This is a genomic window from Edaphobacter sp., assembly GCF_035763405.1.
GTDB lineage: Bacteria > Acidobacteriota > Terriglobia > Terriglobales > Acidobacteriaceae > Edaphobacter.
Window position 1 is genome coordinate 1 of the sequence record NZ_DASUBE010000042.1, and the last position, 46,706, is coordinate 46,706.

Annotated in this window: 41 protein-coding genes; 34 read left to right on the top strand and 7 right to left on the bottom strand. The window is 62.1% G+C overall.

Features of this window, described 5'->3' with window-relative positions:
- Positions 1–897, top strand: an 897-nt coding sequence (locus VFU66_RS03640) for a M13-type metalloendopeptidase (RefSeq protein ID WP_326444874.1), incomplete at its 5' end; no start/stop codon positions are given.
- Positions 898–1,075: 178 nt separating this feature from the next.
- Positions 1,076–1,984 carry a DMT family transporter gene (locus tag VFU66_RS03645; protein ID WP_326444875.1) on the top strand — a complete coding sequence of 303 codons (909 nt, stop codon included), beginning with the start codon at positions 1,076–1,078 and terminating at the stop codon, positions 1,982–1,984.
- A gap of 15 nt (positions 1,985–1,999) precedes the next feature.
- On the opposite strand, the gene VFU66_RS03650 is transcribed toward VFU66_RS03645, so the two are convergent.
- Positions 2,000–3,334, bottom strand: coding sequence for an MATE family efflux transporter (locus VFU66_RS03650; RefSeq protein WP_326444876.1), 1,335 nt, complete (start codon positions 3,332–3,334; stop codon positions 2,000–2,002).
- A gap of 203 nt (positions 3,335–3,537) precedes the next feature.
- Here VFU66_RS03650 and VFU66_RS03655 point away from each other — a divergent pair, with 203 nt between their 5' ends.
- The 19 genes from VFU66_RS03655 to VFU66_RS03745 all read left to right on the top strand — a co-directional run bounded on the left by VFU66_RS03655 (position 3,538) and on the right by VFU66_RS03745 (position 18,401).
- The gene (locus VFU66_RS03655; protein WP_326444877.1) at positions 3,538–4,269 is read left to right on the top strand and encodes a DUF4197 domain-containing protein; all 732 of its coding nucleotides are present in this window, start codon (positions 3,538–3,540) and stop codon (positions 4,267–4,269) included.
- A 50-nt stretch (positions 4,270–4,319) separates the two neighbouring features.
- The gene (locus VFU66_RS03660; RefSeq protein WP_326444878.1) at positions 4,320–5,261 is read left to right on the top strand and encodes an HAD-IIB family hydrolase; all 942 of its coding nucleotides are present in this window, start codon (positions 4,320–4,322) and stop codon (positions 5,259–5,261) included.
- 201 nt (positions 5,262–5,462) lie between these two features.
- On the top strand, positions 5,463–6,164 hold the full coding sequence (locus VFU66_RS03665) for a lytic transglycosylase domain-containing protein (RefSeq protein WP_326444879.1): 702 nt from the start codon (positions 5,463–5,465) through the stop codon (positions 6,162–6,164).
- A 40-nt stretch (positions 6,165–6,204) separates the two neighbouring features.
- Positions 6,205–7,266 (top strand): lysylphosphatidylglycerol synthase transmembrane domain-containing protein, encoded by a 1,062-nt coding sequence (locus VFU66_RS03670; protein ID WP_326444880.1) that lies wholly within the window; start codon positions 6,205–6,207, stop codon positions 7,264–7,266.
- Positions 7,263–7,688: a ribosomal maturation YjgA family protein gene (locus VFU66_RS03675; protein ID WP_326444881.1), complete on the top strand. Its 426-nt coding sequence runs from the start codon at positions 7,263–7,265 to the stop codon at positions 7,686–7,688. The genes VFU66_RS03670 and VFU66_RS03675 overlap by 4 nt, the downstream gene beginning before the upstream one ends.
- A complete protein-coding gene (gene nrdR, locus VFU66_RS03680; RefSeq protein ID WP_326444882.1) occupies positions 7,685–8,158 on the top strand; it encodes a transcriptional regulator NrdR in 474 nt (157 codons plus the stop codon). Before VFU66_RS03675 ends, nrdR begins: the two co-directional genes overlap by 4 nt.
- A 7-nt stretch (positions 8,159–8,165) precedes the next feature.
- Positions 8,166–9,191 (top strand): isocitrate/isopropylmalate dehydrogenase family protein, encoded by a 1,026-nt coding sequence (locus VFU66_RS03685; RefSeq protein WP_326444883.1) that lies wholly within the window; start codon positions 8,166–8,168, stop codon positions 9,189–9,191.
- Between the two features lie 57 nt (positions 9,192–9,248).
- Positions 9,249–10,043: a beta-sandwich domain-containing protein gene (locus VFU66_RS03690; protein ID WP_326444884.1), complete on the top strand. Its 795-nt coding sequence runs from the start codon at positions 9,249–9,251 to the stop codon at positions 10,041–10,043.
- A 10-nt stretch (positions 10,044–10,053) separates the two neighbouring features.
- Complete coding sequence (locus VFU66_RS03695) at positions 10,054–10,410, top strand: hypothetical protein (protein WP_326444885.1); 357 nt, start codon at positions 10,054–10,056, stop codon at positions 10,408–10,410.
- A 96-nt stretch (positions 10,411–10,506) separates the two neighbouring features.
- Positions 10,507–10,833 carry an ArsR/SmtB family transcription factor gene (locus VFU66_RS03700; RefSeq protein ID WP_326444886.1) on the top strand — a complete coding sequence of 109 codons (327 nt, stop codon included), beginning with the start codon at positions 10,507–10,509 and terminating at the stop codon, positions 10,831–10,833.
- Entirely contained in the window at positions 10,830–11,261 is a 432-nt protein-coding gene (locus tag VFU66_RS03705) for an SRPBCC family protein (RefSeq protein ID WP_326444887.1), read from the top strand. Before VFU66_RS03700 ends, VFU66_RS03705 begins: the two co-directional genes overlap by 4 nt.
- On the top strand, positions 11,258–11,671 hold the full coding sequence (locus VFU66_RS03710; RefSeq protein WP_326444888.1) for a DoxX family protein: 414 nt from the start codon (positions 11,258–11,260) through the stop codon (positions 11,669–11,671). Before VFU66_RS03705 ends, VFU66_RS03710 begins: the two co-directional genes overlap by 4 nt.
- A gap of 96 nt (positions 11,672–11,767) precedes the next feature.
- Positions 11,768–12,340 carry a dihydrofolate reductase family protein gene (locus VFU66_RS03715; RefSeq protein WP_326444889.1) on the top strand — a complete coding sequence of 191 codons (573 nt, stop codon included), beginning with the start codon at positions 11,768–11,770 and terminating at the stop codon, positions 12,338–12,340.
- Between the two features lie 46 nt (positions 12,341–12,386).
- Complete coding sequence (locus VFU66_RS03720; protein WP_326444890.1) at positions 12,387–12,839, top strand: DUF1801 domain-containing protein; 453 nt, start codon at positions 12,387–12,389, stop codon at positions 12,837–12,839.
- Positions 12,840–12,930: 91 nt separating this feature from the next.
- Positions 12,931–13,785: a TlpA disulfide reductase family protein gene (locus tag VFU66_RS03725; protein ID WP_326444891.1), complete on the top strand. Its 855-nt coding sequence runs from the start codon at positions 12,931–12,933 to the stop codon at positions 13,783–13,785.
- A gap of 92 nt (positions 13,786–13,877) precedes the next feature.
- On the top strand, positions 13,878–14,987 hold the full coding sequence (gene asd, locus VFU66_RS03730) for an aspartate-semialdehyde dehydrogenase (RefSeq protein ID WP_326444892.1): 1,110 nt from the start codon (positions 13,878–13,880) through the stop codon (positions 14,985–14,987).
- A 26-nt stretch (positions 14,988–15,013) separates the two neighbouring features.
- Positions 15,014–16,417 (top strand): lysine-sensitive aspartokinase 3, encoded by a 1,404-nt coding sequence (gene lysC, locus VFU66_RS03735; RefSeq protein WP_326444913.1) that lies wholly within the window; start codon positions 15,014–15,016, stop codon positions 16,415–16,417.
- Positions 16,418–16,427: 10 nt separating this feature from the next.
- Complete coding sequence (locus tag VFU66_RS03740; protein ID WP_326444893.1) at positions 16,428–17,111, top strand: 4-hydroxy-tetrahydrodipicolinate reductase; 684 nt, start codon at positions 16,428–16,430, stop codon at positions 17,109–17,111.
- An 18-nt stretch (positions 17,112–17,129) separates the two neighbouring features.
- Positions 17,130–18,401 carry an aminopeptidase gene (locus tag VFU66_RS03745; protein ID WP_326444894.1) on the top strand — a complete coding sequence of 424 codons (1,272 nt, stop codon included), beginning with the start codon at positions 17,130–17,132 and terminating at the stop codon, positions 18,399–18,401.
- A 42-nt stretch (positions 18,402–18,443) separates the two neighbouring features.
- Here VFU66_RS03745 and VFU66_RS03750 read toward each other — a convergent pair whose 3' ends face one another.
- Positions 18,444–18,746 (bottom strand): hypothetical protein, encoded by a 303-nt coding sequence (locus VFU66_RS03750; protein ID WP_326444895.1) that lies wholly within the window; start codon positions 18,744–18,746, stop codon positions 18,444–18,446.
- Positions 18,747–19,131: 385 nt separating this feature from the next.
- Here VFU66_RS03750 and dapA point away from each other — a divergent pair, with 385 nt between their 5' ends.
- The 3 genes from dapA to VFU66_RS03765 are packed head-to-tail and all read left to right on the top strand — an operon-like array spanning position 19,132 to position 22,654.
- Complete coding sequence (gene dapA, locus VFU66_RS03755; protein ID WP_326444896.1) at positions 19,132–20,052, top strand: 4-hydroxy-tetrahydrodipicolinate synthase; 921 nt, start codon at positions 19,132–19,134, stop codon at positions 20,050–20,052.
- 31 nt (positions 20,053–20,083) lie between these two features.
- Positions 20,084–20,938 (top strand): 2,3,4,5-tetrahydropyridine-2,6-dicarboxylate N-succinyltransferase, encoded by an 855-nt coding sequence (locus tag VFU66_RS03760; RefSeq protein ID WP_326444897.1) that lies wholly within the window; start codon positions 20,084–20,086, stop codon positions 20,936–20,938.
- Positions 20,939–20,989: 51 nt separating this feature from the next.
- Entirely contained in the window at positions 20,990–22,654 is a 1,665-nt protein-coding gene (locus VFU66_RS03765; protein ID WP_326444898.1) for a ribonuclease J, read from the top strand.
- A 71-nt stretch (positions 22,655–22,725) separates the two neighbouring features.
- On the opposite strand, the gene VFU66_RS03770 is transcribed toward VFU66_RS03765, so the two are convergent.
- On the bottom strand, positions 22,726–23,916 hold the full coding sequence (locus VFU66_RS03770) for a hypothetical protein (RefSeq protein WP_326444899.1): 1,191 nt from the start codon (positions 23,914–23,916) through the stop codon (positions 22,726–22,728).
- 217 nt (positions 23,917–24,133) lie between these two features.
- Here VFU66_RS03770 and VFU66_RS03775 point away from each other — a divergent pair, with 217 nt between their 5' ends.
- From VFU66_RS03775 to VFU66_RS03785, 3 genes are all read left to right on the top strand, one after another.
- On the top strand, positions 24,134–25,375 hold the full coding sequence (locus VFU66_RS03775) for a cation:proton antiporter (RefSeq protein ID WP_326444900.1): 1,242 nt from the start codon (positions 24,134–24,136) through the stop codon (positions 25,373–25,375).
- A 108-nt stretch (positions 25,376–25,483) separates the two neighbouring features.
- Complete coding sequence (locus tag VFU66_RS03780) at positions 25,484–27,721, top strand: patatin-like phospholipase family protein (RefSeq protein ID WP_326444901.1); 2,238 nt, start codon at positions 25,484–25,486, stop codon at positions 27,719–27,721.
- A 181-nt stretch (positions 27,722–27,902) separates the two neighbouring features.
- Positions 27,903–28,913, top strand: a complete 1,011-nt coding sequence (locus VFU66_RS03785; protein ID WP_326444902.1) for a threonine ammonia-lyase — start codon at positions 27,903–27,905, stop codon at positions 28,911–28,913.
- A 20-nt stretch (positions 28,914–28,933) separates the two neighbouring features.
- Here the strand turns inward: VFU66_RS03785 and VFU66_RS03790 are convergent, their stop codons facing one another.
- Entirely contained in the window at positions 28,934–29,242 is a 309-nt protein-coding gene (locus tag VFU66_RS03790) for a hypothetical protein (RefSeq protein WP_326444903.1), read from the bottom strand.
- Between the two features lie 234 nt (positions 29,243–29,476).
- Between VFU66_RS03790 and VFU66_RS03795 the strand changes: the two genes are divergently transcribed.
- The 7 genes from VFU66_RS03795 (at position 29,477) to VFU66_RS03825 (ending at position 42,707) form a co-directional block, all read left to right on the top strand.
- Entirely contained in the window at positions 29,477–30,523 is a 1,047-nt protein-coding gene (locus VFU66_RS03795; protein WP_326444904.1) for an outer membrane protein assembly factor BamD, read from the top strand.
- A gap of 344 nt (positions 30,524–30,867) precedes the next feature.
- Positions 30,868–32,043, top strand: a complete 1,176-nt coding sequence (locus tag VFU66_RS03800; RefSeq protein WP_326444905.1) for a polysaccharide biosynthesis protein — start codon at positions 30,868–30,870, stop codon at positions 32,041–32,043.
- A complete protein-coding gene (gene neuC / locus VFU66_RS03805) occupies positions 32,040–33,203 on the top strand; it encodes a UDP-N-acetylglucosamine 2-epimerase (RefSeq protein WP_326444906.1) in 1,164 nt (387 codons plus the stop codon). Before VFU66_RS03800 ends, neuC begins: the two co-directional genes overlap by 4 nt.
- The gene (locus VFU66_RS03810) at positions 33,200–34,321 is read left to right on the top strand and encodes a DegT/DnrJ/EryC1/StrS family aminotransferase (RefSeq protein ID WP_326444907.1); all 1,122 of its coding nucleotides are present in this window, start codon (positions 33,200–33,202) and stop codon (positions 34,319–34,321) included. The genes neuC and VFU66_RS03810 overlap by 4 nt, the downstream gene beginning before the upstream one ends.
- A gap of 13 nt (positions 34,322–34,334) precedes the next feature.
- Positions 34,335–37,802 (top strand): CRTAC1 family protein, encoded by a 3,468-nt coding sequence (locus tag VFU66_RS03815; protein ID WP_326444908.1) that lies wholly within the window; start codon positions 34,335–34,337, stop codon positions 37,800–37,802.
- Positions 37,799–39,211, top strand: a complete 1,413-nt coding sequence (locus VFU66_RS03820; RefSeq protein WP_326444909.1) for an amidase — start codon at positions 37,799–37,801, stop codon at positions 39,209–39,211. Before VFU66_RS03815 ends, VFU66_RS03820 begins: the two co-directional genes overlap by 4 nt.
- Positions 39,212–39,389: 178 nt before the next feature.
- Entirely contained in the window at positions 39,390–42,707 is a 3,318-nt protein-coding gene (locus VFU66_RS03825) for a TonB-dependent receptor (protein ID WP_326444910.1), read from the top strand.
- On the opposite strand, the gene VFU66_RS03830 is transcribed toward VFU66_RS03825, so the two are convergent.
- From VFU66_RS03830 to VFU66_RS03840, 3 genes are all read right to left on the bottom strand, one after another.
- Positions 42,704–44,398, bottom strand: coding sequence for a 30S ribosomal protein S1 (locus tag VFU66_RS03830; RefSeq protein ID WP_326444911.1), 1,695 nt, complete (start codon positions 44,396–44,398; stop codon positions 42,704–42,706). The genes VFU66_RS03825 and VFU66_RS03830 overlap by 4 nt on opposite strands.
- A gap of 154 nt (positions 44,399–44,552) precedes the next feature.
- Positions 44,553–45,854, bottom strand: coding sequence for a homoserine dehydrogenase (locus VFU66_RS03835; RefSeq protein ID WP_326444912.1), 1,302 nt, complete (start codon positions 45,852–45,854; stop codon positions 44,553–44,555).
- A gap of 327 nt (positions 45,855–46,181) precedes the next feature.
- On the bottom strand, positions 46,182–46,655 hold the full coding sequence (locus tag VFU66_RS03840; protein ID WP_326444914.1) for a nucleoside deaminase: 474 nt from the start codon (positions 46,653–46,655) through the stop codon (positions 46,182–46,184).
- Between the last annotated feature and the right edge of the window lie 51 nt (positions 46,656–46,706).

Sequence of the window (46,706 nt, forward strand, 5' to 3'; positions counted from 1 at the left end):
ATGGTGCATGACATCGAGAATGCGATGGACCGCGACATCGATTCGCTGGAGTGGATGTCGGAGCCGACGAAGGTGCGGGCCAAGGACAAGCTGCATCTGGTGGCGAACAAGATTGGCTATCCGGATAAATGGCGCGACTACTCGAAGCTGGACGTGAAGGCGGATGATGCGCTGGGGAATTCGCAGCGCGCGAATGCGTTTGAGAATGATCGCCAGTTGAACAAGATCGGCAAGCCGGTGGACCGCACCGAGTGGGGCATGACTCCGCCGACGGTGAATGCGTACTACGACCCGAGCATGAACGATATCAACTTTCCTGCGGGGATTTTGCAGCCTGCGTTCTACGACAAGACACAGGACGATGCGGTGAACTACGGGCACATCGGCGCGGTGATTGGGCATGAGCTGACGCATGGGTTCGACGATCAGGGAATGAAGTTCGACGGTAAGGGCAATCTGGACAACTGGTGGACCGATGCCGACAAGAAGAACTTCGAGCAGCGCACGGATTGTCTGGTGAATGAGTATGGCGGGTTCACTGCGGTTGACGATGTGAAGATCAACGGCAAGCTGACGCTGGGTGAAAATACCGCGGACAACGGCGGGCTGGTGCTGGCCTTCATGGCATATATGGATCGCGCAAAGAAAGAGGGCGTGGACCTGACCGCGAAGAAGGACGGCTACACTCCCGAGCAACGCTTCTACATTGCATACGCGCAGAACTGGTGCGAGAACTCGCGGCCGGAGATGGTGCGGACGCAGGTGCTGACGGATCCGCACTCGCCGGACCACTTCAGGGCCAATGGCGCGATTGTGAATCAGCCGGGATTCGCGGCGGCGTTTGGATGCAAGAAGGGCGCGCCGATGGTTCCGGTGAATAGCTGCCGAGTTTGGTAGAAGCAGGGTGTAGGGTGTAGGGAATAGGGTGTAGCCATGAGAGCGGAGGCTTCGGCTTCCGCTCTTTCGTGTCTCTGTTAAGCGAGAGAGTTTTCTTCTACTTCCGCCCCTCGTTCCCCTGTTGCTCCTACGCCCTATTCCCTACACCCTACACCCTGTGTTGTGCGAGAGTGGAGGTATGGCGGCTTTGGTGAAGGGGCGGGCAGCGGGGTTTGCGGCTTGTTTTGTGGCCAGTTCGCTTTGGGGATGTGGATTTTTCTTCGGCAAGATTGCGCTGCGCGAGATGGGCGTTCCGCACATGGTGTTGTACCGGTTTCTGTTTGCGGTGCTTGCATTGGCTCCGCTGATGGTGACGCATCGGCCGGAGCTGAACGCGCGTGAGTGGGGCTTGTTAACGCTGACGGCGTTTCTGGGAATTCCGCTGCAATTTCTGCTTCAGTTCTACGGGCTTTCGTTGACGACGGTGAGCCACGCCTCGCTGATGGTGGGGATGATGCCGGTGATTCTGGCGGCTGGCGCGGCGGTAATGGTGCATGAGCGGCTGGATGCGGTGGGGTGGGGGGCGCTGGCGGTGTCGAGCTGCGGCGCGGCGCTGATTGCGCTGAAACATTCGGGAGGCGGAGCTTCGCGCGCTGGCGACCTGCTGGTGGTCGCGTCGCTGGTGGTGGGGATGTTCTGGGTCTTGCTGAACAAACAGTTGATGGAGCGGCACTCGGCTGTCGTGGTGACGGCGTATGGCATTTTGCTGGGGACGGTGATGCTGGCGGTGTGGGTGCCGGTGCGCTATGGGATGCCGCCGGTGCATGGGATTTCGACGGAGGCGTGGCTGGCGCTGGCGGCAAGCGGGCTGCTGTGTACCTCGACGACGACACTGCTGTGGAACTGGGGGATGACGCAGGTGCCTGCCTCCGAAGCTGGCGTGCTGCTGAATATGGAGCCGCTGATTGGGAGTCTGCTCGGCGTGCTGGTGCTGGGCGAACACTTGGGCCCGAATGCGTGGATGGGCGGCGGGTTGATCCTGGCGGCGGCGGTGACGCTGACGACACGGTCGGAGTCGAGAGCACGCGAGCAGATGCCGGTGACTTAAAGGCAGCAACAGGGATCAGGGAGTAGGGACCAGTACAAGCTTCCTCGTCGTTCGTCGCCAGATCGTCGTGAGAGCGGTGCTGGCGATGATGAGTCCGGCGGAGAGGCCGCACCATAGACCGACTGCTCCGTAATGCAGGCGGAAGGCGAGCAGACAGCCGATGGGCAGGCCGATGATCCAGTAGCCGATGAAGTGCGAGATGAGCCCGGCGTGGGTGTTGCCTGCGCCGCGCAGCGCGCCGGTGGCGGTGATCTGCACGCCGTCGAAGAACTGGAAGAATGCAGCGACGTAGAGCAGCGGCACCGTAGCGTCGATGACAGCGTGATTTGGCGTGAAGGCGCGCGCGATGTCGTGCGCGAAGAAGAAGAGTATGACCGCGAAGGTGGACATGCAGGCCGCGCCCAGGAGCATGGCTGCCCAGCCTGCGGCGGCGGCTTCGGACGGAGCCTTACGGCCGATTCCCTGCCCGACGCGCACGGCGGCGGCGGCTGAGATGGCGAACGGAACCATGAAGGTGAAGCTGGCGCAGTTCAACGCGATCTCATGGCCGGAGAGCGGGAGTGGGCCCATGGTTCCGATGAGAAAGGTGACGGTGCCGAAGATGGCGATCTCGACGAAGATCTGTCCGCCGGCCGGCGCGCCGAGCAGGGTGAGGCTGCGCAGGCGCGAGCTTTCGATGTGCCGCAGCATCGAGCGGAGGCCATAGTTGTGCTTGCGCTCGACACGGCAGATGGTGATGACGAGGAAGAGCGCGAGGTAAAGGCGTGCGATGGAAGTGGCGAGGCCCGCCCCGTAGATGCCGAGCGCGGGGATGTGGATGGGGCCGATGTTGTTGCCGAAGATGAGGAGCCAGTCGCCGAGGAAGTTGAGCAGGTTGGCCGTGATGAGCGCGACGGCGATGGGGCGCGCGTGGTTGAAGGCCTGCAGATAGCGGCGCAGGGTGAAGTAAAGGAAGAGCGTGGGCGTGCCCCAGTTGAGCGCGTGCAGAAATACCGCGGAACCGCTGAGGATGCTGCGGTCGATGGGAAGATGGAACATCACAAGCGGCGCGGCTGCAATGAGGATGGCGAGGATGGCTGCAAGCGCGGCGGCGAGGACGAGTCCGTGGTAGAGCCAGCGGTTGGCTTCGTCGTAGTGGCCTGCGCCGTGCGACTGCGCAAGGTAGGTGTCGAGGCTGAGCAGGATGCCCGCGATGCCGAAGGCGAGGGTGTTGTAGAGAATCTGGCCGAGTGAAGCGGCGGCGATGTTAAGCGCGGCGTTGTGCATGTGGCCGACCATGATGGTGTCCACGATGGTCATCGACATCCAGCCAAGCTCGGCTGCGATGAGCGGCAGCGCAAGTGTGAGCATCGGGCGGATTTGGTTGCGGATGAGCATGGGTCTGGTCTGAGGTGTATCTCCGCGGAGGGTGGAGGGTTCATTCTAAATTTTTAATGTTGCGCGCCGGGTGGACCTGCATTTGCGGATTATGCCGGGCAGCGGCGGCTCGATCGTATGTGCCTGATGTTGAGCGTGAGGTATATACTCCGACTCCTTACAAAGGAGTTGCAGCCATGACGCATCGTATGTCTCGTATCGCAGCTTTCGTTGTCTTTTTCCTGGGCAGCTTGAGTTTGAATGCACAGTTCCCTCAGATCCCACAGATCCCGGGATTGGGGAACAAGCCGAACAACGCCTCCGGGCTGGACGATACGAAGATTGCTTCCGGCTTGAAGGACGCGCTTTCGGTGGGCACCCAGAGGGCGGTCAAGCTGGTGGCCAGGCCAGGCGGCTATCTCGACAATGAAGAGATCAAGATTCTGCTTCCGCAGAATCTGCGGCCTGTGGAGAAGGTTCTCCGCGCGGCTGGGCAAGGGCCGAAGATTGACGATTTTGTCGCCAGCATGAATCACGCTGCGGAGAGTGCGGCTCCTGAGGCGGCGACGATCTTCGGCAATGCCGTGAAGGCGATGACGATTGACGATGCCCGGAAGCTGCTGAATGGCGGCAATACGTCGATCACGGACTACTTCAAGTCGAAGACCTCTGCGCAACTTGCGGCTGCCTTCCGTCCGCATGTCGAAGCTGCCATGAAGACCAATGGTGTCACGCAGCAGTACGAGGCGCTGGTGGGTCAGGTGCCGAAGATGCCATTTATGAATAGCTCCAGTATGGACATCAATACCTACGTGGTGAATAAGGCGCTTGACGGCTTGTTTTACATGCTTGGGCAGCAGGAAAAGGAAATCCGAACGAATCCGGCTGCGCGGTCTACTGCGCTGTTGAAGCAGGTCTTCGGGCATTAGCGATGTTCGTTGGGAGTGACGGGATTCGGTTGGGTTGAGAGAATGAAGGGATGGATGAGTTTGGCGCGGTGCGGCTGATTGCGGTCGATATTGATGGAACGCTGGCGGTGGACGGGCGGGTGAGTGAGCGGAACCTTGCCGCGATGAAGGCTGCGGAGCATGCGGGCGTTTCGGTGGTGGTGGCGACGGGGCGGCGGCACTGTTATGCGATGAAGGTGCTGCGCGGGCTTGGGTTGGGCGAGGATGATGCGCTGATCAGCTCGAATGGCACGGTGACGCGGACGATTGGTTCGCGGCTGCTGGAGCGGACCATGCTGCCGGTCGAAACAGCACGGTGGCTCTGCGGGCATGTGGATGAGTTCCGCGATGCGCTGGTGATGACCTTCGACAAAGTTGGCCCCGATGGCGAAGACTCGCGCGGCGCGCTGGTGGTGGAGCGGCTGGAGGAGCTGAACGCGAGCATTGGCCGGTGGATGGCAGCCAATGAGCCGTATATTGCTCACGTCGATCCAATCGAGCGGGCGCTTGACGGTGAAGCGCCGATTCAGATGATGGTGTGCGGCACAGTGGAGCGGATGCGCAGGGCCGAGGCGCGGCTGCTGGAGCATCCTGCGATCTCCGCGCCGAGCATCACGCACACGGCGCAGTTTGATGGCGAAACGTCACTTGAAGTGGCGCTGCACAGGACGGAGTATCCGGAGCGCAACCTGAGCATCGTGGATATTCTGCCCGCAGGATGCAGCAAGGGCGCGGCGCTGCTGCGGCTGGCGGCGAGCCGTGGAGTTCGCCGCGAAGAGATTGTAGCGATTGGCGACAACTGGAATGACCTCTCGATGCTGGAGATTGCGGGCAGGGCTGTGTTGATGGGGAATGCTCCCGGGGACCTGCTCCGGCTGGCGCACGAGCGCGGTTGGGCGGTGGCGAAACGCCATGACGAAGATGGAGTTGCGGAGACGATTGAGGCGGCTCTGGCGGCGATGGCCGGTGAGTAAAGACTTAAGCGATCTGCACCGATAACACCGATTCGACCACGGATTTTCACGGATTGCGCGGATAAAAGCAGAGAATCCGTGTTCATCCGCGTCAATCCGCGGTCGCTTTTAATCGGTGTCATCGGTGCTAGGCATTTCGCCGCATGACGCGATGGTGGGAGAGGGATTCCCGCGCTCGGATGGTAGGCTTTTAGAGTGGTGATGCGTGCGAATGCGGCGTGGCTGGGCGTGCTGGCGATCATGGTATGTCCGCTGGCTGGAGCCATGGAGCATGTGACGCTGAAGAACGGGTTTGCCGTGGATTGCGTGCGGCGCGAAGCGGTTGGGGGCCGGGTTCGGCTGTATCTGAACAGCGCGCAGAATGACGCGAATTATCTTGAAGTTGCGGCCGGAGATGTGGTTCGCGTGGAGACGATGCCGGACCCGCCGCGGCCTGTAGCCGCAAGCACGCCGGTCGCGGTGAAAAACGCTCCTCCTTCCGTTGCGCTCACCAGGACAGAGATGCGCGAGATGCTGGCGCACGCCGGGGCTGCTCACGATATTGATAAAGACCTGCTGGCAAGCGTAGTGCGTGCCGAGAGCGGCGGGCAGGTGCGGGCGGTCTCGCGCACGGGCGCGCGCGGGCTGATGCAGTTGATGCCTGCGACTGCGAACACACTGGGCGTGAAGGATTCGTTTCGTCCTGATGAAAACATCGCGGGCGGGACAGCGTATCTGGATGAGTTGCTGACGCGGTATCACGATAACGTTGCGCTGGCGCTGGCTGCTTACAATGCCGGGCCGGGCGCGGTGGACAAATATCATGGCGTGCCTCCGTACCACGAGACGCGGGCGTATGTGGCGCGCGTGATTCGAGAGTTCAACCGGCGCAAGCGGATGGCCGTGGCGGCCCGCGGGCAGTAGGATTGGGTGAGGCCCGCAGTGCGGCTGGGCCGAATTTTCTATGAACAAACGGAAACTGATCTTTTGGGCCGTCGTTGTGGCGGCGCTGGCGGTGCTGGTTGCGGTCTTCCGCGACAAGGTCCACTTCGACTGGAAGATGTTCTGGCAGCAGTTGCGGTTCGTGAGCTGGCGGCACATCTGGGCAGGCATTGCGCTGATCTATGCGACGTACTGGCTGCGCTCGGTGCGGTGGGCCGTGTTTCTTTCGCCGACGAAGAAAGTTCCGGCAGTGACGCTGCTGGGGCCGCAGTTCATCGGGTTTACGGCGGTGGCTCTGTTTGGCAGGCTGGCGGATTTGACGCGGCCCTACCTGGTGGCACGACGTGTGGAGCTGCCGCTGAGCACGCAGGTGGCCGTCTACACGATTGAGCGTATGTTCGACCTGGGCGCGGCGGCGCTGGTGTTTTCGAGCGCGCTTGCGTTTACGCCGAAGACCCTGCCGCATCACGACGTCTTCGTGCGCGCGGGTGTGGTGAGCCTGGCCCTGACGCTGGTGATTGCCGTCTTCGCGGGCGTGGTGCGGCTGGCCGGAGGTGTGGTCGCTGGCTTTGCGCGCGGCACGGTGGGGCTGCTTTCAAAATCTGCGGGCGAGAGCATCTCGTCGAAGATACTCGGGTTCCGCGATGGGCTGAACGCGCTGAAGTCGGCGAAGGACTTCGGCGTGACGGCGGCCATCTCGCTGCTGATGTGGCTTTTGATTGGCTGGGCGTATGTGCAGACGGCGCACGCCTTTGTGCACACGCCTGAACTGGCGTCGCTGACGTTCTCGCGCACCATGCTGTTGATGGCGGCCAGCATCGGCGGGTCGCTGTTGCAGTTGCCGATCATTGGATGGTTTACGCAGATCGCCGTCACCGCGGCTGCGATGCATGAGTTCTACGGCGCGCCGATTGAAGCTGCCACGGCCTGCGGCGCGCTGCTGCTGCTGGTGACGTTCCTCTGCATCATCCCAACGGGGCTGGTCTATTCGCAGATTGAGCACGTGAGCCTGAAGAAGATTGCCGATGAAAGCGGAGCGGCAAAGGACGCGACCATCGCGGCGGATGCAGGCACGGCCGAGTGAACGCGGGGTATCGAAGACCCGTCTATCTGTGCCTGGCACTGGCGACAGTTGCCGCGGGATTGACAGTGCGGTTTGCGCCGCTGGGGTTGCCGTGGTTTGTGATGAAGTATGGCGGCTCGACGCTCTGGGCGGTGATGATCTACTGGGTGCTCGTTCTGGCGTGGCCACGACGAAGTCCTGCGGCGCTGGCCCTGGTTGCGGGTGCGATTGCGACGCTGGTGGAGTTTTCGCGGCTCTATCACCTGGCATGGCTCGACGCCTTTCGTGCGAGCCTGGCTGGAGCGGTGTTGCTGGGGCGATACTTTTCCGTGTGGAACATCGTGGCGTATTGGGTGGCGATTGCTGCGGGCGCGCTGCTGGATGCAATCATCATCAGGCGTGCCGGTAATCGCGCGCTGCTAAAATCGAACCAGCCCCGATGAAATGTCCCTACTGTGGTTTTGCCCAGGACCGAGTGGTCGATTCGCGCGAGAGCAAAGAGGCGGACTCGATCCGCAGGCGGCGCGAGTGTGAAGGCTGTAACAAGCGATTCACGACCTACGAACGCATCGACGAGATCCCCTACATGGTGGTGAAGAAGGACGGACGACGCGAGAAGTTCGACCGGCAGAAGGTGCTGAGCGGGCTGCTCCATGCGTGCGAGAAGCGGCCCGTGCCGGCTGTGCGGCTTGAACAGATTGTGGACGAGACCGAAGCCTTCGTGGTCGATTCGCCGGAGCGCGAGCGGACGACCACCGAGGTGGGCGAGCTGATTATGAACCGGCTCAAGCATATCGACACCGTGGCGTATATCCGGTTTGCGAGCGTGTACCGCGACTTCAAGGACGTGCGCGAGTTCAAGGCGGAACTGGAAGAGTTGCTGAGCGGAAAAGATACGAAGCGGCGGAAGTAAGGTGACGATGACAACGAAGAAGACACACAAGATTACGTTGATTCCCGGCGATGGGATTGGGCCTGAGGTTTCGGGTGCTGTGGTGAAGATCGTCGAGGCAGCGGGCACGGCGACGGGGGTGAAGTTCGAGTGGCACATGCACAATGCCGGCGCCGATGCATTCGAGAAGACCGGCGAGTATATTCCGAAGGCCCTCTACGAGTCGATTGAAGAGAACCGCGTGGCGCTGAAGGGGCCGGTAACGACGCCGGTGGGCGGCGGGTTTACGTCGATCAACGTAACACTGCGGCAGAAGTTCGAACTGTTTGCGAACTTTCGTCCGGTGAAGAGCCTGCCCGGGTTGAAGTCGAAGTATCCGGACATTGACCTCATCATTGTGCGCGAGAACATGGAAGACCTGTACGCGGGCCTTGAACACACGGTCGTGCCGGGTGTGGTGCAGGCGCTCAAGATCATCACGGAAAAGGGCTCGACGCGGATTGCGCAGTTTGCGTTTGACTATGCGCGGAAGCATGCGCGGAAGAAGGTCCACGCCATCCACAAGGCGAACATTATGAAGCTGTCGGATGGGCTCTTCCTGCGCTGCTGCCGCAGTGTTGCCGAGAAGTTTCCCGAGGTCGAATACAAAGAGCACATCGTGGACAACGCCTGTATGCAACTGGTCATGAACCCGTACCAGTACGACATTCTGCTGACTGAAAATCTTTACGGCGACATTATCAGCGACCTGTGCAGCGCGTTTGTGGGCGGGCTGGGGCTGGTGCCGGGCGCGAACCTGGGGACGGAGTGCGCGATCTTCGAGGCCGTGCATGGCTCTGCTCCTGACATTGCCGGAAAGAATATGGCGAACCCCACGGCGCTGCTGCAAAGCGCGGTGCTGATGCTGCACCACATCAACGAAGGCGCGACAGCCGAGCGGGTGCAGACGGCGCTGGAGCAGGTCTACCGCGAAGGCAAGGTGCTGACGAAGGACGTGGGCGGCACGAGCGGTACGCGGGAGTTTGCCGAGGCTGTTGTTGCGGCAATGGAGTAGTTCGTTATCAGTTGTCCATTATCAGTTGACAGTTGCGGTAGAAGGAATGAGGTTGGCATGATAAGCCGGGTTTGGGGTTGGTTGGCGGTTGCGGTTCTGGCGAGCGGGCTGGCGGGTTGCAAGTCGAAGACGGCGACGCATGAGGGCGCGGCTTCTGAAGCGAAGGCGCGGCCTCAGGTTCCGGTCGTCCCTCTGGACCCGGCAACGCTTGGGACGATCAGCGGCACGATCCACTTCAGCGGCAAGGCTCCCGAGCGGCTGAAGATTGACATGAGCCAGGACCCTGTGTGCGCCATGACGGGCGGCGACAACTACGCGGAACAGTATGTGGTGAAGGACGGCAAGCTGGCCAATGTCTATCTCTACGTGAAGAACGGGCCTCCTGCGGCGATGACGCAGCCCGCGACCGACACGGTGCCCGTGGTGCTGGACCAGATTGGCTGCAAGTATGTTCCGCATGTGATTGCGGTAATGGCGGGCGAACCGGTCGAGTTTAAAAACTCCGACGCGACGATGCATAACATCCACACCATGCCGGACGTGGCGGGCAACCCCGCGTTCGATGTCTCGCAGGCGGCGAACGGCGGCCCTGACAGCAAGATGTTCAGCGCGCCGGAGACGATGATGCCGGTCCGGTGCAACAACCATCCGTGGATGAATGCGTTTATCAACGTTTCGGCGACGCCGTACTTTGCGGTGTCGGATGCGGACGGAAAATTTACCATCAAAGGACTGCCGCCGGGGACGTATACTCTGGCAGCGGTGCATGAAAAGCTGGGCGAGCAGACCATGACCGTGACGGTCGCTCCGCAGAAGACAAGCAAGGCGGACTTTACGTATTCGATGAAGTGAGGAGGCCCGGATGGTCGCTGCACTTTTGACCTGTGGAACGGCTGTGCTTGCGGTGGTCGAAAAACAAATGACCATCTCGCTCTCATTCGCAACCCACAGCCTGCCGCTGTGGTTTCTGGTGTTCGCGCTGTTCCTGCCCCGCATTGCGCTGTTTGTGATGTGGCTCCAGGGCGGGCTGGCTCCCTTTCATCTGCACAGCATCATCCCGCTGCTGTTCGCTGTCTTTCTGCCTCGCATCCTGGTGCTGTTTCTGATTTATGTGGATCAGGGACTGAGCCTGTGGTTCATCATCCATCTGGTGGTGGCGCTCCTGGTCTGGGGCGGCAGTGGGCACAAGATGCGGCATAGACGGTATCGGGATTCGTAAATAGCAACGACAGAGCATCGGCACGGGGATGGGCGCCAAATCCTCCCTTCAGATTTTTTACTTGACTAACCATAACCATACGGTTATGGTTTAAGCATGAAGCAGGCCAATGCCGACAACGTGTTTCGCGCTCTCGCCGACCCGACGCGCCGGTCCCTCTTCGAGGAGATGGCGCGGCAGGGCGAGCAGACCGTCCACGCGCTGACCCGGTATGCTGGCGTGTCGCAGCCTGCTGTCTCGAAGCACCTGTCCGTGCTGAAGCGGGCGAAGCTGGTCGGGCATCGCCGCGAGGGGCGCGAGACGCACTATCGCGCGCGGCCCGAGGCACTGGCTTCGATGGCGGATTGGCTAAAGGTGTATGGCGCGTTCTGGCACGACCGGTTCGACCGGCTTGAAGAAGTTTTGGAAAGGATGAAACCATGAGCAATTCAGTTCAGAGCAATCCTGCAACGCTTGTCGTCGAACGAGTATTCGCGCACCCGCCTGCAAAGCTGTGGCGCGCGCTCACTGAAAATGCGCTGTTGGCCGAGTGGCTGATGAGGAATGACTTCGAACCGACGGTGGGGCGAAAGTTTCAGTTCCGCTCGCAGCCCGTGCAGGGCTGGGACGGCGTGATCGACTGCGAGGTGCGCGTCGTCGATCCGTTGAAGCAGCTCTCCTATACGTGGAGTTCCATGGGTGCGAATTTCCTGGTGCTGTGGACGCTGACGCCGACGGACGGCGGCACGCATCTGCGCATGGAGCAGTCCGGCTTCGGTCCCGATATGCCGCAGGCGTATGGTGGAGCAAAGTACGGCTGGCAGAGCTTCTTCAACAAGCTGGAGAAGGTGCTCGGCGGGGATGCGGCATGAAGGGAAAGAGCATTGCGTATTGGACGACGACCGTCCTCGTGGCGTTCTTTATCGGAAGCGGCGGCGCTGCGCAGGTGGCGCATGTGCAGGCCACGGTCGATGGCTTTGTGCGCATCCTTGGCTATCCGGCGTACTTTGTAACCATACTGGGTGTCTGGAAGGTGCTTGGAGCGATCGCCATCCTCGTGCCGCGTTTTCCGCGGCTCAAAGAATGGGCGTATGCCGGTATCTTCTTCGACCTGACGGGTGCAGCCGCGTCCAACGCTTCGATTGGCGGTTACGGGGCTTATGGATTTCACGTCATCGCTCCGCTCGCCATTGCCGGTCTTATGGTGGCATCGTGGGCGCTGCGGCCGGAGAGCCGCGTCGTTGCCGGCTTCGTTCCAGCAAAATACGGTACGCCGGCATAAACACGAGACGAGTAGTTCATCCGTGAGGACAGGTGGTACGGTCAGGTGTGGGCCACCCGTCAGGCCCCGGTCACATCGGCCAAAGCGAGGAGGACTATGTCGCGCAACGAAGGAAATGCACAGGAACGATGTGTCACCTTGCACATGGTTTCCAGTCTGGATGGCTTCATCGCCAGGAAGGACAACAGCGTCTCCTGGCTGGAGAGTACTGGGAGCGTCTACGAAGCCGGGGTGACCATTTCCGAAGAAGAAGCGGCGAGCTTTGTTAAAACAATCGACTGTTACGTGCTCGGTTCCCGCACCTATGAACACGCACTTGAACTGGGCTGGCCCTACGGCGATACTCCGGTCATGGTGGTAACGGGCAGAGAGTTGCCTTCGGCGAGAAAGAGCGTCGAGTTCTATGCGGGCGATCTCAAGACATTGATGGACGTGCAACTCGGGCCCCGCTATCGCAACATCTGGCTCGTGGGCGGGGCGATGTTGTGCCAGCGATTTTTGGAACTCGGCATGGTGGACGAAATCAGGCTGGTAATCGCGCCTGTCCTGTTGGGTGAAGGACTCCGGCTGTTCAGTGGCGGCATGGCGGAGGAGAGGTGGAGTTTGAAGAACGTCGTCGCTTACAGGAATGGTTTTGTCGAGCTGTCGTACTCTGCCGCTCGGGCGTGAAGGGTCTGCAAGCATGGATAGATCAGGTGCGAGAGAGGATCTGGATATGAAAAAGGCTGTTGCAGTGAAATCTGCCTCTGCGTCGATTGATGCGAAGATCGGCGAGCTTGGGGACTGGCGCGGGAAGACGCTGGCGAAGGTGCGCGCGATTATCGTGAAGACCGATCCGGAGATCGTCGAAGAGTGGAAATGGGCCAAGGCGACTTCGCCGGGGGTGCCTGTGTGGTCGCGCGGCGGCATCATCTGCACGGGCGAGACGTATAAGAGCGCCGTCAAGTTAACCTTTGCCAAAGGCGCTTCGCTCGATGATCCTGCCGGTTTGTTCAACTCCAGCCTTGAGGGGAATGTCAGGCGCGCGATTGATATTCACGAAGGCGAGAAGATTAATGAAGCGGCGTTGAAGGCGCTGATTCGTGCTGCGGTGGCGCTCAATCTTGAGGGGCAGGCTCGCAGGAGCAAGCCGAAGCCCCGGTCAGCGAGCAGCAGGCGGGCTGACTAGTTTCGGCGCAGGTCGCGGCTCTCGATGAATTTCGTTTTACCTAAGAACAACTTCGGCTAGAATGGCGCGGACCTATAAGGAGCAAGCGAACATGCACTGGCTTCGCGGCACGACTCTTCTCGTCATCGCCCTTCTCGCCGCTGCGTGCGCACAAGCCGCGGTGACGGAGTCCTCCATTGAGAAACAACTCGGCAAACTACGCTCCGTTCCAACGGCCCAGCGCCCTGCCGCCACGATTGAGATTGCCAATGACATCCGCACGCTTCCCGCCGGGCTTCCGAAGTTGAAACTGGCCGATGCCCTGTCGCACCTTGTTACCGAGGGCGACCCCGGGCAGGAGGCGCTCCAGACTGTCGCCGAGACGCTGGCGCAGGCGCTCTCGGAGAATCCGATTGCCACCAAGAAGAGCGACCAGCCGCCGCCGATGCCGTACGTGGACCTTGCAAGGCTGGTCCGGTACGAACACGTCACCGTCACGCTCAAGGACCCTCTCTTCGACAAAGCCAGCGACATACTTGCCGCCAATGACGCGGACATTGCGAAGGCTGACTTTACGCTTAAGGACCTGCATGGAAAAAAGTTCACGCTCTCGGAGCTGCGGGGCAAGATCGTTCTGGTTAACTTCTGGGCAACCTGGTGTCCACCGTGCCGCGTCGAGATGCCTGACCTCGACGCGATCTACACGCACTTTGAGTCGCAGGGCCTGGTCGTTCTCTCCATCACAAATGAAGATCCGTTCAAAGTCTCCCAGCTCATCGGTCAATGGGGCTATCATCCTCCAGTCCTGCTTGACGCGGGCGGTAAGGTCGCTCAGGAGTTCCACATTACCGGAATCCCACAGAGCTTTGTCTTCGACCGCGAGGGCAAGCTGGTCGCCCGCTCCATCGATATGTGTACCCAGCACCAGTTTCTGACGATGCTGGCACAAGCTGGCTTACACCCGTGACTTCGATCAGGCGGAATGAGGCAGCCATGTCTGTCAGGCCGCCCGGTTCCCGCATGTGACGGTTTTGTGCGGGTCGGGTATCCTTAAGAGATATGGAACGGCGTAAAGTTGGCATTCTTGGCGCTACCGGCATGGTCGGGCAGCGTTTCATTCAATTACTGAGCAATCACCCGTGGTTTGAGATCGCGTGGCTGGCGGCGAGCGATCGCAGCGCGGGCAAGACGTATGGCGAGGCGTGCAAGTGGAAGCTCGACACTCCGCTGCCCAGGCACATTGCCGCCATGACGGTGGAGCCGAACGTGCCCGAGGGCGCGAAGGGTGAGCTTCCGAAGATTATCTTTGCCGCTCTGGACGCGGACATTGCCCGCGAGCTGGAGCCGAAGTTTGCCGCCGCCGGGTGCGCGGTGATCTCGAACTCGAGCGCCTTTCGCATGGTGGCCGATGTGCCGCTGGTGGTGCCTGAGGTGAACGCCGACCACCTCGCTCTGCTGGAGACGCAGCAGTGGCGGAAACAGAGCGGCGGGTATATTGTGACCAACCCGAACTGCTCGGCCATTGGGCTGGTACTGGCGCTGAAGCCGCTTGAGGAACGTTTCGGCATCGAGGGCCTGTTTGTCACGACGATGCAGGCGGTGAGCGGCGCGGGGTATCCGGGTGTGGCTTCGCTGGACATCCTCGGCAACGTCGTTCCGTTCATCAAGAACGAAGAAGAGAAGATGCAGGAAGAGGTGGGCAAACTGCTCGGCTCGTTGAACGGCGGGTCGATCAAGATGCTGAACGCGAAGGTGAGCGCGCACTGCAACCGCGTCGCCGTCGAGGACGGGCACACCGAGTGCGTCAGCGTAAAGTTCAGGAAGAAGGCTTCGCGCGAGGAGATTCTGGCGGCGTGGCGTGAGTTTACGCCGCTGGCCGGGCAGCATCTGCCGACGGCCCCGGACCAGCCTGTTGAATTTGACGAAGCGGAAGACCGTCCACAGCCGCGACTGGACCGGATGCGCGGGCGCGGGATGGCTTCGACCGTGGGGCGGCTGCGCGAGTGCTCGCTGCTGGACTGGAAGTTTGTGGTGCTCTCTCACAATACGATTCGCGGCGCTGCCGGAGCGGCGCTGTTGAACGCCGAAGTGCTGGCGCGTACCGGCAAGCTGGATAAGCTCGGCATTGCGCCTGCGGCGAAGAGTGAGCGTCAGGCGGTGCTGGCTTGAGCGTGGCGCGAGAGAATCTGGTCGTAATGAAGTTTGGCGGCACGTCCGTCGAGGACGCTGTTGCGATGGAGCGCACGGCAGCGATCGTGCGCGGACGGCGCGAGCGCGGGCTCGATGCCATCGTGGTCGTCTCGGCAATGGCGAAGGTGACGGATCATCTGCTGGCTGCGGCGGCTGCCGCGGGACGCGATGACAAGGCGGGCGCGCTGGCCATCAGCGCGCGGTTGCGTCATCGGCATATTGATACAGCCAGCGACCTGCTCGATGCCGAGCGCGTCGAGCGGGTGCATCCGGCGATTCACCGCGAGTTCGACGCGCTGGACGATCTGCTGCGCGGCATCGCCGCCGTGGGTGAGCTGACCGCGCGTACCAATGATCTGGTGGTCAGCTTCGGCGAACGGCTTTCGAGCCAGATGGTCGCGGCGGCCTTCGAGCAGCGCGGCCTGAACGGCGTGCATGTGGACGCGCGCACGTGCATCATTACGGATTCGCACTACGGCAAGGCTGCTCCGCAGGAGGCGGCCATCGAGGAGAAGCTGCGTGAGCTGGTACTGCCGCTGGTCGTTGCCGGAAAGACGCCGGTGATGGGCGGATTCATCGGCTCGAACGCCGAGGGCATTACAACGACGTTGGGACGCGGCGGCAGCGACTACACGGCTGCGCTGGTGGGCGGCGGACTGCACGCAGGCGCGATCGAAATCTGGACGGACGTAAACGGCATCATGACGACCGATCCGCGCATCTGCCCCGATGCGCTGAGGGTGAAGACGATCAGCTTTGAAGAGGCAGCCGAGCTTGCCTACTTCGGCGCGAAGGTGCTGCACCCGGCGACGATTCTGCCTGCGGTGCAGAAGAGCATCCCTGTGTGGGTGTTGAACTCGCGCAACGCGGAGAACGAAGGCACGAAGATTACGGCGACACCGGTGAAGTGCGCGAGCCCGTTCAAGAGCATCGCCGCGAAGAAACGGCTGACGATCATCGACATCGTGGCCAGCCGGATGCTGATGTCGCACGGCTATCTGAAAGCCGTCTTCGATGTCTTCGACAAGTACAAGTGTGCGATCGACATGGTTTCGACCAGCGAGGTGAGCATCTCACTGAGCGTGGATTCGAATCAGCGGTTGCCCGAGATCTGCGAAGAGCTGGGCAAAATCGCCGACGTGAAGATGGAAGGCAACAAGGCGCTGGTGTGCCTGGTGGGCGAAGACATTCGCGGACACAACGGCATCGCCGGACGCGTCTTCGGCGCGGTGAGCCACGTGAACCTGCGGATGATCTCGCAGGGTGCAAGCGAGATCAACATGAGCTTCATGATCGACGAGGAAGATGTGGAAGAGGCGGTGCGCAGCCTGCATCAAGCGTTCTTCGTCGACCCCGATGAAAATGTGTTTGACGTGACGGCGCGCGTGCAGGTGGCCGGCAAGGCATAGGAAGGGCGCAATGCGGATTCTGGTGCTGGGACAGGGCAAGACTGGCAAGCTGGTGGCCGAGGTTGCCGCCGAGCGCGGCCACAGCGTTCATGTATTGGACGCGAAGGAGAACGCGAATGCGTCCGCGCTGACGCCGCCGTTTATCGCGGGATTCGATGTGGTGATCGACTTCACGACTCCTGATGCCGTGGTTCACAACATGAGGGCGTGTCTCGCCACCGGCGCGAAGATGGTGGTAGGCACGACGGGCTGGTACGACAGGCTCGACCGGGCGTGCGAAGTGGTGAAGCGCCATCAGGGCGCGCTGCTCTATGGGACGAACTTCTCGGTCGGTGTTCAGGTGATGCTGCAACTGGCGGAGAAGATGGGCACGGCTCTGAAGAACGCCGGCTATACGTTCGCCATCGAAGAGACGCATCATGTGACGAAGCTCGATTCGCCTTCAGGAACGGCGCTCACTCTGGCTGCCACGGTGCAGGCCGCAAGCGGGCAGACTGTTCCCATCGAGGCGAAGCGCGAAGGCGGCGTGGTGGGAATCCACACGCTGGTAGCCCACAGTGAGGCCGACAAGCTGGTACTGACGCATGAAGCCTTTTCGCGGCGTGGATACGCCGAGGGTGCGGTGCGTGCGGCTGAGTGGCTTTCGACGCGGACAGGATGCTACGACTTCCGCGATGTGTTTCTGGAGATGTAACCGACGAGGGGGCGTGCGATGAGCGTGACGGAAGCAGTGGCGACGAAGTTTTCTGACCTGGCGTTTGAAGAGAAGCTGGACCGGCTGGCCGAGGTCGCGGTGAAGATCGGCCTGGGACTGCGTGCCGGGCAGGAGCTGATTATGTCGGCCCCCATCGAGGCACTGCCTTTGGCGCGGCGCATCACCGAACACGCCTACAAGGCGGGTGCGCTGCTGGTGACGACGCTCTACTCCGACGACCCGAGTGTGTTGGCGCGGTACGAATACGCGCAGGATGCGAGCTTCGACTTTGCACCGGTATGGTTGCAGGACGGAGTCGCCAACGGCTTCCGCAGCGGTGCGGCGCGGCTGGCGATTGCAGGCGCGAACCCGGCGCTGCTCTCGAAGCAGGACCCCGCCAAAGTTGCGCGCGCGAACGTTGCCATGTCGAAGGCGAGCAAGCCGGCGATGGAGCTGATTACGCGCCATGAGATCAACTGGACCATCGTCGCGTGCGCAACGCCCGCGTGGGCGAAGCTCGTCTTTCCTGACGACCCGGTGGATGTTGCGATGGCAAAGCTGTGGGAGGCGATCTTCGTCTCCTCGCGCATCGCCGTGGACGATCCGGTGGCCGAGTGGCGTGCGCATGGCGAGCGCCTCAAAAAACGCGTCGAGCTGCTGAATGCGAAGCGATTCTCTGCCCTGCACTTCAAGTCGCAGGACGGTGCAACGGACCTCACCGTTGGACTCGCGGACGAGCATCTGTGGGCAGGCGGCGGAACGACCGCGGGCAATGGTGTCTATTGCCAGCCGAACATTCCGACCGAGGAGTGCTTCACGACTCCGCACAAAGACCGCGTGAATGGCCGCGTGCGCGCGTCGAAGCCGCTCTCGCACCAGGGGACGCTGATCGAAAATATCGCCGTGCGGTTTGAGAACGGCCGGATCGTCGAGGCCACCGCGACAGCGGGCGAAGACGCGCTGAACCGGCTCATCAGCGCCGACGAAGGCGCACGCCACCTGGGCGAAGTCGCGCTGGTGCCGCATGGTTCGCCGATTGCGCAGAGCGGTCTGCTCTACTGGAACACGCTGTTCGACGAGAACGCTGCCAGCCACATCGCGCTGGGCCAGGCGTACTCGACGTGTCTGATCGGCGGCGACAAGATGAGCGCCGACGAACTGGCAGCGCGCGGGGCCAACTCCAGCCTGATCCACGTGGACTGGATGATCGGCTCAGGCGCGATGGATGTGGACGGCATCGCCGCCAATGGTAAGGCCGAGCCGCTGATGCGCAAGGGAGAGTGGGTGTAGATGCAAGGCCGGGAGCGATGAACGTCCCGGCCTTTCATCTGGCTAGTCCTCATCCGGGATGAGAACTTCCTTTGTAAGGAAACCAACCGTCTTGAGCGTGGTGTGCGGCTTGACGTCGAGAGCCAGTTTCTCCATCTGTTCCCAGCTCGGACGGGCACGGTCCGCATGGTTGGAACATGACTTGACCTTGAACGGAATGAACAAGGCGCGGTCATACGAGGCATAGGTACACAGAATGATGACTTCGGACTCGCGATAGCCTTCCACGGTGTGCGCGTGAGCGCACGTTGTGCAGAGCGAGACCGAGCCGATCGGTGTACCGTTCTTTACGTAAACGCTGCCCATGGGCAGTCCTTTCTCATCCAGCGTAGTGCTGGCAGTTATCGAGCATCGCAACGAATATCCACAGGAGTAGATTCGCAACCGGGCGAACCAGCGCGTCGTTGCTGCTCATGTTTTGATGGCGTGACGAAGCGCCCGGCCTGTAGACAGGTCAGCGCGCCACAGAGATAGATGGGGGACTAGCTAAGCTAGCGTGAAGAAGACGAGAGCGCCCGAAGCCATGCATTCTGCTGACTGAACAGGTGATCGTCTGGTCTAAACATCATCGGGTGCCCTCCTTTGCGAAGACGACTATCGCATAAAATGCAGCCCGAATCAAGCAATTTTCTACAGCAAGGACCAGCTCAACGAAGTTTGCACACGTCCCTCGCGGTAAACTAGCAGCAATATGGAATTGATGGGTTGTGGAACGGCGCTGGTTACTCCTTTCCGGAGAGACGGCGGTGTGGATGAGCCTGCGCTTCACGCGCTGGTGAACTGGCAGATCGAGAGCGGCGTGAACTTCCTCGTGCCTTGCGGCTCGACGGGCGAGGCGGCGACGCTGACCGAGCAGGAGTGGCTGCGCGTGGTCGATGTCGTCGTCGGCAGCGCGGCCGGGCGCGTGCCGGTGTTTGCCGGATGCACGCACAACGCGACGCACGAAGCAGTCGCACGCGCACGGAAGCTGACCGGCATTCATGGGCTGTCGGGCATCCTGACGGCGAACCCCTTCTACAACAAGCCCGGGCAGGAGGGCCAGTACCAGCACTTCCGCGCCATTGCCGAGGCGGTCGAGCTGCCGATCCTGCTCTACAACGTTCCCTCGCGCACGGGCGCGAACCTGGAGCCTGCGACCGTTCTGCGCCTGGCGGAGATTAAAAACATCATCGGCATCAAGGAGTCGAGCGGCAACATCGCGCAGATTACCGAGCTGCTGACGACGCTGCCGCGCAGCTTCAAAGTCTTCGCCGGCGATGACGGATTGGCGCTACCGATTCTGTCGCTCGGCGGCGCGGGGCTGGTCTCCGTGGCCTCGAACGTCATCCCCGCGCAGATGAACCGAATGGTCCACTCCGCGCTCGAAAACGACTGGGCTGGCGCGCGGCGCATCAACCGGCAGTTCTACCGGTTGATGCAGGCGCACTTCTGGGAGCCGAGTCCGGCCCCGGTCAAAGCTGTGCTGGCGATGCTGGGGCGCGGCGAAGATGTTCTTCGCCTGCCGATGGTTCCAGTCACAGAAAGCACACGGCGCAAGCTCGAACGCATGGTCGGCGAGCTGGGGATGCTGGCCGGAGTTGCGCCTACGGGCGAAGACCTGCGGATGTTCTGATTCTCTGAAACTGATTCGATAAAGGCGGCTTGTGATCGTGAAGGATACGCTGGAAAAGCGGATTGAGCACTGGTTTGAACAGGGTGCAGCGGCAGTAGGAAACAAGGATGCCGAGGCGGCGTTTCTGGAGCTGCGCGCGGCGCTTGAGGCCGGGACGCTGCGCTCGGCAGAGCCGGACGCTTCCCTGCCGCTGGGCTGGCGCGTGAATGCGTGGGTCAAACGTGGGATACTGCTGGGCTTCCGGCTCGGGCAGATGACCGAGATGGGCTGCGGCGAGAGCCTTTCGTTTGTCGATAAGGCCACCTATCCGGCGCGACGATTCACGGTGGCCGATGGCGTGCGCGTGGTGCCGGGCGGTTCGAGCGTCCGGGCCGGGTCGTATGTCTCGAAGGGTGTCGTCGTGATGCCTCCTGCGTATATCAACGTCGGCGCGTATGTGAACGAGGGCACGATGGTGGACTCGCATGCGCTGGTAGGAAGCTGCGCACAGATCGGCAAGCGCGTGCATCTGAGCGCGGCCGCACAGGTGGGCGGCGTGCTGGAGCCGGTGAACGCTTCGCCGGTCATCATCGAAGACGAGTGCCTCATCGGCGGAAACACCGGCGTCTACGAGGGCACGGTCGTGCGCAAACGCGCGGTGCTGGCCGCGGGAACCGTGCTGACGCGCGGCACGCCGGTGTACGATCTGGTGCGCGGCGAGGTCTACAAAGCCACCGCCGAGATGCCGCTCATCATCCCCGAAGGCGCGGTCGTTGTACCCGGCTCGCGCTCCGTCAGCAAGGGCAAAGGGCAGGAGTGGGGCCTGAGCGTGGCCGCTCCAGTCATCGTCAAATACCGCGACGACAAGACCGAGCTCTCCTCGGCGCTCGAAGATATTCTGCGCTGACAGCCTGCGTCAAAAGGGACATTCCAACCCGGGTGCTAAGATTAAAGGTTCATGGCACAAGATAAGTTGAAGCTGATTCCGCTGGGCGGGCTGGGCGAGTTCGGAATGAACTGCATGGTCCTGCGCTGGCAGGATGACATCATCGTCATCGACGCTGGACTGATGTTTCCTGAAGAAGAGTTGTTGGGCGTCGATATCGTCGTGCCCGACATCAGCTACCTGACCGAAAACCGCGACAAGGTGCGCGGCATCCTGCTGACGCACGGCCACGAGGACCACATCGGCGGCCTGCCGTGGATTCTCTCCGAGCTGAACGTGCCGGTGTACGGCACCGAGTTTACGCTGGCGTATGTCGAGGGCAAGCTCGAAGAGCATGGGCTGCTCGACGATGCCGACCTGATTGAGATCGCTCCCGGCGAGCGCGTGACCCTGGGGCCGTTTTCCGTGATGCCCATCCGCGTGACGCACTCCCTGGTGGACTGCGTGGCGCTGGCCATCCACACGCCGGTGGGCGTGGTGCTGCATACGGGCGACTTCAAGGTGGACTTTTCGCCGCCCGACAACAAACCTTTCGACCTGCACGCCTTCGCCGAACTGGGCAAGCAGGGTGTGCTGGCGCTGTTGCAGGACTCGACCAACGTGGACCGGCGCGGCTATACCCCGAGCGAAAAGGCTGTGCGTCCGCGCCTGGACGAGATCTTCACGCAGACGAAGCAGAAGCTCTTTTTCAGTTGCTTCTCGTCGTCGATTCACCGCATCCGGCTGGCGATGGAACTGGCCCATGACCACGGGCGCAAGGTTGCGGTGATCGGGCGCTCGCTCGACAACTCGACCGAGATTGCGCAGGACCTCGGGTATCTGGATCCGCCGCCCGGACTCATCATCAACCCGGGCCAGATCAAAGACACGCCGGACCACAAGCTGCTGATCATGATCAGCGGCACGCAAGGCGAGCCGATGAGCGCGCTGAGCCGCGCCGCCGTGAACAACCACAAGCACGCGCACATCGAGGCAGGCGACACGGTGCTGCTCAGCTCGCGCGTCATTCCCGGCAACGAGAAGTCCATCTACCGGATGATCGACCACCTGGAGCGGCGCGACGCCGAGGTCATCTACGACGACGGCGCCTCAGGACTGATTCACGTCAGCGGGCACGGCAGCCAGGAAGAACTGCGCCTGATGATCAATCTCGTCAGGCCGAAGTTCTTTATCCCCGTGCACGGCGACTATCGCCACCTGAAGCGGCACATGGAGCTGGCCGCCGGGCTGGGCGTGGTCGAAAAGACGATCCTGCTGGAAGACGGCGACGTGCTGGAGATGGACAAAAACTCCGCCGCGAAGACGGGCAAGGTGCCGGTGGAGCGGGTATGCATCGACTCGGGCGGCACCTCCACCGATGTCGTCGAAGACCTCGTCATCAAGGACCGCCGGCACCTGAGCGAAGACGGCATTGTGCTGCCGGTCATCGCCATCAACAAGCGAACGGGGCGCGTGGAAAACGCTCCGGAGATTGTCGTGCGCGGCATGGCCATCGCCGAGGATGGACTGATCGCCGAAGCCAGGCAGGTGGTGCAGCGCACACTGGATGCTTCGTCCGCGGAAGAGAAGGCAGACTACGGCGTCATCAAAGAGAAGATTCGCAACGACCTGAAGCGGTACATCCAGAAGAACACCAGCCGCCGACCGCTGATTATGCCGGTGATTCTGGAGATCTGAACACCAGGTCTTTTGAAGCTGAAGAGGCGCCTCGTGATAGGGCGCCTCTTTGCTTGCGCTTCGGGAGCTGGTTAGCGTCTGCGTTGCGCTGCGTCGCCCTCTTCAGCCAGTTGCCGCATCAGGCGAAAGAACTCCTTGTTCTGCTGGCCGATGAAGAGGCCGTCATCGACAAGGCCCTGGAAGGCGGCCATCGCTCCGGCGTTCTGTACGGACGTTGGTCGAATGATGGCGACGGGAGGAAACTTCTTGCTGAGGAAGTGCGTGGGTTCGGGCATGATGAGGTTGGATTGCAGGGTGTCGCCTTTGAGCGACTCGGGATCGGTCTCGCCCTGCGCCTGAGTGAGGTCGGTAAAGGTGACGGTTGCGCCGGTGCCGCCGGGGCCGTTGTCCACGTCCGTGAGCGGAAGTGCGTTCCCGGCCTTGTCCTGCCAGGTCTGAAAATGCATGGTCTCGCTCGGCCCGATGCTGAGCAGCACGCGCAAGACTTCAGCGTTCGTCACCTTTTGAGCGAGCGTCGGGTAGAGGCTCGTTCCGCCCTGCTCGATGAAGGCAAAGTGGAAGCCGGCGGTAAACGCGATGGCCTGCAGGTGGGTCGAGAGGCTTTTGGGATTGTCGGCCGGGTCGCTGGAGAGTGTGCTGCCGGCGGTGTCGGCGTCACTGCGCGGAATCGCTGTGTGCTGGCCGACGTTGAGGCTCGGAACAGCCTGGGCGAATGGCGAGCCGGGGTCGAAGTCGGGATTGGTGATGCTGCGATAGCGGGACCAGAAGCTTGTATCCACGGTGAGCTTCATCAGATTGGTGAGCCGCATCTTTCCGGTCGATCCGGCCGCGGTGCTGCCGGGGATATTGGTGAAGGAGGTCAGATCGACGGCATCGGCTCCCTTCGATTCGAGGTACGCCTTCAGGAAGGCGGCGTGGCTGATCTCGTCGTCGGTGTTGTCGTGAATGTACTGGGGCATGTCGCCGTCGAGAATCTGGAGTGCAGCGGTGTAGAGCGGGTTGCCTCCGCCTACACCCGAGACCTCCTTGTCCTGCGTTCCGCCCAGCTCGGAGTATTGAATCCATAGGTCGGCCTCAATCTGTTCGAGCGCGTTGAGAAACCTGAGGATGGCGATGTCGCCTTTGGTGACGTCGTCATGGTCGTTATCCTGCCCGAAGGACAGGCTGGAGACCATAGTGGCTGCGCCGGCGGCGGCGATTCCGGTCTTTAAAAACGAGCGCCGGCTGGCTGATTTGCTGATCAACATATCGAACTGACTCATCCTGCTTCTCCTTAGTACATGTGACATTTGGGCCTGCAATGGGCGGCCACTTGAAGCAACGCTAAGGGTTCGTCACGTGTCAGTTGTCACGACGAGGTCAAATGAGTGTCGCTTTCTTCAGACGACGGATGTCACAGAATGGTGACAGCAGTCACAGGCGAGTGGATTTTCCTGCAACTCGCTCGAAGCACATACATTTGTGTTGTACGTTGAACGTATGAGCATCTTTGAACTGACCAGCATTGTCGTGTGCCTGGCGGCTGCGTTTGGCCTGGTGAGCCATCGCTTTCTTCGCCTGCCCGCGACCATCGGCACGATGGTGCTGTCGCTGGTCTCGGCCCTGGTGCTGATGGTCACGGGCAAGATGGTCCCCTCGCTGCACGAGTACGCCGTGGCGATGTTTCAACGGATCGACTTCCACAACCTGGTGCTGCACTGCCTTCTGGCGTTTCTGCTGTTTGCCGGGGCGCTGCATCTCGATCTCGATGAGTTGAAGCGACAAAAAACGGCGGTCTTCCTGCTTTCGACGCTGGGGACGATCGCTTCGGCCGGCATCGTCGCCGCGCTGCTGTGGGTGATTCTCCGCGCGGTCCACCTGCCTGCAAGCCCGATGAGCTGCATGATCTTCGGCGCGCTCATCTCGCCGACCGACCCGATTGCCGTGCTGGAGATGCTGCGCCGCGTGGGCGCCCCCGCCGAGATACAGGCGTTGCTCGGCGGTGAGTCTCTGTTCAACGACGGCGTGGGCGCGGTGCTGTTTCTCACTCTGCTGGCAACGCCGGAGTCCCACGCTTTGCCGTCACTGGGATCATTCACCAGCCGCTTTCTGCTGGAGGCGGGCGGCGGCGTTGTGCTTGGCCTTGTGCTGGGGCTGATGGTGTATCGCCTGCTGCGCATGACCGACAGCTACCGGATTGAAGTCTTCCTGACGCTCGCGCTGGCCATGGGTGGATATGCGCTGGCCGATGCGCTGCACGTCTCCGCGCCGCTGGAAGCGGTGATGGCAGGGCTTGTCGTGAACGGCAGCAGCCGCTCCCACTCCATGCCCGAGATGACACGCGAAAATCTGGACAAGTTCTGGGGGCTGCTCGACGACATGCTCAACGTCGTTCTGTTCTGCCTGCTCGGGTTTGCGCTGATCGTCGTGACGCTCTCCGGAAGAGTCATCGTTGCGGGCCTGCTTGCCATTCCTGCAATCCTGCTGGCGCGCGCTGCGATCGTGTGGACGCTGCTCTACCGCAGACCTCCCGCGGCCGGGCTGCACAAGACCGGCATCGTGATGACGTGGGGCGGGCTGCGCGGCGCGCTCTCCATTGCACTGGTGCTTGCGCTTGCGGCTACGCCATGGTCAGGGCCTCTGCTGCCCATCACCTACATCGTCGTCATCTTCTCCGTGCTGGTGCAGGGCCTGACGATGGTGCCGCTGCTGCGGCGGCTCGGATTTGAAAGAGCGAGCTGACGCTTGGGTAATCGCCGTGATTCCGCGAACGTGAAGAAGCGGGAAACGGAACGCGGCAGCCTTAAAATGAGCGTGGCGTACTTTGCCTTACGGCGGACTCTCCCTGTTATGAATCATCTTTGCCACCGTATCGCGCTCACGAACACAATCTGGATGACGATTGCGCTGCTGGTCTGCTCCATTGCAACTGCGCCCGTGACGGACGCGCAACAGCCCGCCGTTCATGGACGACAGCGCATTGGGCTGGCGCTCGAAGGCGGCGGCGCGCTGGGCTTCGCGCACATCGGCGTGCTCGAATGGATGGAGGACCACCACATTCCGGTCGATGATGTCGCGGGCACCAGCATGGGTGGACTGGTGGGCGGGCTCTACGCCGCGGGCAACAGTCCAAAGGACATCGCACAGTTTGTCGGCAGCATCGACTGGTCTACCGTACTGGGAGGGCAGGCCCCGTTTGAGACCTTGAGCTACCGGCGCAAGGAAGATCGCGTTGCCTTTCCCAACCGCCTGGAGTTCGGTTTCAAGCACGGCTTCGGCCTGCCGAGCGGGTTAAACTCGGGCGCGGCAGTGGGCCTGCTGCTCGACCGCCAGATGCTGCCCTACTACGATCTCAAAGACTTTGACGACCTGCCGATTCCCTTCCGCTGCGTGGCAACGGAGATGGTCTCGGGCACGGCGCACGTCTTCCACGACGGCTCGGTAGCACAGGCAATGCGTGCGACGATGGCGATTCCCGGAGTCTTCGCTCCGGTCACGCACGGCAACGATGTCTACTCCGACGGCATGGCCGTGGACAACCTGCCTGTGGATGTAGCGCGCAGGATGGGCGCAGACGTAGTGATCGCGGTCTATCTCGACACCGGCACGGTAGACCGTAAGAGCCTGAACTCGCTGGTCGGCGTCGCCGGAAGAAATCTTTCCATCATGGTGGCGGCCAATGAGAAGGCCAACATGGCCAACGCCGACATCCTGCTCAAAGCCGACGTAAGCAAGTTCACCTCGGGCGACTTCACGAAAAGCACGCAGATTATTCCGCTGGGCTACAAGGTTGCGCAGGAACATGCCGCCGAACTGGAAAAGTACGCGCTAAGCGATGCTGACTGGAACGCCTACGTGGCCCAGCGAAATGCGCGGCGCAGAACCACGGTGCCGGTTCCCGCGTTCATCGATGTCTACGGATTGAGCGGGGCGCAGAAGGCCGAGGTCGAGAACGAGTTCACGAAATTTGTCGGACATCCTCTGGACATCGATCAGGTGGACGCAACGATCAACGTACTGCTCGGCACGGGGACCTACGACGGCATCAGCTTCAACATGATCGAGATGAACGGCAAGACAGGGCTGCTCGTCCGTCCGCGCACCAAGGCCCACGCGCCGCCGTTTCTGAATGTAGGCATAACGCTTTCCTCGAACAACACGAACAATGTTCTGCTGGGCGTGGGCGCGCGCGCTACGTACACAGACATCACCGGCCCCGGTTCGGAGCTGCGACTGGACGGCGCCGTCGGACCGCTCGCCGGACTGACCGGCGAACTCTACAAGCCGATACACTTTCTGCACTTCAGAAAAGGTTACTTCGTAGCGAGTCGCGCCTACCTGACCTACACCACGGCGTACTTCTTCAGCGGCAGCAACCAGCTTTCGCAGTACCGGGAGCATCGCAACGGATTCGGTGTGGACGGGGGCTATCAGTTCAACACCCGCACTGAGCTGCGCGTGGGCGAAGACTATCAGTGGTACGGGGACAAGCGGGCCATCGGCGAGCCGGAGCAGAAGGAGTTCAGCCTGAGGCCCTGGGTCACATCGACGCGGCTTCAGTATCTCGGCCAGGACAACGTGCAGGTGCCCACACGCGGTTCGATTGTGCAGTCGTCGTTGAGCTACTACACCCAGCGGCCCAACCGGAGCGGCGGCTATGCGCAGATGAACACCTACCTCGCGCACTTCATGCCCGTGAAGGAGCGCGGAATCGTCGCGGTCACGCTGAATGGAGGCACCAGCTTCAGGGCGCAGAATCTGGGGCTGGCCGGTTTTGAGCTGGGCGGGCCGCTGCGCCTGAGCGCCTACGAACGCGGCGAGCTGCTGGGCGACGACTACTTTCTCGTGCAGGCAGGCTACCTGCATCAACTGACCACGCTGAGTCCCGTCATCGGCGACGCCATCTACGCAGCGGGATTTTACGAGATGGGCAAGACGTGGAATGGACCAACCGGCACGCCTTCGCTGCCGAACGACTTCGCCGCCGGACTGGTGATCAAGACGCTCATCGGCCCAATGTACGGAGGCTTGAGCATCGGCGACAGCGACCACCGCAAATGGTTTTTCGGCCTGGGCCGCGTCTTTTAAGCAGAGAAGGAATTGCGGCTATGATGGGAGCCGCTGATTGCATCACGTTGCAGTAGGTTCTGCCCGGGGCTCAACTGGTCGATGACGGCGAAGATGCAGCAGGTAAAGTGGAATACAGCTGGCAGTTCGGTGCTGCGCGCGACGGGTCACGTGAGCGGGGCTGGCAGCGGAGAGGAAATCGATGAGTCAATTCGTCACGCTCGATGAAATTCGCGCCGCGCAGAGACGGATTGCCGGGACTGCGATGCGCACGCCGCTCTATCGCGTTTCGCGCGCGCGGCTGCGCATGGCCCGCGCGCCCGAGCCGGCTTTCGACCTCTACATCAAGGCCGAAAGCGAGCAACCCATTGGCAGCTTCAAGCTGCGTGGCGCGTACAACATGATGTCGCAGCTTACGCACGACGCTCTGCGGCATGGGGTCATTACGTATTCCAGCGGCAACCACGGACAGGGCGTGGCCTACGCGGCGCGCGCGCTTGGCGCCAAGGCCGTCATCGTCGTACCGGAGAATGCTCCCGCGGTCAAGAAAGCGGCCACCCGAGAGCTTGGTGCGGAGATCGTCGAAGTGGGGCCTGCGTCTTCCGAACGTCGCGCGAAGGCCGAGGAGCTCGCGGCAAAGTGCGGCTACACCATCGTTCCTCCATACGACGACCCGGCGATCATCGCCGGACAGGGAACGTGCGGACTGGAGATCATCGAACAACTCCCGGGAGTCGATATCGTGATTGCACCGGTCAGCGGCGGCGGCCTGCTGGGCGGCGTCGCGGCGGCCGTGAAGCAGGCAGCCCCGCACGTAAAGGTCTGGGGCGCGGAGCCGGCGCTGGCCGCCGATGCCAAGGAGAGCTTCGAGACAAAGACGCTGGTCGAATGGCCCGCAGACAAAACGACGCGCACCATCGGCGACGGACTGCGCACGCAAAGCCTCGGCACGCTGAACTTCGAGCACGTCGTGCGCTATGTCGATGGCATCGCTGCGGTGGAGGAAGAAGAGATCCTTGCCGCGATGCGCGTGATGCTGGCCACAACCACGCTGACGCCGGAGCCAAGCGGAGCCGTCTCACTGGCAGCGGCGCTGTTTCACTCCGCCGAACTTCCGAAGGCGAGTAAGGTCGCCGTGGTGCTCAGCGGCGGCAATCTTGAACCTGGACTGAAGACAGAACTGGACCGAGCGATAGTGACCGGCAACGGCTGATCAGCAACGTGAATCCACGTCTAGTTGCAGGTAAGCGTCGCTGTTGCTGTAGTCACATTTGCTCCGGTGCCATAGGTCGCTGTCAGCGTTACCGGTGCAGAGGTGGCAGCCGAGCATGTAGCTATCCCGTTGGTGGAGTAGTCCTGAGAGTTGGTGATCTTTACATTGAGCGGATCTGACGACGTCCAGACCGGGAGCACGGGCGCAACGAGCGCCGAGACCGGGCAGCCAGGTTGGGCGATAGCAGACTCCCCTGCCCTGAACTGTTGCTGGTCTCCCGGCGGCGTCGCAGCGTGGTTGACCGTGGCGCTCGTTGGACTAATCGACATTTTATATTGCACGTTAGCGCAACTGGCACCGCCGGACGCACAGCCGCTCAGCCCTACGGTAGTCACAAACAGAACACACAGAGCGACCTGTAACCTCATGGCCCGGAAGTCTATCACAGCGATGATCTAAGGATGATGGAGCCGCCCGGGTTGGAACCTGAAGCCTCTCTGCCAAGGCGGCTCGGGTGCAATTAGCTCTCCACGATGTGACTGTCAGCGTCTAAAGTGGTGTCTATGCAAGTTACTTTTCTTCGACGAAGTCTGGTGGCGTGGGTTGGCGCGGCTGCGCTGACCGCAACCGTGGCGATGAACCAGTCTGTAGCCCAGACAAAGGCTCAGAAGGCCGCCGCAAACTACGACCGCGCCGCGAGAGCGACGATGCTGCATGAGACCGTTGTGTACGTTCAGGCGGACGTGAATTCGCAGCGCCTCTCGCTGGTGACGCCGGGGCACGAGGTCGTCGTCGTGCAGCGCAGCGGCCCGTGGGTACAGGTCTTCGCCAATACCGATGCGGGCGACGAGCAGCAGGAAGACGCCTCCGACACGCCGGAGTTTGGTGACGACAGCACGCCGACTCCCTCCTCGGGATGGATACACGACAAAGGCATCGTCTCGCCCCAAACCCCAAACGGTGACGAGATCCTGTTCGGAGCCGCGGCCAACATGGAGGCCGAAGCCGAAAAGCCTCATGCACCCAAGGGCGCGGCTGAGGCGGCGCACCTGCTCTACAAGCGCGTGCCGGACTACTTCCCCAACTCACCGCTTGCACCCGAGGCAGCCTGGCGCGCGGCCGACATTCGCTGGCAACTCGACAAGCTCGACATCAGCACGCTGCCCAGCGCGAAGGAGCAGCAGGCGTATCTGCGCCCGCAGATCTACGACGGCGCGATGAAGCGCGTGATGAAGACATATCCCGGCACAAGCTACGCCGCGCGCGCCGCCTACGAGATGCTCGACAACAAACTGTGCGGCGACTGGCAGGGTCTGCCGAAGTGTCCTGAGATGGAGTCCGGCCTCTATGAGAAGTACGCGCGCCAGTATCCCGACAGCCCAAAGGCGCCCGAGGCTCTCTACAACGCAACCTACCGCCAGGGCGTAGCCGTGACGATGTATATGGTCCAGGACGACAAGAAGAAGGCCGATGATGCATCAAAGCGAGTAGCCAATCTGGCAGCGCAGATGCAGCAACAGTATCCCAAGTCGGACTACACGGCGCGGGCTGCGGCGATTGCCTACAAAGTCCAGCAGGGGATTCCCGTCTTCGGCAGCGATAGAGACTGAAGCACGCGCTCAGGAATGGCTACAAGAGGGTGCTGAAAAAGTCTCTGTGATTGCTTTTGGGGATGAGCGCGGAGCTTCAGCCGCACGAAAGAGCCAGCAAATACAAGGGACTTTAGAGGGTGCTGAAAAAGTCAGTTTTGCTTAAGGGCACGGCTTCAGCCGTGCCGCTAACGCTGCAAAATCAACGCGGCTTTAGCCGCTGAGGTACGCTTTCTTCCCGGCGAGACACTTTTTCATCACCCTCTTTAGCCCGGACCTTCTCTCCGGTCAACGCAAACGAGCTTTTTCAGCACTACGTTTTTGGAACAGCAATGAGTCTTCCGCAGCCTGTATAACCGTATACGATGACCGCGTTCTCACCACAAGACACGACAGCCGTCTCCGCTCATTCACCGTCCGACGGCGACCGGCGTTGGGACACGTTTCTCAAGCGCCGCACTCCGCCCAGCCTGGAGGCCGTCAGCCGAAAGCACCGTGCCGGAATCGCAGGCCGACGCTTCCTCGTCACCGGCGCCGGCGGATGGATCGGCTCGGCGCTGACGCAGGCACTCGTCCAGGCCGACGCGCAGGAGATCATCCTGCTCGACGCAGCCGAAGGTCTGCTGCACCAAACCGCAGAGATCATCGATGCGACAAGCTCGCGGACAGTCTCCATCGCCGTTCTCGCAAACGTCTGCGATACCGGGGCGATCGCGGACGTGTTCGACCGCCACCGCCCCGAGATCGTCTTCCACGCTGCGGCCTTCAAGCACGTGCCGTTGATGGAGACCAACCCCTTCGCCGCCATGGCTAACAATGCAGTCGGCACGTGGACGCTGGCAGACACCGCTCGAAGACGCGGTTGCCAACGAATGGTGATGCTCTCCACCGACAAGGCCGTCGAACCGTTCAGCGTGATGGGCGCATCCAAGCGGATTGCCGAACTGGCAATGCTGACTCCACGCGCAGGATCCATGCAAACGAGCGCGGTGCGCCTGGGCAATGTGCTCGGCTCCTCCGGCAGCGTCGTCCCGCTGTTTCTGCGCCAGATTGCGCGTGGCGGCCCAGTGACGGTAACGCATCCCGATGTCCGCCGCTACTTCATGACTTTGACCGAAGCCGTCGACGCGCTGCTCTCAACCATCTCGCCAACCAGCCCGAATGGCCTGCTCGTTCCGGACCCCGGCGCGCTTGTTCGCATCCTCGACCTCGCACAGCACCTCATCGCACACGAGCAGAGGCCGGGTTCTCCCGAGATCCCCATCGTCTTCACCTCACTTCGCCCGGGAGACAAGATGGAAGAGTCGCTGGTCTCCACACAAGAGACCTGCGCGGAAGGGCAGCCTGGCTTATTGCGAACCGTGATCAGCCATGTGCCTGATGAAACCCGGCTTGAAGCGGCGATGCGGCGGCTCCAGCAGGCGATTGCCGAGCGCGACCTGCATCTGCTGCTTGCAGCCGTCCAGTCGCTCGTGCCCGAGTACCAGCCGAGTTCGCTGATACAGGCGCAGCTCACCCAGGCCGCAACGGTGGGAGCATGAAGCGAACCATCGCCGTCGTCACCTCATCGCGCGCGGACTACAGCCATCTCTACTGGCCGCTTAGGGATCTCGCCGCACACCCTGACATCGACCTGAAGCTCATCGCGATGGCCGCCCATCTCTCACCGCAGTTCGGCTCTACGATCGGGGAGATCGAGCGCGACGGCTTCCCCATTGCCGCGCGCATCGAGTGCCTGCTCAGCTCCGACACCGACACGGGCATGGCCAAAACCCTTGGCCTCGCGGTACTCTCGCTCACCGACACGCTCTCGCAGATGCGCCCCGACCTGCTGCTCCTCATCGCCGATCGCTACGAGATGCTCGCGCCCGCCGCCGTCGCGCTCACACTGCGCATCCCCGTGGCGCACATCGAAGGCGGCGAGATCAGCGAGGGCGCCATCGACGACGCCGTGCGCAATGCCCTTACCAAGATGGCGCACATCCACTTCACCTCGACCGAGGCTGCGCGCAATCGCGTCATCTCGATGGGTGAAGAGTCGTGGCGAGTCCATCGAGCAGGCGCACCCTCGCTCGACCATCTGCGCCGCAGCAAGCTCCTCACCCGCGAGGAACTCGAACGCACACTCGACATCAACCTTGCTCAGCCTCCCGTCATCGTTGCCTATCATCCCGTCACGCTACTCGACGACACCACCGAAGAGGCCGATGCGCTCTTCGACGCGCTCGCGCAGATCGACAGCCCCATCCTCTTCTGCTACCCCAACGCCGACGCGGGCAGCTATGCTCTAATGCAGCGCACACGCGCCTTCGTCGAGCACCGGCCCACGGCGCACGTCTTCGTCAACCTTCCTGCTGTCACCTACTGGAGCCTGCTCAGGCACGCCAGTGTTCTCCTCGGCAACTCCAGCAGCGGCATCATGGAGGCCGCGTCCTTCGCTCTGCCCGTGGTCAACGTCGGCCTTCGCCAGTTCGGCCGTGAGCGTGCACCAAACGTGCTCGATGCCGAGGCGAGCACCCACTCCATTCTCGAAAAAGTCGCCATTGCGCAGAGTGCGGCGTTCTACGAATCGCTCCGCGGCATGACCAATCCCTACGGAGACGGCCACGCCGCCGAGCGCATCGTCGAGGTGCTCACCACCGCGCCTCTCGACAAGCTGCTGCGCAAGCGCGCCATCTCCATTGACCTCGCTCAGCCATGAAGATTCCTCTCTCGTCGCCGGACATCACCGAAGCGGAGATCGCCGCTGTCACCGCCGTCCTGCGCACGCCGCGCCTCAGTCTGGGGCCGCAGATGGAGCAATTCGAGCACGCCTTCGCGGAGTACACCGGGACGCCGCACGCGGTCGCCGTCAGCTCCGGCACAGCGGGACTGCATCTCGCCGTCCGCGCGCTCGACATCGGCGAAGGCGACGAAGTCATCGTCCCATCATTCAGCTTCATCGCCGTGGCCAACGCTGTTCGTTACGAGCGTGCAACGCCGGTCTTCGCCGACATCGATGTCGAGTCGCTGAACCTCTCGCCCACCACAGTCGAACAAGCCATCACGCCACGAACCCGCGCCATTATCGCCGTCCATACCTTTGGCCGCCCAGCCGAGATGACCGGCATCCTCGACATCGCCCGCCGCCATCATCTCGCGGTCATCGAAGACGCCTGCGAGGCCATCGGCGCGGAGCATGACAACCGCCGAACAGGCTCCTTCGGTGACATCGCCGTCTTCGCCTTTTATCCCAACAAACAGATCACCACAGGCGAAGGCGGTATGGTGGTCACATCGAAGCCGGGGCTGGCCACGCGCATCCGCGCCATGCGCAATCAAGGCCGCCACGATGGCTCCGAGTGGCTCCAGCACGCCGAACTCGGCTACAACTACCGCCTCTCCGAGATCAACTGCGCCCTTGGCCTTGCACAACTCAACCGCATCGACGAGATCCTCGCGCGACGCGAGCAGGTGTCACGGCTCTACACGAAGCATCTCAGCAGCATCGACGGCCTCATCCTGCCTGCGCTCGAAGCTCCGCGCAGCCGCATCAGTTGGTTTGTCTACGTCGTGCGTCTCGACGCCTCGTTTGCGCCCGATGCCCGCGACCGCATCCTGATGCGGCTCACAGCAGCAGGCATCGGCTGCGGACGCTACTTTGCTCCCATCCACATGCAGCCCTGCTATTCCGCATGGAAAGACGCGAACCTTCCCGTAACCGAGGCGGCGGCCTGCCGCACCCTCGCATTACCGTTCTTTAATCAAATGACGGAAAATGAAGTGACATACGTCAGCCAGGAACTGCGCGCGGCACTTTTGTCAGCGCGGCAAAGTTGAAAGAGGAAATGCAATGAGCATTGGGTCGTCTCTTCGAAACGTATCGCGTACCACCGTTGCATCTACGCCATTGCGCGGCGCAATCAAGACAACGCTTCTGTGCGCGACGCTCTTCATCGGCGCAACACCGTGGAGCTTCGCAGCAGACACCACTGCGCGCCAGCAGGCCGCCACGCTCAACAACGTCGGCACGTCGCTGATGGGCCAGCAGCTCCTCCAGAAGGCCGAAGAAAAGTTCGATGCCGCCTACAAAGCGGACCCAACGCTTGCACTCGCCGAGACCAACAAAGGCATCGCGCTGCTCTATCTGCAAAAGCTGCCCGAAGCGAAGACCGCACTTGAACACTCTGCCCAGCAGGCGCCCGACGATCCGCACACCTGGTACGTGCTCGGCCTGCTCTACCGCAGTCAGAACCAGCTTCAGGATGGCATCAAGGCATTCCAGCGCGTCGTCGCGCTTGCGCCCGCAAACGCCGACGCCCACTACTTCCTCGGCTCCTTCCAGTTTGAACTGCACGACCTGCCCGTCTCCGTCGCCGAATATCAGGAGGCGCTCAAGCTCAATCCGCTGCACGCTTCGGCGGAGTTCGGCATGGCGCGCGCGTTGCAGCGCCAGGGCAAGACCACAGAAGCCCGCGCCGCATTTGATCGATTCAAAGACATCACCACAGCCAAACTCGCTACACCCTTCTCGCACAACTACGGCGAAGAAGGCAGCCTGGGCACTACGGAGGACGCACCCGGCGGCGCGCTCAAAGCTCCGCCAATGATTCCGGTCGCGTTCACGCAAGCGTGGAGCGCGCCTGCCGATGAGAAGGCAAGCGCGAGCCAGCACGCAGGCGCGTGCCTCATCGATCTCGACAACTCCGGACACCCCAGTCTCGTCCTCATGGGCCACGGTCAGAATGCAGTGCGCGTCTTTCGCAACAACGGCACAGGCAGCTTCAACCTGCTCACGCCCTCCGAGACCGGCCTCGCCGTCAGCGGAGACGGCGTAGCCTGCGCAGCCGGTGACTTCGACAACGATGGCCTGCCCGACCTCGCGCTTGCCATGAGCGACCGCCTGCTGCTCTTCCGCAACCTCGGCAACGGCAAGTTCGCCGATGTCACCAAAGAGTCAGGAATCACACCGGCAAATCATCCCACCGGTGTCATCTTTGTCGACTTCGATCACGACGGCGACCTCGACCTCTTCGTCACCGGCGAAGCAGTGAACGGGGTCGGCCCGAACGTCCTCTGGCGAAACAACGGCAACAAGACCTTCACCGAGTGGACCAAAGAGACTGGCCTCGCGGGCAGCGGCAGCACGATGCAAGCCACCCTCTCGGACCTGAACAACGACCGCGCCGTCGACCTGCTCGTCACCGGTCCGGGTGCGCCCACCTTCTACGCCAATCCGCGCGAGGGCGCATTCCACGCCTCTCCGCTCTACACCGATGCCGCTCTGCCGCCCGCCACCGGCGTCGCTGTGTTCGACTTCAACAAAGACGGCTGGATGGACGTTGCCCTTACGCACGCAGGGGCGCCCGGCGTCACGCTCTGGCGCAACGTCGATGGCAAGCGATTCGAGCGCATTCCCCTGCCGCTCAACGATGCAACGCGCGGCTACGGCGTCGCGGCGCTCGACATCGACAACGACGGCTGGATCGATCTCGCTGCTCTCGTTGAAACCGCAAACGGCCCCGCGCTGCGCGTCTTCCGCAACATCGGCGCAGACGGCTTCGCCGATGTCAGCGCGCAGCTCAAGCTCGATGCCGTCAAGCTCACCGCCCCACACTCGCTGCTCGCCGCCGACATCGACGGCGACGGGGCAACCGACCTGCTCGTCACCGAGCAAGACGGCGCGGCGCTTGTGCTGCACAACGAAGGCGGCAGCAAAAATCATTCGCTGCGCATCTCGCTCAAGGGCCTGGCCGACAACAAGAGCGCCATCGGCACCAAGGTCCAGGTCTTTGCCAACGACATGTGGCAGAAGTGGGAGGTCACGACGCCGGGCGACATCATCGCCGGCATCGGCAGTGCTGACAAAGCTGATCTCGTGCGCCTGCTCTGGCCCACCGGCGTTCCGCAGGACGAGATCGACGTCAGCGCCGCCAGGCGGCTCTCGCTCGCTGAACTCGACCGCCGCGGCAGTTCGTGCCCTACGCTCTTCGCATGGGACGGCAGCAAGTTCACCTTCGTCGCTGACGTAATCGGCGCAGGCGTCGTCGGCCACTGGGTTGCGCCACGCGAACGCAACACGCCCGACCCTGACGAGTGGATCAAGATCGACGGCTCGCAACTCAAAGCACGCGCGGGCAGGCTCGCGCTGCGCTTCGGTGAACCGATGGAGGAGGTCAATTACATCGACCAGGTGCGCCTGGTCGCCATCGACCACCCGGCAGGCACCCAGGTCTATCCCGACGAAGGCTTCCTCAGCGAGCCGCCCTTCGCCACCGGCAAAACCATCGTCAGCGCACACGCGCGTCTGCCACTCGCGGCGTGGGACGACCACGGCAACAACGTCCTCCCACAGCTCTCCCACATCGACCACACCTACGTGCGCGACTTCACCGACCTCAGCTTTGCGGGCTTTGCCAACCAGCACACGCTCACGTTCGACCTCGGCGCGTGGAACGCCGCCAATCCGCTGCGTCTGCTGCTGCACGGCTACGTCGAATACTTCTCCGCAAGCTCGATGTATGCCGCATGGCAGGCTGGCATCTCTCCCATCCCGCCATACGTCGAAGCCCAGCTCGCCAACGGATCATGGAAGCGCGTCGTCAACGACATGGGCTTCCCCGCCGGACTGCCGCGCACCGTCGTCGTCGATCTCACCGGCAAGCTGCCCCCCGGCACGCGCCGCATCCGCATCACGACGAACCTGCAAATTTACTGGGACCAGGCGCTCATCGACAACGACCCCGCCGCATCGAGCGCCGGTCATCTCCGCCAGACCGAGCTTCCGCTTGCCTCTGCTGACCTCGCCTTCCGCGGCTATCCGCAACAGCTCGACGGCAAAACTCCCGGCGACCTCAATTACAACTACCAGCGCATCAGCCAGACTGGCCCCTTCATACCGCAACGCGGAGCGTATACGCGCTACGGCGACGTCACTCCCCTGCTCCGCCGCGTTGACGACGAGTACGTCATCTTCGGCACGGGCGAAGACATGGACCTCGAATTCAACGCCGCTGCCGCGCCTTCACTCCCCAAAGGCTGGGTGCGCGACTACTTCTTCTACGCCAACGGCTTCGTCAAAGACATGGATTTCTACGAAGGCAGTCCCTTCACCGTCAGTGCGATGCCGTTCCACGGCATGACCACCTACCCCTATCCGTCGAGCGAGCAGTACCCGACAAACCGCGCGCACATCGCCTATCAACTCCAGTGGAACAACCGCTTCGAGTCCGGCGAGCCCAGCGCCGGCGAACAATATCAATTCGACTACGTGCCCTCCGTCTCCACACCTGATGCACCTGCGAGGAGCAGCAAGCGATGAGCGACCTCGTAACAAAGCCCGCTGTCGAGCTGCTCTCGCTACTCGGCTCGCGTAAAATCTCGCCGCTCGAACTGGCGGAAGAACACATCCGCCAGATAGAAATGCTGAACCCGCAACTCAACGCGCTCATCGACTTCAACCCCGACCGCGTGCGCGCGCAGGCCGCTGCGCTCAGCCAATCCAGCACACCAAAGGGCCCGCTGCACGGCCTTCCCATCACCGTCAAAGCATCGATCGCAGTCGCGGGCCATCGCTCGGAGACCGGCAGCCTCATCAACAAAGGCTGCACGCCCACCGAAGATGCGGTCATCGTCGCGCGCGCGCGGCAGGCGGGCGCAATCATTCTGGGCACGACGAACTGCCCGGAGTTCCTGATGGCCTACGAGACCGACAACCTGCTCTACGGGCCGACCTCCAACCCATGGGACCTCACCCGCACCGCCGGAGGCTCCAGCGGTGGCGAATCCGCAGCCATCGCCGCGGGATTCTCGGCCGCAGGCTTCGGCAGCGATAGCGGCGGCTCCGTGCGCACCCCCGCGCACTTCACCGGCATCTGTGCGCTGAAACCCACGCCGGGTCGCATTCCCGCGCGTGGCCATCTGCCTCCGTGCGTCGGCCCGTTTTCGCTCATCGGGACCATCGGCCCCATGGCCCGCACCGTTGCCGACGTCGCGCTGCTCTTCCAGACTCTCTCCGGGCGTGACGATGCCGACCCCACCGGTGCACCTGTGGCACTGCGCCAATACACCATCGAAGAATTGAAATCCATCCACATCGGCTTCCTCGAAGACGACGGCCACACGCCCGTCACGCCGGAGACCCGCCAGGCCATCCGCGAAACCGTGCGCTCACTGCGCAAGCAGGGCTTCCACGTCGAGCCCTTCCATCCGCGCGCACTTGAACAAGCGCGTCAGCTTTGGTGGAAGTTCTTCGTCCGCGCGGGCGCCATGTTCTTCGACCCGGTCATCGCCGGCCGCGAAGCCGACCTGAGCCCCACGTTCCGAGGCTTCCTCGACATTGCCCACCAAGACCCGCCTCTCACCGGCGAAGAGCTCCTCTTTGCCTGGGCAGAAAGCGATGTCATTCGCGCGAAGCTGCTTGAAGAGATGCGCCGCTTCCCTGTCCTCATCACGCCGGTCTGTTCGGTCCCCGCATTCCGACACGGCGAACGCTCCTGGATCATCGACGGCCAACGAGTCGAGTACCTCGACGCCATGCGCTACACGCAATGGTTCAACCTGCTCGGCTCACCTGCTGCTGTTGTCCCCGCAGGCTGGTCCACCGAGGGCCTCCCCATCGGCGTGCAGATCGCAGGCCGCCCCTACGAGGATGAACTCGTGCTTGGCATCGCCGCCACCATCGAGCGCGACTTCGGCTACATCGCCCCGCCCATCGCCGTCAACGCATAAAGAGCGCCATTCCCCCGTCTGTCACCAGTTGCGCCTGTCCCGACGGCGCGTGCGCTCTCCCTTGCGCCAATCACGATGAACGCAGCGTGAATGATTTTTTATGCATGATTTAGTCGAACTTCATTTCACGGCCAGTAAATGGCAGAGTCCATTTCTGACATACGACCCGAGCACTGACATGGAAATCAATCCGGGCGGTCAGCACTTCAACAGAGAGGTCATCATGCGTCATTCCATCTTCAGGCCAGCCCATCTCCTCATCGCACTCCTTATCGCCATCGCGCCATTCGCGATGGCCCAGGTCTCCACCGGGACCATCGCGGGCGACGTCACCGACAGCACAGGCGCGGCCGTATCCAACGCCACCGTCCTCGTCACCAACACCGCCACCGGCGTCGTCACCCAAACTGTTACCGGCAGCAGCGGACTTTACAACGCGCCCAATCTCCAGCCCGGTCCATACATCGTCTCCATCTCCGCGCCGGGGTTCTCGCAACAGATCGTCCGTAATATCGAGCTGACCGTCGGCGCGCAGAACGAGACCAACTTCGTCCTCAAGGTCGGGGCCGCTTCAGAAAAAATCGTCGTCACCTCCGCCCCGCCGCAGATCGACATGGTCACATCCACCACCATGCCCGTCGTCAATCAGAAAACCATCGTCGATCTCCCGCTCAACGGACGCGACTGGACGCAACTCGCCAGCCTTCAGCCCGGAGTCGCCGCCGTCCGCACGCAGCCTGCGGTTGCCGTCACCAACCAGCGCGCCAATCGCGGCGTTGGCAACCAGCTCACCGTAGGCGGCGCGCGCCCACAGCAGAACAACTATCGCGTCGACGGCATCAGCATCAACGACTACTCCAACGGCGGCCCCGGCGGCGTCATCGGCTCCAACCTCGGCGTCGATGCCATTCAGGAGTTCTCCGTTGTTACCTCGAACGCTTCTGCCGACTACGGCAAGACAGCCGGCGGCATCATCAACGCCGTCACGCGCTCCGGCACCAACCGGCTCCACGGCTCCGCCTACGAGTTCTTCCGCAACTCCGCGCTCGACGCTCGCAACGAATTCGATGCCCCTGGCAAAATCGCCGAATTCCGCCGCAATCAGTTCGGCGTCTCCGCTGGCGGTCCCATCATCAAAGACCACACCTTCCTCTTCGGCGACTACGAAGGTCTGCGCCAATATCAAGGCGCCAACACCTCCAGTCTCGTGCCCAACGCGGACGCGCGCAGCGGTCTTCTCTGCCAGTCCTCCGGCGGCAACCCTTGCGCTTCCAAGAAACAATTCGCCGTCAACTCAGCCGTCGCGCCTTACTTCACCTTCTATCCATCGCCCAACTCCGGCACGCTCAACAGTCCCACCAGCGATGTCGGCGCCTTCCTCTTCAACGACCCATTCACCAGCCACGAAAACTACTTCACCATCCGCGTCGATCACAAAATATCCGACAGCGACTCTCTCAACGGGACCTACTTCTACGACAACGGCAACCTCACCTCCCCAGACCCCTTCAATGTCCGCATCACCGGCAACATCGCCAGGCGCAAGCTAGCCACCATCGGCGAGTCGCATGTCTTCTCCGCCAACCTGCTCAACTCCATCAAGATTGGCTACAGCGGCGTCATGTCCGACGCCCCCACCACGCTTGCCGCCATCAACCCCGCAGCAGGCGACACCTCGCTCGGCTTCGTCCCCGGCATTCCCGTCGGACTCATCAACATCGGAGGCGTCTCGAACTTCCAGGGCGGTCTCCGCGCCACCGGCGAGTTCAACTTCCGCCTCAACTCCTACCAGCTCTACGATGATGTCTACTTCACCCACGGCAAGCACTCGCTGAAGTTCGGATTCGCCTTCGAGCGCCTCCAGAACAACCAGCTCGGCACGGCCAACCCCAACGGCCAATTCATCTTCTCGAACCTGCAATCCTTCGTCACCAATAATCCCTCAAGCTTCAACGCGCCGCTCGCGCAGGGTGTCTCGCCGCGCGACCTCCGCCAGTCCGTCTTCGGCGGCTACGTCAACGACAACTACCGCCTCTCCAACAACCTCACCCTCAACCTCGGCGTCCGCTACGAGCCTGTCACCGTTCCCACCGAAACCGCCAACCGCATCGCCAACCTCGTCAACCTCACCGACTCGCAACCCCGCATCGGCAACCCCTACTTCAACAACGCCAGCTTCAAAAACATCGCCCCGCGCGTCGGTTTCGCATGGGACCCCTTCGGCAAGAGCATGACCAGCATCCACGGCGGCTACGGCATCTACGACGCCCAGATGCTGAACTACCTCTTCGAGGGTCTTTCCATCTTCACCGCGCCCTATCTCTCGCTGGGCAACAACGCCGCACCCGGCCTCGGCTCCTTCCCCAAGGGCGCGTATGCCGCGCTCGCCGCCGCTCCCGGCACCAGCCTGCGCTACTCGCACGCAGATCCCAACCCTAAGCGCAGCTACGTGCAGGAGTACAGCTTCAACATCCAGCAACAGCTTCCCTATGACTTCGTCGCCGAAGTCGGCTACGCAGGCTCTCGCGGCACGCACCTTCCCTACCGCGTGGATGACGTCAATACCGTCCAGCCAGTCAGAACCAACGGAGGCTACTTCTTCTACGGACCCAACGGCACATCCTCGCCCTCACCCGCTGCGCTCACCGCAGCCAAGCTCAACCCGAACGTCGGCCAGATCAGCGCTCTCTTTATGACCGGCTACTCGCACTACAACTCACTCCAGGCCTCGCTCACCAAACACTTCTCACGTCATACTCAGTTCCAGGCGTCGTACACCTGGGCAAAATCCATCGACGACGGCTCCTCATCCACCTTCGGCGACACCTTCGCCAACTCTGTCTCCAGCCTGCCCATCTGGGCGCCCGACCGTCGCCGCGGCGTCTCCGACTTCAACCTCGCGCAGAATATCGTGCTGAACTATCTGATCGAACTGCCGACCATCTCCAAATCCAACGCCGCCGGCCTGCTCGTGAACGGCTGGCAATGGGGAGGCATCTTCCAGGCCAGCACCGGCGAACCCTTCACCCCGCAGATCAGCGGCGACTCCCTCAACCTCCACGGCAACGACAACTTCGCCTTCCCCGACCGCATCACCGGCAACGGCTGCTCCGGCAATCCCGTGCAGTCCGTCAGTCCCGCCAACCGACACTATGTGAAGACGAGTTGTTTCGCCTTCCCATCCTTCGACGCCGTCAGCGGCCTCACCCACCTTGGCACGGCCGCGCGCAACTCGATCATCGGCCCCGGCCTCGCGGACTTCGACACCTCGCTCGTCAAAAATACGAAGCTCTCGCGCATCTCCGAGTCGGCAACGCTTCAGTTCCGCGCCGAACTCTTCAACGTCCTCAACCATGTCAACTACGCCACACCACCCAAATCCGGCGCACTGCTCTTCGGCCAGAACGGCGCGCCTCTGGGAGGTGGCGGCGTGCTGGTCGGCCCAACGGCCTCCAGCTCCCGGCAGGCCCAATTCGCACTGAAACTACTTTTCTAAATCAGCCGCACTTCAATCCGCTTCGCGCCGCGATCCAGCAGCGTGATCTTGAAGCTGCGAATCTGTCCGGCCCGCACCGGTTCAGCCTTCACTTCGCTGGCTGCGGGCCCGTTCTTCCACTTCGCCGCAAGCATCGAACTGAGCGACGAAAGATCCACCGCACCCGTACTCTGCGCCTGCTCCTGAGCCGCGGCAGGCACACTCACACGACCCGTGGCGATGATTCCTTCGCCCAGCTCGACCGTCGCGTGGCCGTCGGCGATCTCCATCAGCCGCCCCGTCACCACATCGCCCAGTTTGTGCTCGACGATATATTCGTCAAGGCCCGTCGGCACCATCTGCTTCATGCTCAGCCGCAACTGACGCTTCTCGCGGTCAACCTCCAGCACCTTCACCTTCACAACCTGCCCGACGCGAAGCACATCCTGCGGGCGCTCCACGCGCTTCTCCGCCGAGATCTCCGAGACGTGAATCATCCCCTCGACGCCTTCGGCAAGCTGCACAAACGCTCCGAACTTCGTGAAGCCCGTCACCGGCCCTTCCGCAGCCGAGCCCACCGGAAACTTCGCCGCCACATCGACCCACGGATCGCCCAGCGCCTGCTTCAGACCCAGCGACATGCGCCGCTCGGCCTGCTGAACGCCCAGCACCATCACCTCCACCACATCGCCCACCTTCAGCATGTCGCCGGCCTTGCGCACCTTCTTCGCCCACGACATCTCCGACACGTGGACCATGCCCTCGACGCCCGGCTCCAACTCTACAAACGCGCCGAAGTCCGCGACGCGCGTCACCGTACCACGCACGCGCTCGCCCGCCGTGTACTTGCCCGCCGTCGCGTCCCACGGATGCTGCTGAAGCTGCTTCATCCCCAGCGAGATCCGACGCCCCTCGGCGTCCACCTTCAACACCTTCGCTTCAATCTGCTGCCCCACCGTCAACACATCCGCAGCTTTGCCAACCCTGTGCCACGCGATGTCCGCAACGTGCAACAGCCCATCCACGCCGCCAATCTCGACGAACGCGCCGTAGTCCATCAAGCTGCGCACCGTGCCGGTCACAATGTCGCCCTCGCGCACCTCGGAGAAACGCTTCTCCTTCGCCGACCGCTCTTCTTCTTCAACCACCGCGCGCCGGTCCACCACCACATCTTCGTCAGCCGCGTCCAGCTTGGTGATGCGGCAGCGAATCTCCTGCCCCACCAGCTTTTCCATCTCGGCTGCGTCACGCACGCCGCTGCGCGACGCGGGCATAAACGCGCGCACGCCAACGTCCACGCTCAGCCCGCCCTTCACCACGGCGGTCACTGTTCCGGCAATCACGGCCTTGTCGGCAAACGCACGTTCCAGCGCCGACCAGTCCTTCGGCTGCTCCACGCGCATCCGCGAAAGTTCCAGATAGCCCTCTTCGTTGCGCCCCTTCACCGTCACCAGTAGCTTGTCGCCCACAGCCGGTGTCTCGCCCGCGCTCTCAAACAGAGCCACCGGCAATACGCCTTCGGACTTGAAGCCAATATCGACAAACACCCACTCGGCGCTCACCGCGACAACGGTTCCCTCCAGCCGTCCGCCGCTCTCGCCTGTTCGGTGCTGATGGCTCTGCTCATACTGAGAGAGCATCTGGTCGAACGACTCGACGCCTTCGTTCGCTTCAATAGGGGTTTCAGCTTCGGGAATACCGGGGTTGGACATGAACAGCTACAGCCTCGCAATCACTGGATTGCAGCCAGAATATCACCGCAAACCAGACCACAACCGGCTGCCCCATCTTCGCAAGGGCCGGGTGCCCCATCTTCGCGACGGCTTCATTGTCGCTACGGTGGGCCCGCCAATTCACACCGCGGCCTTACTCGCCCTTGTCCTCGGTCTCCAGCATCTGCAAACACAACGGCCGCTCCAACATGCAGTCCATCTTCGCAATCGAGACCAGCGCCTTCTCCACCGTCGAAGTCAGACACGCCTCCGTCGTCACCACAAACGGCAGCCTGTGTTTCGGATACCCACGCCGCTGCAACAGCGAGTCGATATTCACGCTCACCTTCGCCAGCGCACCCGAGATGCCAGAGACGATTCCCGGCCTGTCGTCCACCACAAACCGCAGGTAGTGCGGGGCCATGAAGTCGCCTGTCACCTGCCGCTTGCGTACCGGCAGCTCCACCGTCTTGCACCCCTGCGCCACGGCCAGCAGGTCCGAGACCACAGCCACCGCCGTAGGCTCGCCGCCCGCACCGTGGCCCGAGAAGACCACATCGCCGCCGAACTCGCCGCTCGCCACCACCATATTCAGCGTGCCGTGCGACCACGCCAGCGGAGAAGCCAGCGGCACCAGCATCGGCGCAACACGCGCATGAACCAGCGAGCCTTCCACCTGCGCGCGCGAGATCTGCCGGATCGTCGAGTTCAGCTCCTTCGCATACGAAAAATCGACGGCCTCAACGGTCGAGATCGTCTGCGTCGCCACCGCATCCGGGTCCAGCTCCGCGTGCATCGCAATCCGCGACAGAATGCACAGCTTCGCCCGCGCATCGTAGCCGTCTACATCCGCCGAAGGATCGGCCTCGGCGTAGCCAAGCTGCTGCGCGTCCGCCAGCACCGTGGCGTAGTCCGCGCCAGACTCCATGCGGCTCAGAATGTAATTGCACGTGCCATTCACAATGCCGCTCAGCCGCGTCACCCGATCGCCGCCAAGCCCTTGCAGTATCCCCGGAATCACCGGCACTCCGCCGGCGACCGCCGCGCCATGCACCAGATGCACGTGATGCTCAGTCGCCAGCCTTTGCAGGCTCGCGCCGCGATACGCAATGAGCTGCTTGTTCGCCGTCACCACGCTCTTGCCCGAAGCGAGCGCCTTGCGAATCCAGCTCTCCGTCGGGTTCAGCCCGCCCGTCAATTCGATGACAACATCCACATCCGAGCGCAGAATCTCATCTACATTCTCGGTCCACTTCACCGATCCGGGCACCCACTTCGCCGCATCCGAAGCACGCTTGCGCGCCACGTTGCGGTTGAAGATCTGCGTCAGCTCAATGCCCTGAAACCTCTGCTTCGCCAGCACGCGCGCCACCGAGCTGCCCACCGTGCCAAACCCGAGCAGCGCCACCTTCACCGCCGCATCCTTCTTCACCGCTTGCTTCTTCTTCGTAGCCATCGATCAGCAAACCTCTGAATATTCTTCTACGTTTGAATTACCTTCTGGCATTTCCATTCCGCAGCCCTTTTGCATTTCCATGCCGCAGCACAGCGGAGGAATCTGCTTTTGCCCTTCTTCAACCCAGCCACTAACCTCCGGGTGCCTCATCCATCGCGGCTTCATGCGATGGGTGGGAATGAGTAACCCTGGTGTCCTGTCCCTGAAGTTCACAACATCATTCAAGTTGTCATCCTGAGCGGAGTTTGGCGGTCTTTACGCCAAACGGAGCCGAAGGACCTGCGGTTTGCGATTCCAATTTATGCTAAGAACTTTCGAGACACCACACTAGTAATCCATCCTCCCCGCCTGCTTCCGCCACACGTCGAAACTCGCTCGCGCCTTCTCCGGCAGCAAATTCACCGCCGGAATCTTTCGTGCGCCGACAGGCCGCTTCATCTCTTCGTACAAAAACTCATCGTCAAAACCGGCCGCCGCCGCGTCTGCCGCTGTGCTGCCATAGAAGATCGCATCGCAACGCGCCCAGTAGATTGCCGCCAGACACATCGGACACGGCTCGCAGCTTGTATAGATCGAGCAGCCATTCAACTGGAAGCTGCCCAGCGCCTCGCACGCATTGCGGACCGCCGTCACCTCTGCATGTGCTGTGGGGTCATTCGTCGCAGTCACCAGATTCACTCCGGTGGCCACCACTTTGCCGTCACGCACAACGACCGCGCCGAACGGTCCTCCGCGTCCCGACGTCACATTCTCCGTCGCCAGCGCGATTGCCTTCTCCATAAAGATTGGATTGCCTTGCATCGGCTCTGTATCCTTACACTCGGATTGCGCGGAGGCCCTTGCGGGATATTG

What these genes read in the sequence shown, in the direction of transcription:
- VFU66_RS03645 (WP_326444875.1), top strand. Translation starts at nt 1,076, where the DNA reads ATGGCGGCTTTGGTGAAGGGGCGGGCAGCGGGGTTTGCGGCTTGTTTT.
- VFU66_RS03650 (WP_326444876.1), bottom strand. Translation starts at nt 3,334, where the DNA reads ATGCTCACACTTGCGCTGCCGCTCATCGCAGCCGAGCTTGGCTGGATG.
- VFU66_RS03655 (WP_326444877.1), top strand. Translation starts at nt 3,538, where the DNA reads ATGACGCATCGTATGTCTCGTATCGCAGCTTTCGTTGTCTTTTTCCTG.
- VFU66_RS03660 (WP_326444878.1), top strand. Translation starts at nt 4,320, where the DNA reads ATGGATGAGTTTGGCGCGGTGCGGCTGATTGCGGTCGATATTGATGGA.
- VFU66_RS03665 (WP_326444879.1), top strand. Translation starts at nt 5,463, where the DNA reads ATGCGTGCGAATGCGGCGTGGCTGGGCGTGCTGGCGATCATGGTATGT.
- VFU66_RS03670 (WP_326444880.1), top strand. Translation starts at nt 6,205, where the DNA reads ATGAACAAACGGAAACTGATCTTTTGGGCCGTCGTTGTGGCGGCGCTG.
- nrdR (WP_326444882.1), top strand. Translation starts at nt 7,685, where the DNA reads ATGAAATGTCCCTACTGTGGTTTTGCCCAGGACCGAGTGGTCGATTCG.
- VFU66_RS03685 (WP_326444883.1), top strand. Translation starts at nt 8,166, where the DNA reads ATGACAACGAAGAAGACACACAAGATTACGTTGATTCCCGGCGATGGG.
- VFU66_RS03690 (WP_326444884.1), top strand. Translation starts at nt 9,249, where the DNA reads ATGATAAGCCGGGTTTGGGGTTGGTTGGCGGTTGCGGTTCTGGCGAGC.
- VFU66_RS03695 (WP_326444885.1), top strand. Translation starts at nt 10,054, where the DNA reads ATGGTCGCTGCACTTTTGACCTGTGGAACGGCTGTGCTTGCGGTGGTC.
- VFU66_RS03700 (WP_326444886.1), top strand. Translation starts at nt 10,507, where the DNA reads ATGAAGCAGGCCAATGCCGACAACGTGTTTCGCGCTCTCGCCGACCCG.
- VFU66_RS03705 (WP_326444887.1), top strand. Translation starts at nt 10,830, where the DNA reads ATGAGCAATTCAGTTCAGAGCAATCCTGCAACGCTTGTCGTCGAACGA.
- VFU66_RS03710 (WP_326444888.1), top strand. Translation starts at nt 11,258, where the DNA reads ATGAAGGGAAAGAGCATTGCGTATTGGACGACGACCGTCCTCGTGGCG.
- VFU66_RS03715 (WP_326444889.1), top strand. Translation starts at nt 11,768, where the DNA reads ATGTCGCGCAACGAAGGAAATGCACAGGAACGATGTGTCACCTTGCAC.
- VFU66_RS03720 (WP_326444890.1), top strand. Translation starts at nt 12,387, where the DNA reads ATGAAAAAGGCTGTTGCAGTGAAATCTGCCTCTGCGTCGATTGATGCG.
- VFU66_RS03725 (WP_326444891.1), top strand. Translation starts at nt 12,931, where the DNA reads ATGCACTGGCTTCGCGGCACGACTCTTCTCGTCATCGCCCTTCTCGCC.
- asd (WP_326444892.1), top strand. Translation starts at nt 13,878, where the DNA reads ATGGAACGGCGTAAAGTTGGCATTCTTGGCGCTACCGGCATGGTCGGG.
- lysC (WP_326444913.1), top strand. Translation starts at nt 15,014, where the DNA reads ATGAAGTTTGGCGGCACGTCCGTCGAGGACGCTGTTGCGATGGAGCGC.
- VFU66_RS03740 (WP_326444893.1), top strand. Translation starts at nt 16,428, where the DNA reads ATGCGGATTCTGGTGCTGGGACAGGGCAAGACTGGCAAGCTGGTGGCC.
- VFU66_RS03745 (WP_326444894.1), top strand. Translation starts at nt 17,130, where the DNA reads ATGAGCGTGACGGAAGCAGTGGCGACGAAGTTTTCTGACCTGGCGTTT.
- VFU66_RS03750 (WP_326444895.1), bottom strand. Translation starts at nt 18,746, where the DNA reads ATGGGCAGCGTTTACGTAAAGAACGGTACACCGATCGGCTCGGTCTCG.
- dapA (WP_326444896.1), top strand. Translation starts at nt 19,132, where the DNA reads ATGGAATTGATGGGTTGTGGAACGGCGCTGGTTACTCCTTTCCGGAGA.
- VFU66_RS03765 (WP_326444898.1), top strand. Translation starts at nt 20,990, where the DNA reads ATGGCACAAGATAAGTTGAAGCTGATTCCGCTGGGCGGGCTGGGCGAG.
- VFU66_RS03770 (WP_326444899.1), bottom strand. Translation starts at nt 23,916, where the DNA reads ATGAGTCAGTTCGATATGTTGATCAGCAAATCAGCCAGCCGGCGCTCG.
- VFU66_RS03775 (WP_326444900.1), top strand. Translation starts at nt 24,134, where the DNA reads ATGAGCATCTTTGAACTGACCAGCATTGTCGTGTGCCTGGCGGCTGCG.
- VFU66_RS03780 (WP_326444901.1), top strand. Translation starts at nt 25,484, where the DNA reads ATGAATCATCTTTGCCACCGTATCGCGCTCACGAACACAATCTGGATG.
- VFU66_RS03785 (WP_326444902.1), top strand. Translation starts at nt 27,903, where the DNA reads ATGAGTCAATTCGTCACGCTCGATGAAATTCGCGCCGCGCAGAGACGG.
- VFU66_RS03790 (WP_326444903.1), bottom strand. Translation starts at nt 29,242, where the DNA reads ATGTCGATTAGTCCAACGAGCGCCACGGTCAACCACGCTGCGACGCCG.
- VFU66_RS03795 (WP_326444904.1), top strand. Translation starts at nt 29,477, where the DNA reads ATGCAAGTTACTTTTCTTCGACGAAGTCTGGTGGCGTGGGTTGGCGCG.
- VFU66_RS03800 (WP_326444905.1), top strand. Translation starts at nt 30,868, where the DNA reads ATGACCGCGTTCTCACCACAAGACACGACAGCCGTCTCCGCTCATTCA.
- neuC (WP_326444906.1), top strand. Translation starts at nt 32,040, where the DNA reads ATGAAGCGAACCATCGCCGTCGTCACCTCATCGCGCGCGGACTACAGC.
- VFU66_RS03810 (WP_326444907.1), top strand. Translation starts at nt 33,200, where the DNA reads ATGAAGATTCCTCTCTCGTCGCCGGACATCACCGAAGCGGAGATCGCC.
- VFU66_RS03815 (WP_326444908.1), top strand. Translation starts at nt 34,335, where the DNA reads ATGAGCATTGGGTCGTCTCTTCGAAACGTATCGCGTACCACCGTTGCA.
- VFU66_RS03820 (WP_326444909.1), top strand. Translation starts at nt 37,799, where the DNA reads ATGAGCGACCTCGTAACAAAGCCCGCTGTCGAGCTGCTCTCGCTACTC.
- VFU66_RS03825 (WP_326444910.1), top strand. Translation starts at nt 39,390, where the DNA reads ATGGAAATCAATCCGGGCGGTCAGCACTTCAACAGAGAGGTCATCATG.
- VFU66_RS03830 (WP_326444911.1), bottom strand. Translation starts at nt 44,398, where the DNA reads ATGTCCAACCCCGGTATTCCCGAAGCTGAAACCCCTATTGAAGCGAAC.
- VFU66_RS03835 (WP_326444912.1), bottom strand. Translation starts at nt 45,854, where the DNA reads ATGGCTACGAAGAAGAAGCAAGCGGTGAAGAAGGATGCGGCGGTGAAG.
- VFU66_RS03840 (WP_326444914.1), bottom strand. Translation starts at nt 46,655, where the DNA reads ATGCAAGGCAATCCAATCTTTATGGAGAAGGCAATCGCGCTGGCGACG.